Source organism: Pseudomonas sp. W2Aug9 (assembly GCF_023127755.1).
Classification (GTDB): domain Bacteria; phylum Pseudomonadota; class Gammaproteobacteria; order Pseudomonadales; family Pseudomonadaceae; genus Aquipseudomonas; species Aquipseudomonas synxantha_A.
Map to the genome: position 1 here is coordinate 1 of NZ_SPKL01000034.1, position 57,671 is coordinate 57,671.

The 57,671-nt window shown below is 63.8% G+C and carries 36 protein-coding genes and 1 pseudogene (1 of these 37 running past the window's edge); 22 read left to right on the forward strand and 15 right to left on the reverse strand.

What is annotated here, in order from left to right:
* The 5 genes and pseudogenes from E3O56_RS20450 to E3O56_RS20470 all read right to left on the reverse strand — a co-directional run.
* Positions 1-133 (reverse strand): annotated as a pseudogene (locus E3O56_RS20450) (arabinose ABC transporter substrate-binding protein); the annotation flags it as partial.
* A gap of 37 nt (positions 134-170) precedes the next feature.
* Complete coding sequence (locus E3O56_RS20455) at positions 171-1,034, reverse strand: SMP-30/gluconolactonase/LRE family protein (RefSeq protein ID WP_032876464.1); 864 nt, start codon at positions 1,032-1,034, stop codon at positions 171-173.
* 16 nt (positions 1,035-1,050) lie between these two features.
* Positions 1,051-2,631 (reverse strand): aldehyde dehydrogenase (NADP(+)), encoded by a 1,581-nt coding sequence (locus E3O56_RS20460; protein ID WP_078821052.1) that lies wholly within the window; start codon positions 2,629-2,631, stop codon positions 1,051-1,053.
* A gap of 10 nt (positions 2,632-2,641) precedes the next feature.
* Positions 2,642-3,634, reverse strand: coding sequence for an AraD1 family protein (gene araD1 / locus E3O56_RS20465; protein ID WP_103735287.1), 993 nt, complete (start codon positions 3,632-3,634; stop codon positions 2,642-2,644).
* 16 nt (positions 3,635-3,650) lie between these two features.
* Positions 3,651-4,973 carry an MFS transporter gene (locus E3O56_RS20470; protein ID WP_078821050.1) on the reverse strand — a complete coding sequence of 441 codons (1,323 nt, stop codon included), beginning with the start codon at positions 4,971-4,973 and terminating at the stop codon, positions 3,651-3,653.
* A gap of 191 nt (positions 4,974-5,164) precedes the next feature.
* On the opposite strand from E3O56_RS20470, the gene E3O56_RS20475 reads away from it, so the two are divergent.
* Together E3O56_RS20475 and E3O56_RS20480 are read left to right on the forward strand one after the other, a co-directional pair.
* The gene (locus tag E3O56_RS20475; RefSeq protein WP_248128903.1) at positions 5,165-6,901 is read left to right on the forward strand and encodes an IlvD/Edd family dehydratase; all 1,737 of its coding nucleotides are present in this window, start codon (positions 5,165-5,167) and stop codon (positions 6,899-6,901) included.
* Positions 6,902-6,949: 48 nt separating this feature from the next.
* Positions 6,950-7,672 (forward strand): FadR/GntR family transcriptional regulator, encoded by a 723-nt coding sequence (locus E3O56_RS20480; RefSeq protein WP_005787481.1) that lies wholly within the window; start codon positions 6,950-6,952, stop codon positions 7,670-7,672.
* Between the two features lie 16 nt (positions 7,673-7,688).
* Here E3O56_RS20480 and E3O56_RS20485 read toward each other — a convergent pair whose 3' ends face one another.
* The 3 genes from E3O56_RS20485 to E3O56_RS20495 all read right to left on the reverse strand — a co-directional run bounded on the left by E3O56_RS20485 (position 7,689) and on the right by E3O56_RS20495 (position 11,960).
* On the reverse strand, positions 7,689-8,288 hold the full coding sequence (locus E3O56_RS20485; RefSeq protein WP_032876475.1) for a hypothetical protein: 600 nt from the start codon (positions 8,286-8,288) through the stop codon (positions 7,689-7,691).
* A gap of 240 nt (positions 8,289-8,528) precedes the next feature.
* The gene (locus E3O56_RS20490) at positions 8,529-10,664 is read right to left on the reverse strand and encodes a TonB-dependent receptor (protein ID WP_032876478.1); all 2,136 of its coding nucleotides are present in this window, start codon (positions 10,662-10,664) and stop codon (positions 8,529-8,531) included.
* A 204-nt stretch (positions 10,665-10,868) separates the two neighbouring features.
* Complete coding sequence (locus tag E3O56_RS20495; protein WP_032876480.1) at positions 10,869-11,960, reverse strand: NADH:flavin oxidoreductase/NADH oxidase; 1,092 nt, start codon at positions 11,958-11,960, stop codon at positions 10,869-10,871.
* A gap of 91 nt (positions 11,961-12,051) precedes the next feature.
* Between E3O56_RS20495 and E3O56_RS20500 the strand changes: the two genes are divergently transcribed.
* Positions 12,052-12,351, forward strand: a complete 300-nt coding sequence (locus E3O56_RS20500) for a helix-turn-helix domain-containing protein (protein WP_057704144.1) — start codon at positions 12,052-12,054, stop codon at positions 12,349-12,351.
* Positions 12,352-12,366: 15 nt separating this feature from the next.
* Here E3O56_RS20500 and E3O56_RS20505 read toward each other — a convergent pair whose 3' ends face one another.
* Both E3O56_RS20505 and E3O56_RS20510 read right to left on the reverse strand, forming a co-directional pair.
* The gene (locus tag E3O56_RS20505; protein ID WP_032876486.1) at positions 12,367-13,395 is read right to left on the reverse strand and encodes a GGDEF domain-containing protein; all 1,029 of its coding nucleotides are present in this window, start codon (positions 13,393-13,395) and stop codon (positions 12,367-12,369) included.
* A gap of 2 nt (positions 13,396-13,397) precedes the next feature.
* On the reverse strand, positions 13,398-14,249 hold the full coding sequence (locus E3O56_RS20510) for a hypothetical protein (protein ID WP_228309729.1): 852 nt from the start codon (positions 14,247-14,249) through the stop codon (positions 13,398-13,400).
* 331 nt (positions 14,250-14,580) lie between these two features.
* On the opposite strand from E3O56_RS20510, the gene E3O56_RS20515 reads away from it, so the two are divergent.
* The 3 genes from E3O56_RS20515 (at position 14,581) to E3O56_RS20525 (ending at position 19,278) form a co-directional block, all read left to right on the forward strand.
* Positions 14,581-15,456 (forward strand): bestrophin family ion channel, encoded by an 876-nt coding sequence (locus E3O56_RS20515; RefSeq protein WP_005787467.1) that lies wholly within the window; start codon positions 14,581-14,583, stop codon positions 15,454-15,456.
* A gap of 114 nt (positions 15,457-15,570) precedes the next feature.
* Entirely contained in the window at positions 15,571-17,979 is a 2,409-nt protein-coding gene (locus E3O56_RS20520; RefSeq protein ID WP_103735290.1) for a glucose/quinate/shikimate family membrane-bound PQQ-dependent dehydrogenase, read from the forward strand.
* A gap of 54 nt (positions 17,980-18,033) precedes the next feature.
* Positions 18,034-19,278: a carbohydrate porin gene (locus E3O56_RS20525; RefSeq protein ID WP_122733382.1), complete on the forward strand. Its 1,245-nt coding sequence runs from the start codon at positions 18,034-18,036 to the stop codon at positions 19,276-19,278.
* Here the strand turns inward: E3O56_RS20525 and E3O56_RS20530 are convergent, their stop codons facing one another.
* The gene (locus E3O56_RS20530) at positions 19,279-20,262 is read right to left on the reverse strand and encodes an AraC family transcriptional regulator (protein ID WP_248128904.1); all 984 of its coding nucleotides are present in this window, start codon (positions 20,260-20,262) and stop codon (positions 19,279-19,281) included.
* Positions 20,263-20,500: 238 nt separating this feature from the next.
* Here E3O56_RS20530 and E3O56_RS20535 point away from each other — a divergent pair, with 238 nt between their 5' ends.
* Complete coding sequence (locus tag E3O56_RS20535; RefSeq protein WP_248128905.1) at positions 20,501-22,549, forward strand: TonB-dependent receptor; 2,049 nt, start codon at positions 20,501-20,503, stop codon at positions 22,547-22,549.
* A gap of 623 nt (positions 22,550-23,172) precedes the next feature.
* Here E3O56_RS20535 and E3O56_RS20540 read toward each other — a convergent pair.
* Genes E3O56_RS20540 through E3O56_RS20550 form a run of 3 tightly spaced genes read right to left on the reverse strand, consistent with a single transcriptional unit; the run spans position 23,173 to position 29,297 of the window.
* Positions 23,173-25,320 (reverse strand): TonB-dependent receptor, encoded by a 2,148-nt coding sequence (locus tag E3O56_RS20540; protein ID WP_248128906.1) that lies wholly within the window; start codon positions 25,318-25,320, stop codon positions 23,173-23,175.
* A gap of 33 nt (positions 25,321-25,353) precedes the next feature.
* Positions 25,354-28,416 (reverse strand): hypothetical protein, encoded by a 3,063-nt coding sequence (locus E3O56_RS20545; protein WP_248128907.1) that lies wholly within the window; start codon positions 28,414-28,416, stop codon positions 25,354-25,356.
* On the reverse strand, positions 28,413-29,297 hold the full coding sequence (locus tag E3O56_RS20550) for an ABC transporter ATP-binding protein (RefSeq protein ID WP_248128908.1): 885 nt from the start codon (positions 29,295-29,297) through the stop codon (positions 28,413-28,415). Before E3O56_RS20550 ends, E3O56_RS20545 begins: the two co-directional genes overlap by 4 nt.
* A gap of 300 nt (positions 29,298-29,597) precedes the next feature.
* Here E3O56_RS20550 and E3O56_RS20555 point away from each other — a divergent pair, with 300 nt between their 5' ends.
* The 14 genes from E3O56_RS20555 to E3O56_RS20620 are packed head-to-tail and all read left to right on the forward strand — an operon-like array spanning position 29,598 to position 55,869.
* On the forward strand, positions 29,598-36,008 hold the full coding sequence (locus E3O56_RS20555) for a non-ribosomal peptide synthetase (RefSeq protein ID WP_248128909.1): 6,411 nt from the start codon (positions 29,598-29,600) through the stop codon (positions 36,006-36,008).
* 38 nt (positions 36,009-36,046) lie between these two features.
* On the forward strand, positions 36,047-41,500 hold the full coding sequence (locus E3O56_RS20560) for a non-ribosomal peptide synthetase (RefSeq protein WP_248128910.1): 5,454 nt from the start codon (positions 36,047-36,049) through the stop codon (positions 41,498-41,500).
* Complete coding sequence (locus E3O56_RS20565) at positions 41,497-43,236, forward strand: ABC transporter ATP-binding protein (protein ID WP_248128911.1); 1,740 nt, start codon at positions 41,497-41,499, stop codon at positions 43,234-43,236. The genes E3O56_RS20560 and E3O56_RS20565 overlap by 4 nt, the downstream gene beginning before the upstream one ends.
* Positions 43,233-44,978: an ABC transporter ATP-binding protein gene (locus E3O56_RS20570; protein ID WP_248128912.1), complete on the forward strand. Its 1,746-nt coding sequence runs from the start codon at positions 43,233-43,235 to the stop codon at positions 44,976-44,978. The genes E3O56_RS20565 and E3O56_RS20570 overlap by 4 nt, the downstream gene beginning before the upstream one ends.
* Positions 44,972-46,075 (forward strand): saccharopine dehydrogenase NADP-binding domain-containing protein, encoded by a 1,104-nt coding sequence (locus E3O56_RS20575; protein WP_248128913.1) that lies wholly within the window; start codon positions 44,972-44,974, stop codon positions 46,073-46,075. Before E3O56_RS20570 ends, E3O56_RS20575 begins: the two co-directional genes overlap by 7 nt.
* On the forward strand, positions 46,072-47,100 hold the full coding sequence (locus tag E3O56_RS20580; protein WP_248128914.1) for a class I SAM-dependent methyltransferase: 1,029 nt from the start codon (positions 46,072-46,074) through the stop codon (positions 47,098-47,100). Before E3O56_RS20575 ends, E3O56_RS20580 begins: the two co-directional genes overlap by 4 nt.
* 2 nt (positions 47,101-47,102) lie before the next feature.
* Complete coding sequence (locus E3O56_RS20585) at positions 47,103-48,779, forward strand: class I SAM-dependent methyltransferase (protein WP_248128915.1); 1,677 nt, start codon at positions 47,103-47,105, stop codon at positions 48,777-48,779.
* Complete coding sequence (locus E3O56_RS20590; RefSeq protein WP_248128916.1) at positions 48,776-49,954, forward strand: cytochrome P450; 1,179 nt, start codon at positions 48,776-48,778, stop codon at positions 49,952-49,954. Before E3O56_RS20585 ends, E3O56_RS20590 begins: the two co-directional genes overlap by 4 nt.
* Positions 49,951-51,090, forward strand: coding sequence for a Gfo/Idh/MocA family oxidoreductase (locus E3O56_RS20595; RefSeq protein ID WP_248128917.1), 1,140 nt, complete (start codon positions 49,951-49,953; stop codon positions 51,088-51,090). Before E3O56_RS20590 ends, E3O56_RS20595 begins: the two co-directional genes overlap by 4 nt.
* Positions 51,087-51,806, forward strand: coding sequence for a VOC family protein (locus E3O56_RS20600; RefSeq protein WP_248089609.1), 720 nt, complete (start codon positions 51,087-51,089; stop codon positions 51,804-51,806). Before E3O56_RS20595 ends, E3O56_RS20600 begins: the two co-directional genes overlap by 4 nt.
* The gene (locus tag E3O56_RS20605) at positions 51,799-53,397 is read left to right on the forward strand and encodes an AMP-binding protein (RefSeq protein WP_248128918.1); all 1,599 of its coding nucleotides are present in this window, start codon (positions 51,799-51,801) and stop codon (positions 53,395-53,397) included. The genes E3O56_RS20600 and E3O56_RS20605 overlap by 8 nt, the downstream gene beginning before the upstream one ends.
* Positions 53,394-54,140, forward strand: coding sequence for an alpha/beta fold hydrolase (locus tag E3O56_RS20610; RefSeq protein WP_248128919.1), 747 nt, complete (start codon positions 53,394-53,396; stop codon positions 54,138-54,140). The genes E3O56_RS20605 and E3O56_RS20610 overlap by 4 nt, the downstream gene beginning before the upstream one ends.
* Positions 54,137-54,445 carry an isochorismate lyase gene (locus E3O56_RS20615; protein ID WP_005787433.1) on the forward strand — a complete coding sequence of 103 codons (309 nt, stop codon included), beginning with the start codon at positions 54,137-54,139 and terminating at the stop codon, positions 54,443-54,445. The genes E3O56_RS20610 and E3O56_RS20615 overlap by 4 nt, the downstream gene beginning before the upstream one ends.
* Positions 54,442-55,869: an isochorismate synthase gene (locus E3O56_RS20620; protein WP_103735305.1), complete on the forward strand. Its 1,428-nt coding sequence runs from the start codon at positions 54,442-54,444 to the stop codon at positions 55,867-55,869. Before E3O56_RS20615 ends, E3O56_RS20620 begins: the two co-directional genes overlap by 4 nt.
* Here the strand turns inward: E3O56_RS20620 and E3O56_RS20625 are convergent.
* Positions 55,757-56,962, reverse strand: coding sequence for a XylR family transcriptional regulator (locus E3O56_RS20625; RefSeq protein ID WP_081883272.1), 1,206 nt, complete (start codon positions 56,960-56,962; stop codon positions 55,757-55,759). The two genes, E3O56_RS20620 and E3O56_RS20625, sit on opposite strands and share 113 nt — an antisense overlap.
* Before the next feature lie 140 nt (positions 56,963-57,102).
* On the opposite strand from E3O56_RS20625, the gene xylA reads away from it, so the two are divergent.
* Positions 57,103-57,671: the 5' portion of a xylose isomerase gene (gene xylA, locus E3O56_RS20630; RefSeq protein ID WP_032876547.1), read on the forward strand. It continues 748 nt past the right edge of the window; the window shows 569 of its 1,317 coding nt (coding positions 1-569); the start codon lies at positions 57,103-57,105; its stop codon lies beyond the right edge, outside the window.

Genomic DNA, 57,671 nt, shown 5'->3' on the forward strand with positions numbered 1-57,671 from the left:
CCCATTCAGTCTGGAACCACGGCTCTTCGGCCTGCTTGACCAGGAAGCCGATCTTCACTTCTTCGGCGGATACGATGCTGCTGAGGCTGCTTAACGCAACAGCGGCAGCCAGAACGCGTAGAACCTTTTTCATGAACGACACCTCTTGTTGTTGTTTTTGAGTCTTGGGTTTAACCGGCGAAACGATGGCAAGGCTTGCCAGGGATATCGACTTCAATGGCCAACAGCGCACCGTCCAAAGGGTGATCCAAGGGACTCGCGGCACTGGTGATATACAAGGTAGTGAGGTCGGGCCCACCGAACACGCAACTGGTGGGACGACTGACCGGCAGCTCGATGATGCGATCGACCTCACCTGCGGGCGTCAGGCGCAGCAGGCAACTGCCGTCCCAACGGGCATTCCAGATGTAGCCCTCGCTGTCCATGGCCGAGCCGTCCGGCCCACCGCGCTCATGGGGTGCAAACCATACCTGGGCGGGTTCGAGCTGGCCGTCGGACTGGATCGAATGCTGATACAGCGTGCCGTCCATGCTGTCGCCGAAATGCACCTGGCTACCCTCCTCGTTCCAAAGCAACGTGTTGGGAATGCCCAGTCCGGTCAGCAACGGCGTGACCCGCGCATCGGCATCGACACGGAACAGGCCGCCGGAGCGCCGGGTGATGGGCAGGTCTTCGCCCTGCTCACCGATATTGTTCTGCATGGTGCCCAGCCACAGCCGGCCCTGGGCATCGCAGCGCGCTTCGTTGCCACGGTTGCCCGGTTGCGGGTCGGCCACGCACAGCAGGGTCAGCGCCTGGGTAGCCAGGTCGAGGCGATACACACCGCTGCTCAAGGTCACCAGCGCATCGCCGCTTTCACACGGAATGAACGCCGAGACATGCTCGGGCAACTGCCACACCTGCAACTGCCCGTCCATCCAGCGCAGTGCCTGTTTGGCGGCGATATCCACCCAGTAAAGCGCCTGGGATCGAACATCCCAGAACGGCCCTTCGCCCAACCGGGCACGGTGTGGGGTGACTGCGCTCAACGACATGAAGCCTCCTGATGACTTACAGCGATTCTCGAGACGGTGCGCCATCCACCAAGCGCTGGATACGCAACGGGTTGGCGTTTTTCAACGCGTCGGGCAGCAGGCTATCAGGGTAATTCTGGAAGCACACGGGCCGCAGGAAACGGTCGATGGCCAGGGTGCCGACCGAGGTGCCGCGGGCGTCGGAGGTCGCCGGATACGGCCCGCCGTGCACCATCGAATCGCAGACTTCCACCCCCGTGGGGTAACCGTTGAGCAGGATGCGCCCGACCTTCTGCTCCAGCAGTGGCGTCAACTCGGCGAACTGTTGCAGGTCAGCCGGTTCGCCGATGATCGTGGCGGTCAACTGGCCGTGCAGCCCATGCAGGGCGGCGCTGAGTTGAGCCTGGTCGACGACCTCGACAAACACCGTGGTGGGGCCGAACACTTCTTCCTGCAGCACTTCGTCGCCGTCGATCAGCAAGCGTACATCCGCCTTGAACAGTTGCGGTTGAGCCTGGTTGCCCGCTTGCGCGCTGCCTGCCAGATGCTGGATGCCCGGGTGAGACAGGAGTTTTTCCAGGCCCTTGCCGTAGCTGTCCAGGGTGCCGGTGTTGAGCATGGTTTGCGCCGGTTGCTCACCGATCAATTGCGCGACCTGTTGCGTGAACGCGGTGAACGCAGGCGAAGCGATGCCAATCACCAGTCCGGGGTTGGTGCAGAACTGGCCGCAGCCTTGTACCACCGAGGCGGTCAGGTCGCGGGCGACACTCTCGGCGCGCGTTTGCAGGGCCTGGGGCAGCACGATGACCGGGTTGATGCTCGACATTTCGGCAAATACCGGGATCGGTTGCGGGCGTGCGGCCGCCATATCGCACAGGGCGCGACCACCCTTGAGCGAACCGGTGAAGCCCACCGCCTGGATTGCCGGGTGCTTGACCAGCGCTTCACCGACACCGCCGCCGAAGATCATGTTGAACACGCCCGCCGGCATCTCGCTGGCCTCGGCGGCGCGAATGATCGCATCGGCCACGCGCTCGGCGGTCGCCATGTGCCCGCTGTGCGCCTTGAACACCACCGGGCAACCGGCGGCCAGCGCAGCGGCGGTGTCGCCACCGGCGGTGGAAAACGCCAGGGGGAAGTTGCTGGCACCGAACACAGCCACCGGGCCCAGGCCGATACGGTATTGACGCAGGTCCGGACGCGGCAACGGCTGGCGGTCGGGCTGGGCTTTGTCGATACGCGCCCCGTAGAAATCACCACGGCGCAGCACGGTGGCGAACAAGCGCATCTGGCCACTGGTACGCCCGCGCTCGCCTTTGATACGGGCAGCAGGCAACGCAGTTTCGCGGCAGACCAACTCGACGAAATCATCGCCCAGCGCGTCCAGCTCATCGGCCACCGCGTCCAGAAACCGCGCACGCCGTGCGGCGCTCAAGGCGCGGTAGGCCGGGTAAGCGGCCGCCGCGGCTTTGGCGGCGGCATCCACCTCTTGCGGGGTGGCCTGGTAGAAATCCTGGGGCAAGGCTTCGCCGGTGGTGGCATCGATACTCTGCAGCTTGACGCTGCCGTTGGCGCTGCGCTGGCCGCCGATGTAGTTGTGGCCGAGGAACTGGGTCATGTAGGTCTCCTTAAAGGGTGATGACGTGGCCGGGTTCGAATACCGCGTCGACCATGCCGATGCCGTTGATCAATGGCGCGCCGAACTCAGCCTGGCTGATCTGGAACACATCGCCCGGTTGAGTACGTATACCGTCGGCGAATGACAGGGTGGCGGTGCCGAAGAAGTGAATATGCACATCGCCCGGTTTGAGAAACTGACTGTATTTGAAGTGGTGGTATTCAAGATTTTCCAGGCTGTGGCACATGTTGGCTTCGCCGCTGAGAAATTCGCTCTGCCAGATCACCTCGCCGTTACGCAGGATGCGGCTGGTACCGGCCAGATGCGCGGGCAACTCGCCCACGCGCAACTCCGGGCCATAGCTGCAACTGCGCAGTTTGGAATGGGCCAGGTACAGGTAGTTCTTGCGTTCCATCACATGGTCGGAGAACTCGTTGCCCACCGCGAAGCCCAGGCGATAAGGCTTGCGGTCGTGACCGATCACATACAGGCCGCCGATTTCCGGCTCTTCGCCGGCGTCTTCGGCAAACGGCGGCACCGGGAAGGCGGCGCCTGGACGCACGACAATGCTGCCGTCGCCCTTGTAGAACCACTCCGGCTGCACACCGGCCTGGCCGGCAGCGGGTTTGCCGCCCTCCACGCCCCATTTGAAGATGCGCATGGTGTCGGTCATCGCGCTGTCATCACCGGCCTGCTGGTGCATCTTGTCGCGGGCCGAGGCACTGCCCAGGTGGGTCAGGCCGGTGCCGCTGATCAGCATATGGGCCGGGTCCGGGTGGTCCAGCGGTGGCAGGATTTTAAGTTCGGCCAGCAGCGCCGCGTAGTCATGACTGGCACCCAGGCCCAGGCTCTGTACCTGTTGCTGCAATTTGACCCCGGCTTCGATGGCGGCCAGGGCCAATTCGCGCACGCTGTGCGCGCCCTGCACTTCCCGCAGGGTGTCGCCTTCCACCACGCCGACGCGGCGCTCACCGTTGCTCAACTCGAACTGAACTAAACGCATGCAGGTTCTCCTGGATTTAAGTACGTGTGGCGCCACGGGCGCTGGCGGCAAATTGATCGACGGGCAGTACGTGCTTGCGCTCCAGCAAGCGGTAGACCACGAGGGTCAGCAGCAACCCGAACAGCATCACGCCGGATAGGAAATACAGGCCCGAGGCGAGGTTGCCGGTGTACTCCTTGAGCGCCCCGATCACGAACGGGCCGATATAGCCGCCAAGGTTGCCCACCGAGTTGATCAAGGCGATGCCGGCCGCCGCGCTGGCACCGGCAAAAAACCGTCCCGGCAAGGTCCAGAACACCGCCGTGCAGGAAAACATCGCGAAAGCTGCCAGGCACAGCGCGGCCATCTGCAGCACCGGCACACTCAGCCAGGCACTGCAGAACAGGCCAATGGCGCCGAGCACATAGAGCACGGCGAGATGGCCATAGCGATCGTTCAATCGATCGGAACTGCGCGGGATGATCAGCAGGCCGATGATGCCGAAGATATACGGCACGGCCGAGATGAAGCCGGTGGTGAGGTCACTGCCACCGAACTGCTTGATCAAGGTCGGTAACCACAGGCCCAGGCCGTAGATGCTCAGGGTCACCGGCAGGTAGAACAGCGCCAGCAACAGCACGCGTTTGTCTTTGAGCGCGTGCAGCGGGTTGCCGTGACGGGTCTGGCCGTAGGCTTGCAGGTCTTTTTCCAGCTCGCCGGTAAGCCAGGTTTTCTCTTGCTCGCTCATCCAGCTGACCTGCCTGGGACCGTCCGGCAGGTAGCGCAGCACCGGCCAGGTCAGCAGGATCGCCGGGGTGCCGATCACGATAAACAGCCACTGCCAACCGTGCAGGCCAAGAATGCCGTCCATGCCGAGCAAACCACCGGACACGGGCCCGGTGATCATCATTGCAATGGGTTGGGAGAGAATGAACAGCCCGAGGATCTTGCCGCGATGGCGCACCGGGAACCACTGGGTGATGTAGTACAGCACGCCGGGGAAGAACCCGGCTTCCGCCGCGCCCAGCAGAAAGCGCATCACATAGAAACTGTGCGGCCCCTGCACAAAGGCCATGCCGATGGTGATGGCGCCCCAGGTAATCATGATGCGCGCAAACCAGCGCCGCGCGCCGAAGCGGTCGAGCATCAGGTTGCTGGGGATCTCGAACAGGAAGTAGCCGATGAAGAACAACCCTGCGCCCAAACCATAGGCAGCGTCACCGATACCTACGTCGGCGCCCATGTGCAGCTTGGCGAACCCTACGGCGGAACGGTCTACGTAGGCGATCAGGTACAGCAGGATCAGGAAGGGAATCAGTTTCAGCGTGATGCGCCGAATAAGCCGCAATTCCTGGCTCATGGGGTCGATCTCCGATTGTTGTTTTTATAGAAGCTCGGGGGACGCCTCTCGCGAAATCCGCCAGGGTCATACCTCAGTTGATAAAGACTATATAGTAGGACTATTTACAAAACAACACTTCCAAAGCAGCGATTTTGCGCTTATGTTTAAGCACGCATAGAACATATAGTCATACAATAAGAGAATCGATCATGCCTGACAAAAAGCCCGGCCTACGCTCCGCCCAGTGGTTTGGTACCGCCGACAAAAACGGCTTCATGTACCGCAGCTGGATGAAGAACCAGGGCATTGCCGACCACCAGTTCCATGGCAAGCCGATCATCGGCATCTGTAACACCTGGTCGGAGCTGACCCCGTGCAACGCGCATTTCCGCCAGATCGCCGAGCACGTCAAGCGCGGCGTGATCGAGGCCGGTGGCTTCCCGGTGGAGTTCCCGGTGTTCTCCAACGGCGAATCCAACCTGCGCCCTACCGCGATGCTGACCCGCAACCTGGCAAGCATGGATGTGGAAGAAGCGATTCGCGGTAACCCGATTGACGGTGTGGTGCTGCTGACCGGCTGCGACAAAACCACCCCGGCGCTGCTGATGGGCGCCGCCAGTTGTGATGTCCCGGCTATCGTGGTCACCGGCGGGCCGATGCTCAATGGTAAACACAAGGGCCAGGACATCGGCTCGGGCACGGTGGTGTGGCAGCTCAGCGAACAAGTCAAGGCCGGCACCATCACCCTGGATGACTTCCTCGCGGCCGAAGGCGGCATGTCGCGCTCGGCAGGCACCTGCAACACCATGGGCACCGCCTCGACCATGGCGTGCATGGCCGAGGCACTGGGCACGTCCCTGCCCCACAACGCGGCGATCCCAGCGGTGGATGCGCGGCGTTATGTGCTGGCGCACATGTCCGGTATGCGTGCGGTCGAGATGGTGCGCGAAGACTTGAAGCTGTCGAAGATCCTCACCAAAGAAGCGTTTGAAAACGCGATTCGCGTGAACGCGGCCATCGGCGGTTCGACCAACGCGGTGATTCACCTTAAAGCCATCGCCGGGCGCATCGGCGTGGAGCTGGACCTCGATGACTGGACCCGCATCGGGCGCGGCATGCCGACCATCGTCGACCTGCAACCCTCAGGGCGCTTCCTGATGGAAGAGTTCTACTACGCTGGCGGCCTGCCTGCCGTGTTGCGTCGCCTGGGTGAGGCCAACCTGATCCCCCACCCGAACGCCTTGACCGTCAACGGCAAGTCCCTGGGCGAGAACACCAAGGACTCGCCGATCTACGGCCAGGACGAAGTGATCCGCACCCTCGACAACCCAATTCGCGCCGACGGCGGCATCTGCGTGCTGCGCGGCAATCTGGCGCCGTTGGGTGCGGTGCTCAAGCCGTCTGCCGCCAGCACCGAACTGATGCAACACCGTGGCCGTGCGGTGGTGTTCGAAAACTTCGACATGTACAAGGCGCGCATCAACGATCCGGAGCTGGACGTGGACGCCAACTCGATCCTGGTCATGAAGAACTGCGGCCCCAAGGGTTACCCAGGCATGGCCGAGGTCGGCAACATGGGACTGCCGGCCAAACTGCTGGCCCAGGGCGTGACTGACATGGTGCGCATTTCCGATGCGCGCATGAGCGGCACCGCCTACGGCACGGTGGTCTTGCACGTGGCACCGGAAGCCGCTGCCGGCGGGCCGTTGGCGGCCGTGAAGGAAGGTGACTGGATTGAACTCGACTGCGCCAATGGCCGCCTGCACCTGGACATCCCCGACGCCGAGCTGGCGGCGCGCATGGCTGATCTGGCGCCACCGCAAAAGCTGATCGTCGGTGGCTATCGCCAACTGTACATCGACCATGTGCTGCAAGCCGACCAGGGCTGCGACTTTGACTTCCTGGTGGGCTGTCGCGGAGCGGAAGTCCCACGGCATTCCCACTAATTGGGATGCTATGATGCGGCGAATTCAAGCCAGAGCCTGCCCGTCGTTATGGATCACCAGCCGCCCAAGCCGCGCAAGAGCCAGCATGCCCAGATCGTTCAGGACCTGGGCATGCACATCGTTTCCGGTCGCTTCAAGCCCGAAGAACGGTTGCCCATGGAAGCCACGCTGTGCGAGGAATACCAGGTCAGCCGTTCGGTGTTGCGCGAGGCGACGCGGGTGCTCAGCGCCAAGGGCCTGGTGTATTCCAAGCCACGGGTGGGTGCGGTGGTACGGCCACGCTTGAAATGGCACCTGCTCGACCCGGATGTGCTGTCCTGGTTGATGCAGTCCACGCCCCACAGTGAGTTCTTCAATACGCTGGCCGGGGTACGCCGCATCCTCGAACCGGAAATCGCTGCCATGGCCGCGACCACCGCCACCGATGAAGACATCGCCATCATCGAACAAGCGTATCAGGGCATGGAAACCGCCAAGACCCACGAGGACCTGTTGCAGGCCGACCTGGACTTCCACCGCGCGATTGCCGACGCCACCCGCAACGACCTGCTCGCCTATATGTGCAACATGCTCTCATTGCCGCTGCGCGAGTCGATCAATATCACCAACCGCCGCCCGGATATCCAGGGCCTGAGCCTGCCCCGGCACAAGGCAATCCTCACCGCGATCCAGAACCGCGATGCACTGGGCGCAAGGCATGCCTCGCTGGTACAACTGGATGACACGCGGGTGGCGCTGGATACGGTGATGAATGTATTGACGCCGTTGTAACCCCACCCCGTCGCACTCACTCCTGAGTGTTATTGTTGGCTCTGGGGCAGGTGTTATCGCCCTCTTTTTTCAGCGCCAGCACCGCCTGGCGCTCGGACAACAAGTGGGTGATAGCCCCGCCGATAGCGGCAGATATAAGCGCCAGGGCTTCTTTAGGCAGATTGATCGCCGCCCACGTCAAGCCGCCGATCAGCAGGATGACAAACAGGATATTGAAACGTGACACACCCAGTTTTATCGAGCGCACGATATCGGACGTGTCCTGCATCTTTTCAAAGCGTTTAAGGTCTTCGAACTTACGCACCGATTCCAACGTTTCCAGATAGTGGGTTTCGGCCCGTTTCAATTTCTTGATCACGTCGGCTTCGAGCATAACCTCCTCTATCTCGATCCTGACCAGGCTGATATTGGCACCTGGCCGGCCGAGGATTTCGGAGCTCAACGAACTTTCGGCAAGCTCGGCCAACAGATACGTGTATGAGGTCTCGCTGATTTCCTTGGCGTATTTTTGCAAGGCTGACGTGTAGCACTTGGTGGCGTACCGGGTGAACAGACGCTCCGCATCGTTGGTTTTTTTAATCAGTTCTTCAACTTCATTTATGAGTTCCTGTTCCATTTTTAATATCCCTATTAAGCGTGGCTTGGAAAAATAATAAGCGCCGACCACTACGCTGACACGTTAACGGCAAACATCCCTCCATCGCCCTTCACTGTCTACTGTCAAACCTGACAGTAACGCAGCTGCAAATGTGGGAGGGGGTTTGCTCCCGATAGTGGTGTATCAGTCAAAAACATTGAGACTGACTCACCGCTATCGGGAGCAAGCCCCCTCCCACATTGAGTACTGTGTATAGCCTTATAGGGTGTAGGAGATTCCGACCTGCACGGTGCGTGGTGCGCCTGGGTAAGCGTAGATATTGCCGAACGCGCCTTCCTCATACTCGCGGTTGAACAGGTTTTTCACGTCCAGATTCAGGCGCACCTGCTCGTTGACCTTGTAGTAACCCAGCAGGTCGACCACGGTGTAGGCGTCCATCGAGAAGGCCGTATTGGCGGTCTGGCCGGCGCGCTGGTCGACGTACTTGCCACCGGCCCCCAGGCCCAGCCCTTTGAGTGCGCCGTCCTGGAACTCGTAGACGTTGAGCAGGCTGAAGCTGTTGCGCGGGATGTTCATCAAGCGGGTGCCGGCGCGCAGGGTGGTGTCGCGGGTGACTTCGGCGTCCACGTAGGCGTAGCCGCCGATCACACGCCACTCGGGGGTGAGGTTGCCTGCCACGTTGAGGTCAAATCCGCGGCTGCGTACCTGGCCGGTCGCGACACTCAGGGTATTGTCCAAAGGGTCGGTGGCCAGCACGTTTTTCTTTTCGATCTGGTAGATCGCCGCGTCGACGCTCAGTTGACGATCAAGCGCTTCCCACTTGATGCCCATCTCGTAGGACTTGCCTTTCTCCGGCGCGAAACCACCGCCTTCGCGGCTGGCGCCGGTGTTGGGTTTGAACGAACGGGCGGCGTCGGCATAGACCGCGACGGTGTCGGTGAGGTCGTAGATCACGCCCACACGCGGGGTGACGGCGTTGTCGGCGGCGGTCCACGGTTTTACTCCCGCCACATAACTTTGGTAGTCATGTTCAAAACGCTCGAAACGCGCACCTGCCAAGACTTTCAGACGCTCGGTCAGTGCCACCTGGTCCTGCACGAAGGCGGCGTAGGTCTTGAGGTTTTCTTTATCGTGGGTGGGCGTGCGAGTCAGCGCCGGTCGCGTTTGGCCGTACACCGGATTGAAGATGTCGATCGGGTAAGTGCCCAGGGCCGCACTGGAACGCTGAATGATCGACTTGTAGTCGTAATCCTCGTACTCGATACCGGTGAGCAAGGTGTGCTCGAACCCGCCCGTGGAGAAGTGGCCCGTCAGGTTGAGCTGGTAATCCTTGTCGGTCCATTCCAGCTTGCGGTAGTTGAAGTTGCGTTGCAGGGTACGGCCATCGGCGCCCAGGCTGCTCGGTCCATTGGCTTCAATGGCGTTACCTTTCAAGCTGCCGTCCAACCATTGGAAACCGCCGCCCAGGGTCCAGTTGTCGTTGAGCGCGTGCTCGAAACGCAACTGGGCCATGTTGTTGTCGTTGTGCAGCTTGCCGGCATCCTTGTCGCCCCAGAACGTATCGCGCGATGGCGTGCCGCGCTGGTTGGGGAAACGCGTCAGGCCACGGTCCAGCGGGTGGTTGTTGCGCATGAAGTCGCCTTCGAAGGTCACCTTGGTGGCGTCGGTGGCCTGCCAGGTGATCACCGGCGTCACGCCGTAGCGCTCGGTCTCGACATGATCGCGGAAGGTATCGCCACCCTCGCCCACCACGTTGAGGCGATACGCCAGACGGCCCTCTTCGTCCAGAGGGCCGGAGGCATCCAGGGTGCCGCGCTTCATGCCCTGGTCATTCACCTGGCTGCCCAGGGTGACCGTGCGTTCGGCCAAGGGTTGCTTGGACACCACGTTGAACGTACCACCGGGGTCGCCACGGCCGTAGAGCATGGTTGCGGGGCCGCGCAACACCTCAAGGCGTTCGATGGTGTTGGCATCCGGCATGTTCGGGTAGCCCCGGTTGATCGGGAACCCATTGCGGTAGAACTCACCGGTGGTGAAGCCACGTACGGTGAAGGTGGTCAGGCCCTGGCCGCCAAAGTTGTTGGCGCGGCCGACGCCGCCGGCGTAGTCGAGGGCATCCTGCAGGCGGGTTGCGCCGATATCCTCGACCACGTCTTTGGAGACAACGCTGATGGACTGTGGGGTTTCATGAATCGAGGTGTCGGTGCGTGTCGCACTGGCTGAACGGGTGGCGTGGTAGCCCTGAACCGGGCCCTGCGCCGATTCGAAATCTGCAGTAGCAGTCACATTGGTGGCTTGCAGCTCGATACTGGCTTTTTCAGCAGGGGCATCCTCTGCCCAGGTCAAAGGGGAAAACGCCTGGAGCACACAGATTGAAATCAGGGTACGACGCATGGATGTAAACCTAGTGAATGAGCCAGATGGGGCGGCAAACCTGCCAATAATTCGCCGCGCATCATATCTCAGCATATTCTCGTTTGATATCAATTCTCATTTGTTATTTTTCAAGTATCGGCGTTGTATCGAGCGGGTACTGCAAAAACCACGGGCGAAAAAAAGCCACTCAATCGAGTGGCTCATATCACCGGCTGGCTGGCCTCAACGGTAGCGTTCCAACCAATGTGCGTAAGGCGCCGGCAAGGTCCAGGAGGACTTGTCCACGCCCAACTCCTTGGCGGCAAAGTACGCCCAGTGCGGATCGGCCAAATGCGCACGCCCTACCGAAACCAAGTCCAGATGACCGGCCTGCAGCGCGCCTTCGGCCAGTTGCGGAGTACCAAAGCCCCACGCCGATGTCACCGGGATACCGGCTTCACGACGTACACGTTCAGCAATTGGCCCCATGAACGCCGGACCCCACGGGATGTTGGTGTCAGGAATCGTGAAACCGACACTGACGCTCAACAGATCCAGGCCACCGGCCTTGAAGCGGCGCGCCAACTCGATGGATTCGGTAAGCGTCTGCTCGTCGCGGCCGTCATATTCGATCACGCCAAAGCGTGCGGTCAGTGGCAGGTTTTCCGGCCAGACTTCGCGTACGGCGGCCAGGGTTTCCAGGAGAAAACGGCTGCGGTTATCGAAGCTGCCGCCGTAGGCATCGGTGCGCTGGTTGGAGTGCTCGGAGAAAAAGCTTTGGCCCAGGTAACCGTGGGCGAAGTGCAGTTCGATCCATTCAAAACCGGCATCGCGGGCGCGACGGGCGGCATCGACGAAGTCTTGCTGGACGCGGGCGATGTCTTCCAGGGTCATGGCACGCGGCACGTTGGGCAAATTGGCGCCGAATGCAATGGCCGACGGCGCGATGGTTTCCCAACTGCGGGCATCGGAAGCCGGGATGTGGTCATCGCCCTCCCATGGGCGGTTGGCGCTGGCTTTGCGGCCCGCGTGGGCGATCTGGATGCCCGGTACCGAACCTGCGGCCTTGATGGCCTTGACCATCGGCACGAACGCCTGGGCATGGGCATCGCTCCAGATACCGGCGCAGCCTGGGGTGATACGCCCCTCCGGTGCGACTGCTGTGGCCTCGACTACCAGCAGGCCGGCACCGCCCCGGGCCATGCCGGCCAGGTGCACATGGTGCCAGTCGTTGACCATGCCGTCGTCGGCCATGTATTGGCACATCGGCGGGATGGCAATGCGATTGCGCAAGGTAACGTCTTTGAGTTTGAACGGTTCGAACAATGCGGACATCAGATACTCCGAGAGAAGCGTGTGTGATTCGATAGTTCGATGGTAATCGAACTATGGTATTGAACGCTACCCCCCTGTTATGATCCGCCCCATGCGAGCCTTCAAACACCCTACCCTGCAAGAATTGACGCTTGAGCGCGTGCTGTACGCCCTCAGCGACCCCGTGCGCCTGGACATCGTGCGCTGCCTGGCCGGCGTGGCCGAAGCCACCTGCGGTGAACTGGACGGCGGGCGGCCCAAGTCCAGCATGTCTCACCACTTCAGGGTGTTACGTGATGCGGGCCTGGTACACACGCGCAATGTGGGCACCACCCATATGAATTCGTTGCGCCGTGAAGAGCTTGAGAGCCGCTTTCCCGGGTTGCTGGCGAGTGTTCTTGCGCAATCCTAGCGGGCGTTTTGCCCCTCAGGACGCAACAGGCTGCAGCAACACGCCATTAAGGTGAACGCAGTCCTTGCCATTGCGTTTGGCGCCGTAAAGATTTTTGTCCGCCATCTTGAGCACCGCCGATAACTCGTCACCTGGCGCGAAGCGTGCCATGCCCGCACTGCAGGTGTAGTTGTGAGGCGCGGCAACACTTGAGCGTATGGCCTGCAACAAACCCAGCACGAACTCACGGGCGAAGACCGGGTCATCGTCCTGCAACAACACGCCGAACTCCTCCCCGCCGATTCTTCCAAAGCTGTGGCTGCCTTTGGCGTTTTTCAGGCACACGGCCATGGCCCGCAGGATCTTGTCACCGACATCGTGACCGTACAGATCATTTTTTGCCTTGAAGCTGTCGATATCCAACATGATGAAGTAGCCAGCCTGGCCGCTGTCGAGCAACTGTTCGAAGCTTTGCATAAAAGCGCGACGGTTAAGGATCGAGGTCAAATAATCGGTTTCGGCCAAGGCGCGAAACTCGCTTTCCACCAACAACACCGAACGCAGGTTCTTCAAATACGAATAACTCAGGATAAAACCGATGGAGACCGAAGATGCGCAAAATATCAGCAGATAAGCCTGTGTTCCTGCATATATATCGGCCTGCATCGGCGACCATAATATGAACCAGACCAACAGGGCGCCGACCAGATAATCCTGAACACTGATAAACAAGATAGCGCTGCCGACCACCAGGGTAACGGCCAGGGGCAAGCCGTAGATACGCAACTCCTGATTAAGGCCAATGACATAGGCAAACCCCACGGACAACATCACGATATAGGCCACTCCCAGCATCCGCCACAGTAGAAAGTTGGCGGTTTTGGAGTGAAACCGGCATACCAGCAACAGGCCAATGGTGACCCCCAACATGGACAGGTCGAACTGCATGGCCGGATGAATCAGCCAGATACCGACCCAGGCAATGATCCCGATCCATTCCGCTTGGGTCACCGCAGGCGACAACAACCTGCGCATCCTGGGCCTTAACTTCAAGTTAGCAGGCATCCTTACGCTCCCATCTCAATAGCATGCAGGCCCAGCGCAAAAGAAAAGGCCATAAAGCGTTTTACCAGGCTGACAAAAGGCGGCAGCACTTCCAGCCGGGTCTTGGAGTGAGCTTTGAAATACCCCTTCTCGACACCCTCCTGGACCATTCGAATAATGTGGGTCTTGGACACGGAAAGTTGCTTGGCCAAGGCCAGATAAGACGATGACCGGAACGTGGCCCGATCATTTTCCGGCGCGAAGGCATCGTTATAAATCGCCAACATCAACAGATGCCCGGCGTCTCGTTTCACCAACCAGTAACACTCGGGAAGCAGTACATCCACCGTGAGATCGGCGTCGAGGATAATGGCAAAGCCCTTGAAATAAAGGGACAGGAAGCCCCGGTCATCCAACTCGCGCATTTGCCGGAAAATCGCCCGCTCAGGGTAAAGCCGCGCCAATGACTCGGTGAGCGAGGTCAACATCAAACGCGCTTCGCGACAGGCCTCATCCGACGGCGCGTAGACCCTGAAGCGACTGTCTTCGGGGTGCGGCGCGACGTCCATGAAGCCCAGCGCCCGCAATAACAGGAACATTGATTCCAGGCTGTTTTTTGAACAATACCTGCGCGTCACACACAGGGTCTTAACTTCCGACAATAACGGTAAGGGTGTGGCGAAGTATTCACTCAATAAGGCAAACGACACCATCAAACGGCTGTATTTAAGTGCACTCTTGTAGAAAAACGGTCTTCGGGAATAGGGCACGAGCAGCACGTGGTAATGCGCTCTCAGGCACGATTCAAAATCCTTATGACGTTCGAGCGCTTGCGCGGTATTACACATAGCCGACTTCAACGAACTGACATGCATGAAAGAGCCCTGATCATCCAACTTGATTCCACTGATCTCAGCTACGAAATCCCTGCAGCCCGGCCCCAAAACAAATCACGTGGTAAACCCTACGGTTAATGGCTTTTTGCCTCGAACGCAATGTACAGCGATTGCCGGACAAGACGTCATCAGTACCAAAGTTGTTCCAGATTCAAGTGGACCCTCTGCGCACACCTGCGCGTAACTTCTCGTTACATCCTCCGAAGCGAGTGACTGGTCGACGAATCGATTCAGCAACCGGCGAACCTTTCTCCCTTGCGTGGCGTCGTAACAGAGCATTGTTGCCAACCGCCCGCCGCGAGGTTCTCGTTTGAAAGCTGCCGTCCTGAAGAAATACCGCCTGATCATCAAGACCATGGGCTATGTGGGCTGGGCCCTGTTCTGGCTATTGCTGTGGGATGTGGCAGTAACCGTGGACTTCATGTTGTTTCTCACCACCAAGATCAACCTGCCGCTGATGCCACTGACATTGCTGGGTTCGGCGCTGGTGGTGTTGATCAGTTTTCGCAACAGCAGCGCCTATAACCGCTGGTGGGAAGCGCGCACGTTATGGGGGGCGATGGTCAACAATTCACGCAGCTTTGCGCGCCAGGTGCTGACGCTGCTGGATGACCCCGACGGCGAAGTGAATCCGATCAAATCCACATTGCTGCGCCGCCATGTGGCGTATGTGAATTGCCTGGCCGCCCACCTCAAGGGCGAACCCTGCCCGGATGAAGTGCGAGCGTTTATCCCCGCCGAGGAATTTGCCCGCAATGGCGCGACCAACAATTTTGCCAATGACATCCTGACCGGGTCAGCGGCGTTGCTGGCCAAGGAATACAAAGCCGGCCACCTGGACAGTATTCGCCTGGCGCGGCTGGAGTCGACCCTGGTCGACCTGTCCAATGCCCAAGGCGGCATGGAGCGCATCGCCAATACACCATTGCCCTACCCCTACGTGTATTTCCCGCGGCTGTTCATCTCGCTGTTCTGCCTGATCGTACCGGTGGGCCTGGTGGAATCCCTCGGCTGGTTTACCCCGCTGGCTTCCACGGTAGTGGGTTTTATGCTGCTGGCCATCGAGCGTATCGGCACCGACCTGCAAAGCCCGTTTCACTCCAGCGAGCATCAGATCCAGATGGAGGCGATTTGCGAAACCATTGAGAAGAACCTGCAATCGATGCAGCGCGATGCGTTGGCCTGAGCCAAGGCATCGTCGCCGTAGTTGTAAAAGACTATTACGAGGCACAATGTACTAACCAGTTACTTATCTTGCTAAAATCGCGTCTTTGCCCTCTCTCACTCGAGTCTATTCGATATGAAACGAGCATCGCGCGCCGCTGGCGTCTCTAGATTTCTACTCCTGGGCCTGGGCGTTGTCATCGCCCTGCTCGGCCTTGCGCTTGCCGTGGGCGGCGCCAAACTGGTCAGCCTGGGAGGTTCCTGGTACTTCCTGGCAGGTGGCGTGGCCATGGCCGTCTCCGGGCTGCTGATCGCTCGGCGCAAGCCTGCCGGGGCGTGGTGGTTTGCCGCGTTCCTCGTCGGTACGGCCGTATGGGCAGTGGCCGACGTGGGCCTGGTGTACTGGCCGCTGTTCTCGCGGCTGTTCATGTTCGCGGTGATCGGCGTGGTGGTGGCGCTGGTGTATCCATTGCTGGCCGGCAAACCGGCGCGTGGCGCTTATGCGGTCGCGGCTTTGTTGGCAGTCGGCGTGGCGGTGGCGGCAGGCAATATGTTCGTCGCTCACCCAAGCGTGGCGCCGACCGGTGCCGGCCCTGGCATCACCCCGGTAGCCGAAGCCGATGCACAGAAAGACTGGGCGCACTACGGCAACACCGAGGGCGGCAGCCGCTTCGCCGCGCTGGACCAGATCAATCGCGACAACATCGACAAACTCAAAGTCGCCTGGACCTACCACACCGGTGACGTGGCCATCAGCGACGGCAACGGCGCCGAAGACCAGCTGACGCCCTTGCAGATCGGCAACAAAGTCTTCATCTGCACCCCGCACAACAACTTGATCGCTCTGGACGCCGACACCGGCAAAGAGCTGTGGAAGAACGAGGTCAACGCCCAGTCAGCGGTGTGGCAGCGTTGCCGTGGCATGGCCTACTTCGACGCCACTGCGCCGATTGCCCAGCCGACCCAGCCCAACAGCTCGCCGATCATTGCCGCCAGCGTGCCTGCCGGTGCGCAGTGCCAGCGTCGCCTGCTGACCAACACCATTGATGCGCGCCTGATCGCCGTGGACGCCGACACCGGCAAGTTCTGCGAAGACTTCGGCACCCATGGTCAAGTGGACTTGAAAGCCGGCCTGGGTAATGTGCCGGACAGCTACTACCAACTGTCCTCGGCGCCTTTGATCGCCGGCACCACCGTCGTTGTCGGTGGCCGTGTCGCCGACAACGTGCAGACCGATATGCCAGGCGGCGTGATCCGTGGTTTTGATGTGATCAGCGGCCAGATGCGTTGGGCGTTCGACCCAGGCAACCCTGAAGACAAGCAAGCGCCGGCCGCGGGCAGCACCTATGTGCGCAGCACGCCGAACAGCTGGGCGCCGATGTCCTACGACCCGCTGATGAACACCGTTTTCCTGCCGATGGGCAGCTCCTCCACCGACATTTACGGCGTGGAACGCACCCAGCTGAACCACAAATATGGCGCCTCCGTGCTGGCGCTCGACGCGTCCACCGGTGCCGAAAAGTGGGTCTACCAGACCGTCCACAATGACCTCTGGGACTTCGACCTGCCAATGCAGCCGAGCCTGATCGACTTCACCCCGCCAGGCAGCGACAAAACGGTACCGGCTGTGGTGATCGGCACCAAGGCCGGGCAGATCTACGTGCTCGACCGCGCCACCGGCAAACCGCTGACCGACGTGCAGGAAGTGCCGGTCAAGGCCGCGAACATTCCCAACGAACCATACTCCCCGACCCAGCCAAAATCGGTGGGTATGCCGCAGATTGGCGCGCAGACCCTGACCGAATCGGACATGTGGGGTGCCACCCCGTACGACCAGTTGCTGTGCCGTATCGACTTCAAAGGCATGCGCTACGACGGCCTGTACACCGCGCCGGGCACCGATAAATCCCTGAGCTTTCCGGGTTCGCTCGGCGGCATGAACTGGGGCAGCATCTCCACCGATCCGGTACACGGTTTTATCTTCGTCAACGACATGCGCCTGGGGCTGTGGATCCAGATGGTGCCGTCGCAAAACAAGGCCCAGGCCTCTTCCGGTGGTGAAGCACTGAACACCGGTATGGGCGCCGTGCCGCTCAAGGGCACGCCTTACGCGGTCAACAAGAACCGCTTCCTGTCGGTGGCCGGCATTCCCTGCCAGGCACCGCCATTCGGCACCTTGACCGCCATCGACATGAAGACGCAAAAAGTTGCCTGGCAAGTGCCGGTGGGCACGGTTGAAGACACCGGCCCCCTAGGCATCCGCATGCACCTGCCAATCAAAGTCGGCCTGCCGACACTGGGCGGCACGTTGTCCACCCAAGGCGGCCTGATCTTTATCGCCGGCACCCAGGACTTCTACCTGCGCGCCTTCAACAGTGGCAACGGTGACGAAATCTGGAAAGCCCGTTTGCCGGTCGGCAGCCAGGGTGGCCCGATGACCTACGTGTCGCCAAAAACCGGCAAGCAGTACATCGTCGTCACCGCCGGCGGCGCGCGCCAGTCCACCGACCGCGGCGACTACGTGATCGCCTACGCCCTGCCGTAACCCCTCTCTGTTCGCGCGGTGCTCCCGCACCGCGCTTTGCGTTTGGAACTCCGCATGAACCCTACTTCTCATACCTCCCTTGGGCGCCTGGTGCTCGGCCTGGCGTTGACTGCTGCCCTGCCCGTTCAAGCCGACGACACCACCCTGACCGGCGACTGGGGCGGCCTGCGCCGTGAGCTCGACGCACAAGGCATCCGCTTTACCGGCGACTACAGCGGCGAAACCGCTTACAACGCCCACGGCGGCCAGCATCGCTCGGCGCGCTATTCGCAAAACCTCAAGCTCGGCGTGCAGTTCGACCTGGGCAAGCTTTACGGTTTCAACAACGGCGACCGCATCCAGCTGACCATCAACGACCGGCGCGGCAACAGCGCTTCCGAAGACCTGGTGGGCAACCGCCTGCCGATCCAGGAAAACTACGGCGGCCTCTACACGCGCCTCACCGAGTTGAGCTACGAGCGCACGCTGTTCACCCCCGCACTCAACGTCAAGCTCGGCTACATGGCCATGGGCAATGACCTCGGCGGCCTGGACAGCGGCATTCTGTGCAATTTCATGAACGCCGGTTTCTGCGGGCATCCGCTGAACATGTCCGGCGGCAGTGGCTGGGCCAATTACCCGAATGCGCACCTGGGCGCGCGGGTGAAATATGACTTTTCGCCAAACTGGCAACTGCGGGTGGCGGCGTTCAACGTCGACCCTTCCAGCAATGGCAACTCCAGCCGCGCCTGGCACCTGGGGCCCAAGCACACCACCGGCACCGTGGTGCCCATCGAGCTGATCTACAAGCACGCGGGCAGCCTGCCGGGTGAATACAAGCTCGGTTATTACTACGACAGTTCCGATGTAAAACGCATTGGCAGCAACAAGGACGTCAGCGGGCGCGGCGGTCACTACCTGTTGATCGACCAAGCGGTGTGGGCCTCCCAATCCTCCCAAGGCCGCAGCTTGCACGCCTTCGGCCAATACTCTGCGGCCAGCGAAGCGGCTTCGCCGTTCACCAAGTGGTATGGCGCGGGGCTGGTGCTGTACAAACCGTTCGACAGTCGCCCCCGGGATACCGTCGCCCTCGGTTATGGCCGTGCAGTGCCCAACCCGCGCAGCCGGGATAACGCGGATGCGGCCTACGCCAACCTGGACAACGCTGAACAGCTGATCGAACTCAGCTACGGCTACCAGGCCACACCGTGGCTGACCTTGCGCCCGGACGTGCAATACATCATCGAGCCGGGGGCGTTTTCCGCACAGAACATCGACAACGCGCTGGTGCTGGGACTGCAGGTGAAAGCGACCTTCTAGTCAGCCGGCATCCAGGGCTCTGCCGCGCCCGCCATTTTTCAACATCGACGGATTGATCCCGAACTGCTTGCGGAACGCCGTGGCGAAATGGCTGGCGTTGGCATAACCGAGGTCCGAGGCGATGCGCATCACCGATTCATTGCCGCTCATCAATCGGCTGCGCGCCTGGATCATGCGCGTCTGCTGGAACACGCCATAGACGCTGTTGGAGAACAGTTGGCGAAACCCGCGGGTGAGCTTGGGCTGGCTCAAGCCGGACTCACGGGCCAACTCCGACAGGCTTGGCGCCTTGCCCAGGTCTTTCAGCAAACGATCGCGAGCCCGCACCAGGCGCTGGCGGTCGGTGTGGCTGACGCGGCAGGTGCATTCGCCATCCTGGCGCGCTTCGAGGAACAGACTGACCAGCGTGACACTTTGCCCGTACAGCCACAGGCTGCTGCGCGGCGGGGCCGATGGCAGGCTGGCGCCGTGGTCCATGGCCAGGCCGAGCATGTGCGCGGTAGCACTCATTTCACCGCTGCGATGGCCGTCGAGGAAGCAATGTTCGCAGGCCAATGCCTTGTTCAGCAGCGGGTCGAGCTTCAATTCCCACTGGGCCAGCAACTCGGGGCGGATCATGACGGTGATGTTGTCGATCTCGCCGTGCTGATGATATAGGCCATGGCGGCAACGGCCAAAGCTGATGCTGCCCGCGCCTTCATCAATCACATAGCGACGTTGCCGGCGCCCATCGCGAAAGCTGCACGCGGCCTTGCCCTTTAACAGGTTGGTGAAGCTGAAGTGAATGCACTCGCTGTCGTCTTGCAAGGGCAACTCTACCGGCTGCTCAAAGGTACTCTGCCAACGCACGATGTCTAGGCCCTCCTGCAGGGTCATACGCGTGACCCGGCAATGCGCTCCCGGCCCGAGATCGCTACCAAACCCTCCCGTAATGATTCGCGAGACCGGCATCGGTTCTCCTGCGCCTCCCTGAACGGCTGACATCGTAAATCTCCTGGCTGACCGGATACGGCTCGAATCAGACCACATCGGGGTAGAACTCTGCAATTGATAATTATTAGCATTTGGCGCACCGCACGTGCCAAGCCAGATTGCTGCTGCCCCTGAGCAACGCACGCCGATCAGAACTCTCAGTCAAGGTCCCATCATGTCTGCACGATGCAACACGGCGGCTACCCGTCAATCTTGCTACAAACGTAATAGTATAACAATAGCGATTGCTTTGACACTGACCCCTACCGCCTTCGCCGCCACCCTCGGCGAACCTCTGCAACTGCCCGCCTCCACGGTAACGGCGCGCTTGGCCCAGGAAGATTCCAAGGAAGTACCGATCAGTGTCAGTGTGGTCGATGGCGAACAACTGCGTACCCAACGCCTCGATACCCTGGAAAGCGCACTGCGCAATACCTCAGGGGTCAGCGTCAATTCTTCCGGCGGGCCCAACGACTTCAACGTGTTGATCCGCGGTGTCGGTTCGCTTTACCAGATGTCCATGGACGACAGTTCGGTCGCATTCAATATCGACGGCGTACCTGTGTCGTCGCGCAGCCTGGGGTTCGGCACCCTCGACGTCGACCGCATCGAAGTGCTCAAGGGGCCGCAGGGCACACTGTCCGGCGCAATCGGCCAGGCCGGTGCCGTGAATATCACCACTCGCCAACCCAGCCGGGAACTCGAAGGTTACGTGCGTGGTGAAGTCGGCCAGAAAGGCCAGTTCCTCACCGAAGGCGCCATTGGCGGGCCGCTCAGTGACAGCCTCAGCGGCCGCCTGGCGGTGCGACGTGCCGGCTACGACAGCTGGATCGACAACGACCAGACCCATAACCCCATTACCAAACCGCGCAACGAAGCCTATCGCGCCAGCTTGTTGTGGGACCTCAACGATGACACCCACGTGCTGTTCAGCGCCGAACGCCAGCAGACCGAACGCGCCACCAATTCCCTGGTACTGCGCCCCTACGGCAGCCACCCGAGCCTGGACCTGACGCCTGGCCTGTTCGACGACAACGAAAAGACCACCGAGCGCTACACGATCAAGGTCGACCACGACTTCGCCAACAGTCGGCTGACCTCCACCACCGCCACTGGCACTGCCGACTTCACCGGCTTGATCGCCTACGACAGCAAGCTGATGGGCGCCCTCTATGGCACGCCCGGTGAGTTCTGGGTGGTGGACAAATCCTTCGAGCGCAGCTGGAGCCAGGATATACACCTGGGCTCATTGCCCGATTCCGACGTGTTCTGGGTCGCCGGCGTCGCCGCCAGCCGCAATGAACGCAGCTACGACACCCCACGCAACACCTACGGCACCTCCGGCGCCAAGTTCCGCGACTTCACTACCACCACCTACGCAGGCTACGGCGAAGTGACTGTCCCGCTCACCGAACGCCTGAAACTCACTACCGGCTACCGCCATTCCTGGGACCGCAAGACCTACGACGGCCAATACTTCGCAGGTTCGAGCGCCGTGGACGACTCGCGCACACTCACCGACCACTACGGCACCGGCCGCGTCGCCCTGAGTTATGCGATCACCCCACAGACCAACGTCTACGTGCAATTGGCAAGAGGGTATAAATCCGGCGGGTTCAATGATTATGCCTCCCAGGTCAGCGATAGCGAACCCTACAAGGCCGCCGTCAGCAGGGCCGCCGAACTGGGCTTCAAGAGCGAGACCGACGACCGTCGCGGCAGCCTCAACGGTGCGTTGTTCTACACGCGCGTGCACGATGATCACTTGCTTGGCTACGACGCGGCGACCTTCGCCACCAACGCCTTCAACGCCGACACCCGCACCCGCGGCGCCGAACTGGAAGGTAGCTGGCGCTTCGACTACGGCCTGACCCTGGCCGCCAGCGCCACCTACCTCGATGCCAAGATCACCAGCGGTGTGCAAGGCATCCAGGCTGGCGACGTCGCCGCCGGCAACCGTACCCCGGATGTACCACGTTGGAGCGGCAACTTTAACGCCAGCTGGAAACACCCCCTGGGCAACTTCGCCAGCCTTGGCCAGACCAGCCTCAACACCAGCCTCAACTACCACCTGGTTGGTGAACGCGCGGCTGACCCGCAGAACCACTTCAACCTGGACAACTACGAGAAACTCGACCTGCGGGCGGGCCTGGAGAGCAAGTTTGGCGAGGTGTATGCGTTTGCCGACAATCTGTTGAACCAGACGTATGACACCTATGGTTTCTACAGTGACCCGGTGGCCTATGGTGGGCCGTCGCGTCGGCGTACGTTAGGCGTGGGCTATACCTATCAATTCTGAACCGACGCGATTCGGCCGGCTGTCCTGAGTTCAAATGTGGGAGGGGGCTTGCTCCCGATGGCGGTGGATCAGTCACAGATGTCCTGACTGACACTCCCCCATCGGGGCATGGGTATCTACACAGCTGTGTAGCAGCCGACGGTAACCACGATGCGCAGCGAGCCGATCTTGATCTTGATCTTGATCTTGATCTTGATCTGCTTTTGATCTCAGGCGCCCCGTTAAACCACGCTGGCCGGAATTCGACAGGGATTTGGGGGGTAAACCGGCAGGGATGCCGGTTTAGCCGCCCCGCGCCATGGATGGCGCGTGGCGGCGGCCCCCCAAATCCATGGCGGATTACGGGCACACCGAGCCTAAGCGAGGTGCCGAGTGGTGGGGCAAGAGCGTTTGGTTACTTTGCGCTTTTCAAAGTGACCCGCTGTAAAAGCGGAACCAATAGCAGCCGTTACCTAAATAACGGATATGTACTCGGTCTGATCCAACATCCTGGTCAACTGTCAGGTCGCCATCGGGGGCAAGCCCCCTCCCACATTTGGATCGTAGGGCATCAGTTAGATAGCTATAGGCTGTCAGGTCGCCAGCGGGAGCAAGCCCCTCCCACATTGCACCCAGTGGCTGCCTCAGAACTGATAGCTATACCCCACCCCCGCCGAACGCCCGCGCCCCGGCATCCCGGTCAGCACCGTATCAGTGGAATACGCGCCATACAGGTCATACCGCGCATCCAACAAGTTATCGCCCCACAGATATACCTCCGACCCCCCACTCTCTACTCCAAGGTGCAAGTCCAGCTTGGCATAGCCCTTGAGATCGTAGTGATTCTGCGGATCAGCCGGGCGGTTTTTCTGTACGCGGTAGTTGAGCAAGGTGTTCAAGCGCGGTGCGGGCAAGCCCAGCAGTTCACCCAAAGGCTTCTTCCAGGCCACACTGAAGTTGCCACTCCACAACGGCACATCCGGCACACGGCTGCCCTTGGCCACATCACCACCGGACACACCCGGTGCGTCCGAGGTCACTACCGCATTGGTGTAGCTGATGGCACTGCCCAAGGTCAGTGCATCGGTGACATGCCAGGTGCTCGACAACTCGGCGCCTTTGCTGCGGGTATCAGCATTCACTGCGCTGACTGCCAGGGATGTGAAGTCATAACCCAGCAAGTGATCATCCTGCACACGCGTAATGAACAACGCGCCTTCCAGGCTCAGTGCACCGCCTTCGCTTTCATGCTTGAAGCCGACCTCGGCGGAGTTCACCTTGGCCGCCTTGTAGGGTTCGCTGTCCTTGATCGAGGTGGCGTAGTCGTTGAACCCGGCCGACTTATAGCCCCGCGACAACACCGCATACACATTGGTCTGCGGCGTCCACGCGTAGTTCAGGGCCACGCGCCCGGTGTTGTAATCGTCCTGCAAGCGTCGGCTGTCGCTGACCAGCTTGCCGCCACCGCTGTAGTCGGCGCCGTAGGTCTTGCGGTCCCAGGTGTGGCGCAGGCCAGTAGTGAATTTCCAGTCTTCGGCAATCGGGAAGGTGACTTCGCCGTAGGCGGCATAACTGTTGGTGGTGAAGTCGCGCAACTGCTTCGCGCCGTTGGTGAAGTTGTTGGAGTCAAAGCTGCGCTCGGAGCGCGACAGGTTCACCCCGGTCACCCAGAACACCTCGGCATCCGCCAACGAGCCCAGTCGCAGGTCCTGGCTCCAGACCCGCTCGTGGGCCGAGTCTTCGATCAGGTATTCAAACGGTTGACCATACAGCGCCTGGGTGATGTTGCGGTCATAACCCTTGACCGCATTGAAGTCGGTGCTGGTGTAGGCGCTGATCGAGGTGATCCGGGCCTGGGCCAGGTCATGGTTGAGCTCGAAGGAATAACGCTCGTTGGTCTTCTTGTTGCCATTGAACGTACCCGGGGTGTAATCGAGACTCGGGCGATTGCCGAACGGGCGCAGGATCTCCGAGCCGGCATAATGATCGGCGCGCTGGCGTTCGACGGTCAGCAGGCCGGTGGTCCCTTCATCGTTGTCCCACAACAGGCTGCCGCGCAATGCCAGGTCGCGGGGCTTGGTCAGGGGGTCGCCATCCTGCTGGTCATCGACCCAGTTATCAAAGCCGCTGCGCCGCACGGCAAGTCGCCCGGCCAGGGACTCGGTCAGCGGCCCGCCCACTGCGCCCTCGGTCATGAACTGGCCCTGGTTGCCCACCTCGCCGCGCACATAGCCTTCCAGCTCACGAGTGGGTTTGCGGGTGGTGACGTTAATCGCGCCGGCCTCGCTGTTACGTCCGAACAACGTGCCTTGCGGCCCCTTGAGCACTTCCACTTGCTGCACGTCGAGGGTGGCCATTGCCGCGTTGCGCACCGACATCGGCACGCCGTCCACGTTCAGCACCACCGAGCCGTCATCCATGCTCATTTGGTTCAGCGAGCCGACCCCGCGGATGCGCACGTTGGCGTCGTTGGCGCCGCCCCAGGAGTTCACATCCACCCCCGGCGTGGTGCGCAAGGCATCTTCCAGGGTGCGTAACCGCCGGGTCTCAAGCGTTTTCCCATCAAGCACCGAGAGACCGAATGGAATGTCCTTGGCACTTTCCTGGTTCAACCGCGCACTGACCGTCACCGGCGCCAACTCGATGGTCTCGCTACTGGCGGCGGGTTGATAGTCAGCGGCATAGGCCGTGCACATCTGGCTGGACAAGGTCAGCGCCATGGCTTGGGTCAATACGTTGGCGCGCCAACCGAAAGGACGACGCAGCGGCTGGATAGACAGTTCAGATGACATGGCAAAGCTCCAAAAGACAGGGATGATTCAACTTCATTGCACAGGCCCCCAGCGCTTGAGCGCGGCGGCAATCACAGGATCGGAGGGCGCGCCCAGCAGGCCCTGGATCGCGGTTGGCCATCCCTGGCCGTTACGGACATCGGCGGTCAGCGCCGTGAGCTGTTCGGGAGTTTGCCCAGCGACCCAGTCAAGGCTGACCAGTGCGGCATAACTGGCGGCCCACCCCTGTTCGCGGGCATCGGCCAGGGTGCCGACGGGCTCACCGTCATTGCCCAGGGCACGGGTCAGGTCGTCGGCCATCAGCTTGACCAGCGCTGCACGGGCATCAGCACCGTCGATGTCCTCCACACACAGCAGGCCCAGCGCACCTGCCACACCCTGGCTGAGCCACAGGTAGCCGGGGGTTTGGCGCAGGTTGCTCGCCTCGACCAGCGATTGGCGGGCAAGCAGTTCGGCGATATGGGCACGGCGCGTCCAGCGCCCAACGCCTGTCGGCGCCACGTCCCAATTGGGTGACTGGCCAAGCAGTAAATGGCCATGACTCAGACGGCTGGCACCCATGCCGACAGGCCACTGACTCAGTTGTTCGACGCTGGGACGGCTGCCCAGACGCCGCGCCACACAGGCGCTCATCGCGTCCAGGTCCTCCTGCACTTCACGGGCGGTGTTCTCGCGGCTGATATCCTTCTGAGCCGACGTGGCATAGGCAAAGTCCAGCGGCCCCTCACTGCTGCCGGTAATGGCCTGGCCATCGACCTCAAGCTGCCATTGCCAGTGCCCGGCCGGTGCAACGGCATCCACCGTCACCGCAGCGCCCGTCGGCAACCGGGGCACCGCTGTCGGCAACCCGGCTTCGCTGCGCTGGGCCGGTGCACGCAACAACCGCTCGCTGTCCAGGCCCAAGCGTGGCACCACACGGTGCGCTTGCAGCCACACACCCTGAGGCCCAAGCCAGAATGCTTCACCCTCGGCAGGCCAGCCGTCAGCACTCACCGTCCAGTTCAACACCACCTGACAACCGCTCGCTGCGCACCCCTCCAACGGCACCCGCAGGTGCTCGGTGGCGTGTTCAAACACAACGGGGCGCCCCATCACGCTGACCGCGGTCACCTGCATACCCGGTGGCAACTCGGCATCGAGGCCGGTAGTGAGCACCCCATCCAACGTCCACTGGCCCACCACCTGCCGGGCGGCCGAATCGACCTGCACCTGCAACTGCCCGCCCGCCACCTGCCAGGCACTCGCCCCGGGCAGCCAGCGCCGTTCCCAGTCGGCGCGTTCGACGCGTTGCTCGGCGACAGACTGGTAATCGCCCTGCTCCACCAAATGCCGCTGCAACAACACGCCGCTGCCAAGCAAGCCGACAGCACCCAGAGCCAGCAACACACCGGGCAAGCCGAGCAAACCGCGGCGCACGTCGCTCAATCGACGACGCTCCGGCCCACGGGGCAAGGCCAGTGCCGCGATCGCGAGCATGACCAGGCAACCGGCCAGTTTCCAACCGGCCAAGGTCGTCAGAAACGCCAGCCACGGCGCCCAGCCGGTCAGCAGCGACACGCTCACATGCGCAGGAATCGCCATGGCATAGGCCGGATAGGTGACCAGGCCCAACTCATGGTTGAGTACCAGGAAAAACGTCAGCAGCATCGAGGCGGCATACGCCAGCCCGGATCGGCGGATCAGCGCATGCACCAGCACTGTGAGCATCGCCAGCTCCACCAATGGAGGCGCGAACACCAACGCCTGATACACCAGCACAAAGCCCGGCGCCAGGCTGTCGGGCGCGGCAATCGCACTGATCAGCAAGCTGGCCAGGCCCGGCACCAGCGCAAGCGTCAGGGTCGCCAGCAGCACACAAGCCACCCGCCCCAGCAATCGCAACCACGCCGGGGCCGCAGTTGCCTGCAACATAGCGCCAAACCCTTCGACGTCATCGCGTCGGCACACCAGCCCAACCAGCGCCGCAACCATAAAGGCCATCACCAGGAACAACGCACTCGACAACAACGGCAGGGTCAGGTCCGCCCGGGGCACCATCGGTCCTCGCGCATGCCACACGCCGTGGACAAAGCCACTGAGCACACCCATCACCAACAGCAAGCCGAGCGCCACCCACCAGAGGCGCCGGGCAAACAGCTGGCGTACCTGCCAACGTGCCTCATACCACAGGGCGCGCGACCATTGGCTATGGGTCAGCGGGCCAGGCAAGGTCACTGCGCCTGCCAGTAACATCGGCGGCTCCGCCAGCACTGCCCCGCTGCGTTTGCCCATCAAGCCCTGGCGCGTGGTGCGCGCCAATACAGCGGCCAATAACAGCAGCGGCACAACGCACCACAACAGCCGGTTAAGCCAGAACCCCGGGGTCAAGGCCAACAGCGATTGGGATTTCTGCGCGGCGCTCCAGGTCTCGACCTGGGCCTGGGCAAAGGTGAACAGCGACGGGTCCAGGCTAGCAGCCAACAGCGGGTTTATATGCCCCCCCTTGAGCACCACCACGGCAAACATCCACAGCAGCATCAACACCGTCGCCAACCCAAACGGTGCCGCCAGGCCACGACTGCGCAAGGCCAGCAGGTAATACAAGGCCCCAACCCCGGTGCTGACCGGCAACAGCAACGCAACCCAGGCAAACCCCAGCGCCGACCACATCGGTGCACCGATACTCGCGGCCGGCACCCAGCCGAGCCAGCCCAGTACCGGGCTGACCAGAAAGCCCACGATCAGCGAACTGGCGAGCAAGCCACCCACCAGCGCCGCGCCGATAAAGCGCCCCCACAGCAGCGCCGGCAGCGACAGCGGCAAGGCCAGCAGCACCTCTTCCAATTGCGCCTCGCGGTCGCGCAGTGCCGGTTGGGCGAACACCCAGGCCCAGGCGAAAAACAGGAAAAACATGCAACCGCACGACATCAGGTAGATCAGGCTCGGCGCATTGCGTGCGATGTCGCTGGCGCCCATTTTCTGCACATAGTCGGCATTGGTCAGGGACATCAGCAAATAGCCGGTGAGGCCCAGGAAGACCAGGAGTGGAATGCCGCTGCGCAGTCCGGCGCGCACTTGCACCCAGGCCTCGCGCATCAAGAGAGCAAAGGTATTCATGCCGCGACTGCCTCGCCAGCCTGGGCCAGCGCCAGGTAATAGATGTCTTCCAGGCGCGGCGCGTGGGGCCTGAAGCGCGGATCAGCCGGACGTTCGCCGTGCACGATCACGCGGCTGCCGTCGGGGCTCGCCGCCACATGCAAGGCGTCGGGCAGCGACTCACCACGACCGAACGACGCCTCCCATAAACGGCCCTGCTCAGCATCGAGCAAATCCGCCGGGCGCCCTTCGACAATAATCTGCCCAGCGGCCAGCACCGCCAGGCGGCTGCACAGGTTCTCGACGTCTTCAACGATATGGGTCGAGAGCAACACGATGGACTCGGCCGCCACATCCGCCAACACTCGGTGAAAACGGTTGCGCTCGGCCGGGTCGAGCCCGGCGGTCGGCTCATCGACGATCAGCAAGCGCGGCGAGCCGATCAGGGCCATGGCGATGCCGAAGCGACGCAACATGCCGCCCGAATACGTGGCCAGCGCCCGGTGCGCGGCTTCCTGCAGGTTGACCTTGGCCAGCAAGCCCTCGACTTCCTCGCGGCGCTGGCGAGTGTCGGTACGCCCCTTGAGCCAGGCAAACCGATCAAGCAAATCCCGCGCACTCACCCCCGGATACGCCCCCAGCTGCTGTGGCAAGTAACCCAGGCGACGACGCAAATGCTCGGCATCGGCCAACACATCCACACCATCCAGGTGGATGCTGCCGGCGTCCGGCTGCTGCAAGGTCGCCAGGGTGCGCATCAGGCTGCTTTTGCCCGCGCCATTGGGGCCGAGCAAACCGTACATGCCCGGCCCCACATTCAGGTCAACGCCGCGCAGCGCCTCAACGCCATTGTTGTAGCGCTTGCACAAACCGCGCACCTGCAAACCCGAATCGACTGACATCCACAACTCCCTCAAGGACAAGCCCTGCAAAAGGGCGGCGAGCGACGGTAGTCAAGGGCGGCGGCGCGGCTCTACCCGATTCAAGTCATTTTCCAACCGTATCCCGCACGCTGATCGGCGTTATGCCCCACCCCTCACACGCCCGAAACCGCGCAAGGGAAACGGATACGGGGCAAAAACGATTCGATCCGGGTAGTCGAGACAATGAGAATGACTAGCATCTCCTTCCACGCAATTACCTGCCCCTCAGCGCCTGGGCCAACGCCGGTCCGGGCCCTAGCGATGAGAAGACGTTGAGCCATGGCCACTCCCAGCACCTCAACCCTAACCCTGCTGCGCCGTTCCCTGTCCGAAGCCCTGGGACAGCCTGCCGAGCAGATCCCTCTGGAGGCCAACCTGATCGAATGGGGCCTGGATTCGGTCACCCTGATCCGCCTGGCAGGCCAATGGCGGCGTCAGGGTCTGGCCGCACGTTTCGCCGAGCTGGTGGCCGACCCGCGCCTGTGCGCCTGGCTGGCCCTGCTCGACACCGCGCCGGCTCCTGCCGCGCCCGTCAATCACAGCGCCGACGATGGCCAACCCTTCGAACTGGCCCCAATGCAACATGCGTACTGGATCGGCCGTGCCCCTGGCCAGGCACTGGGTGGTGTGGCTGCACACTTCTATAACGAATTCGACGGTCACGACGTTGACCCGGCCCGCCTGGAAGCCGCCGTGCACGCCTTGTTGGCCCGCCACCCCATGTTGCGGGCGCAATTCCTCGACGATGGCCGCCAGCAGATCCTGCCCCGCAGTCCATGGCCGGGACTCAAAGTGCATGACCTGCGCCAGGCCGATGCCGCACAGCGGCAACACCATCTGCACGCCTTGCGCGCCGAACTTTCCCATCGCCAGTTGGCCGTGGAACACGGCCAGGTGCTGGACATCCAGTTATCACTGTTGCCCCAGGGCACGCGCCTGCACCTGAACCTCGACATGCTCGCCGCCGACGCCTTGAGCCTGCGTACCCTGCTCGGCGACCTGGTGCAGTTGTACCGCCTACAGCCGCTGCCCGCGCTGGATTACAGCTTCCCCCGTTACCTGGCCGACCTGCGCCTGGAGCACGCCAGCCCCGAGCACCGCGAGCGCCATCGACACGCCCGCGACTACTGGTTGCAGCGCCTGGACGCCTTGCCCGGCGCCCCACGCTTGCCCATCAAGAGCCAGGGCGATGAGCGCCAGGTGCGCCGCCGTCACCACTGGTTGTCGGCGTCCCAACGCCAGGCGTTCGAACGCCACGCCCGCGAGCACGCCCTGACCCCGGCCATGGCCCTGGCCGCGGTGTTTTGCGAAGCCCTTGGCGCCTGGTGCGAGACGCCTGAGCTGCTGCTCAACCTGCCGCTGTTCAACCGTGTGCCTTTGCATACCGATGTCGAGCGCCTGGTCGGTGACTTCACCTCCTCGATCCTGCTGGCCTGGGACGGCCGCATGACCGGCACCTTCGCCGCCCGAGCCACGGCGCTGCAACGACGCTTTCATGGCGATGCCGCACACAGTGCGTTTTCCGGCCTTGAGGTGTTGCGTGAACTGTCCCGCCATCGCGGCGAGCAAGTGCTGGCGCCGGTGGTGTACACCAGCGCGCTGGGCCTGGGGGAACTGTTCGCCGAGGGCGTGCAGGAGAGTTTCGGCCAGCCGGCCTGGATCATTTCCCAGGGCCCGCAGGTGTGGCTGGACGCCCAGGTCACCGAGCTGGACGGCGGCATTCTGGTCAACCTCGACGCCCGCGAAGGGTTGTTCGCCGAGGGCGTGCTCGATGGCCTGTTCGATGCCTATACCGGCCTGTTGCAGCGCCTGTGCCATGACGCTGCGGCCTGGGATCAGACGGTGCCGGCGCTGGTTCCCGCCAGCCAGCTTGACGTACGCCGCGCCACCCAGGGCCAGCGCACAGCATTACCGGTAACACGCCTGCACGAAGGTTTTTTCACCCAGGCGCAGTTGACGCCCGCCCGGCCCGCACTGCTGCACGGCAACCACATCATCAGCTACGGCGAGCTGGCCGAGCGAGCCCTCGCCGTAGCGGCCTACCTCGAAGGCCAGGGCGTGCTGCGCGGTGACATCGTGGCGTTGCAACTGCCCAAAGGCCCCGAGCAGGTGATCGCTGTGCTGGGCATCCTGGCGTGCAGCGCCACCTACCTGCCCATCGGCGCTGACCAGCCCGAGGCGCGTTGCCGCAAGATCTGCCAGTCGTCCGGCGCACGCTTGCTGCTCAGCCGCTTGCCGCACGCCGACACCGCGTTGCAAGCGCCGCGCCCCGGTGCGATCAGCGACCTGGCCTATGTTCTATATACCTCCGGTTCCACTGGTGAGCCCAAGGGCGTAGAGGTCAGCCACCTGGCCGCCGCCAACACCCTGGAAGACCTGCAACGGCGTTTGCAGCTCAATGGCGAAGACCGAATCCTGGCGCTCTCCGCGCTGGAATTCGACCTGTCGGTGTTTGACCTGTTTGCCGCGCTGGCCAACGGCGCGGCGGTGATCCTCATCGAGCCCCAATTGCAACGCGACGCCCCACGCTGGCGTGAACTGGCCGTGCAGCACCGCGCCACTGTGCTCAATTGCGTGCCGGCGCTACTCGACATGTTGCTGAGTTGCGCCGACGCCCCACTGCCCCTGCGCGCTGTATTGCTCGGTGGTGACAAGGTCGCGCCGCAGTTGGCGCCACGTCTGTGGGCCCAGGCGCCCGGTTGCCGCTTCATGGCCCTGGGCGGCGCAACGGAAGCGGCGATTCACTCGACGCTGTTCGAAGTCGCCCCCGGCCAGGCACTGCACTGGCATTGCCTGCCCTACGGCAAGCCGCTGGATAACGTCAGCCTGCGCATCGTCGACCGGCATGGCCATGACTGCCCGGATTGGGTGGCCGGTGAACTGTGGATCGGTGGCGCCGGGGTGGCCGAGGGTTACCGTGGCGACCCGGTACGCAGCGCCGAACGATTTGTGCAGCACCAGGGCCTGCGTTGGTACCGCACCGGCGACAGTGCGCGCTACCACCCCGACGGCACGGTCGAGTTTCTGGGGCGCACAGACTTCCAACTCAAATTGCATGGCTACCGCATCGAAGCCGGTGAAGTAGAACAGGCGCTGCTGGCGTGCCCCGGCGTCGAACAGGCGGTGGCGCTGCTGGTCGGCCAGCACCTGGCAGCGGCGGTGCGCCTTGCAAATGGCCCGGAGCAGCCCACAGTGCTGGAGCTGCCGGACCTGGCCGAGCGCCTGCCGGCCTATATGATTCCCAGCCTGATTCTCGGCTGCGCGCAGTGGCCCCTGACAAGCAATGGCAAGGTGGATCGCAACGCACTCAACGGCTGGCTGGCCGACCACGGCAGCGCCGTCCCTGCCCAGCTGTCGCCGCCCTGCGGAGCCATCGAACAACAGGTGGCCCGCGCCTGGCAGCAATTGCTCGGCTGTGGCGAGGTCTGCCGTGAGCACAACTTCTTTGCCCTCGGTGGCGACTCCCTGAGCGCCACGCGCCTGGTGCGCCTGCTGGCCGAACAAGGGCTGGGGGGCGCACGGATCGCCCAGGTGTTTGCCAAGCCGGTGCTGGCGCAGTTCTGCACAGGCCTGCATCAACAGGCCCAGGCCGAAACACAACGCACCGTGGTACCGGACCTCGACCAACGTCACGCGCCCTTCCCCATGACCGAGGTGCAGCAAGCCTACTGGCTGGGCCGCGACCCCAGCCTGGTATTGGGCGGCGTGAGCTGCCACTTCTACCGCGAATACGACGTCGAAGACCTCGACCTGCCACGCCTGCAACACGCATTGGCACGCCTGATCGAACGCCACGAAACGCTGCGCACGGTGTTCGACCACACAGGCCAGGCACGCATCCTCCCCCAGGTGCCCACCTTCGTGATCGGCCAGCGCTACGCCTGCCTTGAAGACCTGCGCGAACACTGTGCCCACCGCGTGTTCGATCCCGCCCAATGGCCGCTGTTCGATGTGCAGGCGGTGACCCAGGGCCGGCACACGCGGCTGGCGATCAGCCTGGACAACCTGATTCTTGATGCCCTGAGCATCCTGCGTTTCTATGCCGAACTCGACGCGTTGTACCGCGAGCCGACGCTGGCCCTGGCACCGCTGCAGCTTTCATTTCGCGACTATCAAGTGCAATCCCATGTGGAACCTGACGAATTGCACGCCGCGCAACAGTTCTGGCAGGAACGCCTGCCCACGTTGCCGCCGCACCCGCAACTGCCCCTGGCAACCGACCCCGCCAACGTGGGCCAACCGCGCTTCGAGCGCCTGCAAGGGCAGGTCAAGGCCGATGCCTGGCAAGCGATCCTGGCCAAGGCCCAGCAATACGGCCTGACTGCTTCGGCGGTACTGCTCTGCGCGTTTGCCGAAACCCTCGGGCGCTGGAGTGCGCGCCCAGACCTGAGTCTCAACCTGACCCTGTTTGACCGCCGGCCGGTGCATCCGCAGATCGATCAGGTCATGGGCGATTTCACCTCCCTGACCCTGCTCGGCTATGCGCCCAAGGTCGGCGAACGCTGGATCGACCGCGCACGGCGCACCCAGCAGCAACTCGGCGATGCGCTGGAACACCGCTGCATCGGTTCGGTGAACTTGCTGCGTCAACTGGCGCGGCAACGCGGCGAACAGCAGGTCAACATGCCGGTGGTCTTCACCAGTGCCCTGGGGGTGCCGGATGGCACCGCCGCACCGGTAGACGGGCCGTTCGCCCGGCAGGTATTCGGCCTGACCCAAACCCCACAGGTATGGCTCGATCATCAGGTGGTGGAAGCCGACGGCGGCATCGCCCTGAACTGGGACCGCGTGGTCGGCCTGTTCCCCGAAGGGCTGGTCGAAGCCATGTTCGACGCCTACCTGGGCAGCCTCCACTGGCTGGCCGAACACGCCTGGGACGACGCGCCGCCAGACTTGCTGCCCCTGGCCCAGGCGCAACTGCGCGCCCGCCTGAATGCTCCCGGCCCCGGCGTGCCGGGTGATCCGACCTTGCATCAGGGCTTTTTCCAGCACGCGCACCACGCCCCGCATCGCCCTGCGCTGTTGTGGGGTGAGCATGACAGCCTGAGCTACGGCGAACTGGCAGAACGGGCGTTGCGCATCGCCCGTAGCCTGATGGACGCAGGGGTGACAGCCGGTGACCTGGTGGCGGTGTCCCTGGCCAAGGGCCCGCAACAGATCGCGAGTGTATTGGGCGTGCTGGCCGCCGGCGCCGCCTACCTGCCAGTGGGTGTCGACCAGCCGTTGCAGCGTTGCCAACGCATTCTGCAACAGGCCGGCGTCAGCCTGATCCTCGCCGAGCACGACCCACAGCTGCCAGGCGTCAAGCATCTCAAGCCGTCCCAGGCGCAAAGCGCCGAACCGCTATCGGCACCGCTGGCCGTGTGCGCCAACCAACTGGCCTACGTGATTTACACCTCCGGCTCCACCGGCCAGCCCAAGGGCGTGGAAATCACCCACCGCGCTGCCATGAACACCGTGGCCGAGATCAACCGCTGCTACGGCATCGACGCGTCGGACCGCGGCCTGGCGCTGTCGGCGCTGGACTTCGACCTGTCGGTGTATGACGTGTTCGGCCTGCTCTCGGTGGGCGCCGCCCTGGTGTTGATCGACGAAGACCAGCGCCGCGACGCCCGCGCCTGGCTCAAGGCCCTGCGACACCACCGCGTGAGCCTGTGGAACAGCGTACCGGCGCTGCTCGACATGCTGCTGGAAGCCAACGCCCTTGAGCGCCAACCCCTGGCGCTGAAGGTGGCCCTGCTGTCGGGCGACTGGATCGGCCTCGACCTGCCGCAACGCCTGCGCCAACAAGCCCAGGATTGCCGCTTTATTGCCTTGGGCGGCGCCACCGAAGCGGCGATCTGGTCCAACCATTATGAGGTACGGCAACTGTTGCCGGGCTGGCGCTCGATCCCCTACGGCGTGCCGCTGGCGAACCAGGCTTACCGCGTGGTCGACGCCCTTGGCCGCGACTGCCCGGACTGGGTCACGGGCGAGTTGTGGATTGGCGGCGCCGGCGTCGCACGCGGCTATCGCCATGCGCCGCAATTGAATGCCGAGCGCTTTGTCGAGGGTTGGTACCGCACCGGCGACCTGGGCCGCTACCACCCGGGTGGGTTGCTGGAGTTTCTCGGGCGTGCCGACACCCAGGTGAAGATTCACGGCCATCGTATCGAGCTGGGGGAAATCGAAGCCGCGCTGGCCCGTCATCCCTGCGTGAACCGTGCCGTGGTGCTGGTCGAGGATCAGCGCCTGCTGGCTGCTGTCACCGCCAGCACCTGCGCCGAGGTGCTGGCCAAGCACCTGGTGCAATGCCTGCCCGCCTATATGCGCCCGGAACAGATCCTGGTGCTGGAACGCCTTCCCCTGAGCAGCAATGGCAAGGTGGATCGCCGTGCCTTGCTTGCGCCATTGGCGGCAGCTGCCCGGTCCCACTGCGTCGTGGATGAAGCCCCGCTGAGCGCCGCAGAACAACTGGTCGCCGAGCTGTGGCAGCAGTTGCTCAACGTGCCCAGCGTGTCGCGCCACGACAATTTTTTCCGCCTGGGCGGCGACAGCCTGCTGGCCACGCGGTTTCTCGAAATGCTGCGCAGCCGTGTTGGCCTGGAATTGCCCATGGGCCAGTTGTTCGGCGCCGCCAGCCTGATGGAAGTGGCCCACGCGGTAGAGCGCCAACCCACCCCGCACACCGTTGAAGAGGGCGTCATCTGATGCCCGCGCAACCTGCCCTTATCCCAGGAGCTGCCCCCATGCCCGCCGCCAAACTGTTAAGCGAACTCAAGTCCCTGGGCGTCGAACTCTGGCCCCAGGATGGCCAACTCAAATTCCGCGCGCCCCAGGGCCTGCTCGACGCCGAGCGCCTGGCGCAACTGCGCGAGCACAAGCAGCAGATCCTGCACCTGCTGCAAACCCAGGAACGGCCCCAGGTAATGGCCGACCCGGCACAGCGTCACGCGCCGTTCCCGCTCACCGATGTGCAGAACGCCTACCTGCTCGGCCGCCAGTCATCATTCGGCTACGGCAACGTGGCCTGCCACGGTTACCTCGAACTGAGCTGGCCGAGCCTCGACCCGCAGCAGGTCGAACACGCCTGGAACCGCCTGATTGCCCGGCACGACATGCTGCGCGCGGTGATCGCCAGCGAAGGCTCCCAGCGCGTGCTGGCCGAAGTCGCCCATTACCCGGTGGAAGTCGCCGACCTGCGCGGCGCCACTCGTGAACAGCACCAGCACGCCGTGCAGCAGATACGTGAGGCCATGGAGCAGAAGCTCTACCCTACCGATATCTGGCCGCTGTTCGAATTGCGCCTGAGCCGCAGTGACAGCGGCGACACCCTGCACTTCTCCATGGACTCATTGATCGCCGACTGGGCCAGCGCGCAACTGCTGTTCAATGAACTGGAACAGCTACTGCACGACCCCCAGGCCAGCTTGCCCAGCCTGGACATCACCTTTCGCGACTACCTGCTGGCCGAACGGGGCCTGCTCGAAGGCAGCCGCCACCAACGCGACCGTGACTACTGGATGGCGCGTATCGATGAACTGCCCCCCGCCCCGCAACTGCCGGCGCCCCTGAGCGGCGAAGACACCAGCGTGCCACGCTTCCAGCGCCACTGCGCGCAACTCGACGCGCAACCATGGGCAGCCTTGAAAAGCGCCGCCGGCGCCCTCGGCCTCACCCCGTCCATCGTGGTGCTCAGCGCCTACGTGGGCACCTTGCAACGCTGGAGCCAGCAACCCACCTTCAGCCTCAATCTGACACTGCTCAACCGCTTGCCACTGCATCCGCAAGTGGGTCAACTGGTTGGGGATTTCACCTCGGTCAGCCTGTTGCAGGTCAATGATCCCCAGGGCCAGGATTTCACCAGCCAGGCACGCCAACTGGGCAATCAACTGTTTGCCGACCTAGAGCACCGGCTGTTTTCCGGCATCCAGGTGATGCGCGAAATCGGTCGCCGGCGCGGGCGTGAAGCGGCGTCCATGCCGGTGGTGTTCACCAGTGCTATCGGCCTGGCGATCGAACCACCTCCCGCCAGCCAGCGACAGGTCGGCCACGGCATCACCCAAACTCCGCAGGTGACCCTCGACTGCCAGGTGATGGACGACGCGCAGGGTTTGCACATCCACTGGGATGTGCGCCAAGGCGTGTTCCCCGACGGCCTGATCGAAGACATGCAGCAGGCATTCGTCGCCGAGTTACAGTTACTGGCCCTCGACCCGGCCGCCTGGGACCACCCCATGCAAGTGCCGTTGCCGGCCTGGCAACAACGTGAGCGCCTGGCCGCCAATGCCACCGCCGCGCCGCTGCCCACCGGCCGCCTGCATGACAGCCTGCTGAGCATGGCCTGGGAACAGCCGCAGGCCCTGGCAGTGATCGATGCCCACGGCAGCCTGACCTACGCCGCCCTGATGGAGCGTGCCTTGGCAGTCGCTGCTGCCCTCAGCGCCGCCGGTTGCCGCGCCCAGGAACCAGTGGCGATCCTGATGCCCAAGGGCCGTGACCAAGTGGTGGCGGCCTACGGCGTGCTCCTGGCCGGCGCCGCCTACCTGCCTCTGGACAGCCATGCCCCGGCCGCCCGCCGCGACCGCGTGCTGCACAGCGCCAAGGTGCGCCACGTGCTCGGCCAGTCCCAGGCCCTGCCCCACACGCCACTGCCGGAGGGCCTGCACTGGCATGCCGTGGATCAACTGGCGCCGACCACTTCGGACTTCCCGGCACCGCACGGCAGCCCCGACGATCTCGCTTATGTGATCTACACCTCCGGCTCCACCGGTGAACCCAAGGGCGTGATGATCAGCCATCGCGCTGCGCTCAATACCGTGCAGGACATCAACCGGCGCTTTGCGGTCAACGCCGCCGACCGCGTGTTGGGCCTGGCGCAACTGAGTTTCGATTTGTCGGTGTATGACCTGTTCGGCCCCCTCGCGGTGGGCGGCACCCTGGTGCTGCCCGACCCGGCACGCGGCGCCGACCCGTCGCACTGGGCCGAGCTGGTGCAGCGCCATCAGGTGACGCTGTGGAACTCGGTACCGGCGCAATTGCAGATGCTGGCCCACTACCTGCAAGCCGAGCCGCGCCCCCTCGACAGCCTGCGCCTGGCGTTGTTGTCGGGTGACTGGATCGCGCTGAACCTGGCGCCGCAACTGCGCGCGCTGTTGCCAGGCCTGGCCCTGGTGGCCCTGGGCGGTGCCACCGAAGCCTCGATCTGGTCCAACCTGCATCCCATCGGCGCAATTGACCCCGCGTGGCGCAGCATTCCCTACGGCTTGCCGCTGGCCAACCAGGGCTTTCGCGTGCTGGACAACCAATGGCGCGACGCGCCGACCTGGGTGCCGGGTGACCTGTACATCACCGGCGTCGGCCTGGCCCAGGGTTACCTGGGCGACCCGGCGTTGACTGAGGCACGCTTCTTTGCACACCCGCTCGACGGGCAGCGCCTGTACCGCACCGGTGACCGTGGCCGCTATCTGCCGGGGGGTGAACTGGAGTTCCTCGGCCGTAACGACGGCCAGGTCAAGATCCGTGGACATCGGGTGGAACTGGGCGAAATCGACGCCGCACTGCTCTCCACCCCGGGCGTGGACAGCGCGGTCAGCCTGTTCAGCGACGAACTGCTGGCCTTCGTCACGCCTGCGCGGGCCGAACCCGAACCGCTACCCGGCGCGCCGTTGCTGACGGCGGTGCAGCGCTACGCCGACAGCCAGGTCGGCAGCTTTGACCCCCAACAGGTACGCGACTATCAGGCGGACCTCAGTGGCGCAGCGTTGAGTTCGATGCTGGACGTGATGCTCAAGGCCAATCTATTCAGCGGCGCGTGGGCCGAGCCGGATGCACCGACCATCCTGCAGGCCCTGCAAGCGCAGCCCCGCCATCACTGGCTGGTGCGGCGCTGGCTCGCGGCCTTGTGTGACGCGGGCCTGTTGCACGGTGAACAGTCCCGCTATCGCCTGCTCGACAGCGCGCCAAACCCGGCGCTGGCATGGGGCCGGGTGGAACAGGCGGTCGCGTCGGGGCTGTGCAGCCAGACGCTGCTCGACTACCAGCTCAATCACGTCGGGCAACTGCAGAAACTGCTGCGCGGCGAGGTCAATCCGTTCGACCTGTTGTTCCCTCAGGGCGAGCAAAACCTGGCATTGCAGCTGTATGGCGGGGATGCCGTGTCGCGCTACAACAACCACAGCATCGCTGCGCTGATCAACCGCCTTGCTACCCACCACGAAGGCGACGGCCCGCTGCGCATCCTCGAAATCGGCGCGGGCACCGGCGCTACCAGTGCGCCGGTGATCAGCCTGCTCGATGGGCTCGAAGTGGATTACCTGTTCACCGACATGACCGCGTTTTTCCTGCCGGCGGCCAGGCAACGCTTTGCCGACCACGCCTGGGTGCGTTATGGCGTGCTGGACATCGATCAGCCCATCCGCCCCCAGGGCCTGGCCAGCAACAGCGTGGATATCGTGCTGTGCGCGGGCATGCTCAACAGCGTCAAGGACATCGACAACGCCCTCGGCCAGATCACCGAACTGCTCAGCCCGGGTGGCTGGCTGGTGTTCAGCGAGCCGACCGGCGAATGGCCGCCGATTCTGCTGACCCAGGGCTTCATGATGACGCCGTCAGGCGGCGATCACGACCAAGGCCGCAGCGGCTTGTGCAGCGCCGACACCTGGCGTGAGCGTATCCAGGCATTCGGCGGCGAAAGCCTGCCGGCCCTGCCCCACGCCGACCACCCGCTGGCGGCCCTGGGTATGCAAGTATTCGCCGCACGCTTCAAGGCCGGGTTCCAGCGTCTGAGCGTCGACAGCCTGCGCCGCGCTCTCGCGCAACGCCTGCCGGACTACATGCTGCCGGCGCACGTACAAGTACTCGACCGCCTGCCCTTGACCGCCAACGGCAAGGTCGACCGCAAGACTCTGGCCAACTGGCGCCCCGCCGTGGATACCCAAGCCGCCAGCAGCGAGCAGGTACCCAGTGACCCACTCACCGCGCAGCTTTGCCAAGTGTGGGCCGAGGCCCTGGGCCTGGCGCAGATCGGTGCCGACGACAGCTTCTACGAAAAAGGCGCCGACTCGCTGATCCTCGCCCGGGTCGCCGGCCAGTTGCGCGAACAACTGCCCCAGGCGCAACGCCTGAGCTACGACACCCTGTTGCGGCAGATGCTCAACGAGCCGACTGTCAGCGCACTGGCGCGCCTGCTCAGCCATGGTGAAAGCGCACCGTCTGCGGTCAATCCCGGCCAATCCCAGCGTTCATCCAACAGCAATGCGTTGGTGGTGCCCTTTGGCGGCGGCGACGTCGGCCCGGTGCGGGTGATGTTCCACGCGGCCCTCGGCACCCTGGATTATTTCCAGCACCTGGGCCGCTCACTCGCCGCTCAGCAGGCCGGCCCGGTGATCGGTTTCGCGGTGGCCGACACCGCGCAGTACCTGGCCCTGGAACCCAAGCGCCTGATTGAAAGCGTGGCCCAGGACTACGCCGAACGCTTGATCGCCGACGGCCATCAGCGCTTCCAGTTGATCGGCTACTGCCTGGGCGGCCTGCTCGCCACCGAAGTCGCCCGGCGCCTGCTGGAACGTGGCATGGAGGTGGTGGACCTGAGCCTAATCGACAGTATCCCGATGTTTATCGACACCGACGAAGAGCTGGCCTATGAGGCGATCTTCGTGCCCAACCTCAACCTGGACCCGGTAAAGACCGTGTTCGGCGCGCATATCGAAGACTACGACGTGTACCGCGCCATCGACCTGCTGATGGCCCGCGACAACCGCCGCGTCCCCGCCGGGGCCATGGCTGCCTTGGGCGGTGACCCGGGCCTGGACGCGCTGGCATTGGCGGTGCAGCAACAGTCGGCGCGCAGCCAGGAAGAACGCCTGGCCGAGTATGCGCGCCTGGCGTCCGGCCAGGCCGGGGTGCCCATCGGCCCGGAGCTGGTGCCCACGCTGTTCCGCGTATGCCGCCACAGTATGCGGGCGGCACGGTTCGATCCGCCGCCGTTCCTCGGCAACATGACCTACCTGCGCTGTCTGGAGCAGCAATCGTTCGGGATCACCGGCGGCGTCGGCCATCTGGCGGCGCCGTTCTGGGAGGACGCGTGCCTGGGGCAATTCAACCTGATCGACGTGCCGGGCAACCATTTCAGCGTCATCGAGCCACCCCACGTGCACACCGTCACCGCGCACCTGCTTGAGGCCCTTCGGAAAAACTCATGAGCACCGCACTCGATACCCTCAAACGCCCGGTCAACCGCCTGATCCGCCTCGGTGTGGTATTCGCCGCCGTCGGCGCACTGGTCAACCTGGTGCCCTTTATCGGCCTGACCGAACTGGGCCGCTTGCTGCTGGCCGGCAATGCCCACAGCCACACGTTGTGGCTGTGGGCGGCGCTGGTAGTGGTCGCCCTGAGCCTTGGCTGGATGGCCAGCGGCGTCGCGCTGTGGCTGACCCACCTGGCCGACCACCGCCTGCAATCGAGCTTGCGCGAAGCCATGGTGCGCAAGCTGGGGCGCGTGCCGCTGGGCTGGTACACCGACACCACCTCCGGCGCGGTGCGCAAAGTGGTGCAGGACGACCTGGAAGACCTGCACCACCTGGTTGCCCATCACGCAGTGGAAGTGACGGCGGCGATAGTCACCCCGCTGGCAGGGCTGATCTGGTTGGCCACATTGAACTGGCGCCTGGCGCTGCTGGCGGTGCTGACCCTGCCGATCTACGCGGTGGCCTACAGCCTGATGATGCGCGGCTTCGGCGCCAAGATGCAGTTGCTCGACAAGAGCATGAGCCGGGTCAGCGCGGCGATTGTCGAGTTTGTCCACGGTATTGCCGTGGTCAAGGCGTTCGGCCAGGTGGGCCAGGCCCATCGCAGCTATCAGCAGGCGGTCGACCAGTTCAGCACGCAATACGCTGGCTGGGTGCGGCCGCTGCTGCGCCTGGAAGCGTTTTCATCGATGGCCCTGAGCGTGCCGGTAATTCTGTTGGTGAGCCTGGGGGTGGGCAGCCTGTTGCTGGCCCAGGGCTGGATTACAGCGCTGGAGTTGTTCGCCGAAACCCTGGTAGCCGTGGTGATTCCGCAGTCGTTGCTGGTGATCAACCAGAGCCTCACCGCCCAGCGCACTGCCCTCGCGGCCGCCGACCGCATCGAGGCGCTGCTTGAGGTTGAGGAACTGCCCACGCCCAAGGTGTGCAGGATGCCCCAGGGCAGTGATATTCGCTTTGAACAGGTGCAGTTCGGCTATGACCCCGAGCACCTGATCCTCAATGGCGTCGACCTGTACTGCCCGGCCGGCAGCGTCACTGCGCTGGTGGGTGCCTCCGGCGCGGGCAAATCGACCCTGGCCAAGTTGGTGCCGCGCTTTCACGACGTCAACGCCGGGCGGGTCTGCGTGGGTGGTGTGGATGTGCGCGAGATTGACCCGCGCCAGCTGTATCAACACGTGGGCTTTGTGTTGCAGGACGCGCAACTGGTGCACGGCACCGTCGCCGACAATCTACGCTTGGGCCGCCCCGAGGCCAGCGATGCCGACGTCGAGGCCGCGGCACGCTCCGCGCAGATTCATCAACGCATCCGCGCCCTGCCCCGCGGCTATCAGTCGGTGATCGGCGAAGACGCGATTTTTTCCGGCGGTGAAGCCCAGCGCTTGTCCATCGCTCGCACGCTGCTGGCCGATACGCCGGTGCTGATCCTCGATGAAGCCACCTCCCACGCCGACCCTGAATCCGAAGCGCTGATCCAGGATGCCCTCTCTGCCCTGGCCCGCGGCCGCACGGTACTGGTGATTGCCCACCGTCTGGCGAGTATCTGCGGCGTCGACCAGATCGTGGTGCTCGACCAGGGCCGCGTGCTGGAAAACGGTACTCACGAGCAATTGCTGGCAGCGAACGGCACCTATGCCCGCCTGTGGCGCGCCGGCACCGAAACCACCGCCCCCGACCTGGAGATGTCCTTGTGATCCGCAGCCTCGTGACTTTATTGGGCCCGGCCCACGCCGCACGCCTGTACCGCTACCTCGCCTGGCTGGTGACCAGTGCCGTGTTGCAAGGGCTGGCCGTGGCGTTGCTGGTGCCGATCCTGCACGCGCTGTTTGCCGCTGACCTGCACAGCGCGTCCCTCTGGCTGGCTGGCCTGGCGGCGATGGTGGTGCTGACCTGCATCGCCCATTACCAGCAGGCCATGAAGGGCTTTGCCCTGGCGCTGCTGGTGTTGACCACCTTGCATGACCGCCTTGGCCAGCACCTGGTGACCTTACCCCTGGGCTGGTTCAACTCGGAGAAGGTCGGGCGTCTGTCGCGCAGTGCCACCAGCGGCACGCTGATGGTCACCGGCTTGTTTGCCCATTACCTGGGGCCGGTGGTGTCTGGCGTGGTAGTGCCGGCTACCGTGGCGCTGACCCTGTTCGTGTTCGACTGGCGCCTGGGCCTGACCGCCGCATTGTGCGCGCCGCTGATCTACTTCACCCATCACTGGTCGGCCGCCGCCATCGGCAGCAATGATGCGCGCGTGGAAGCCGCCGCGACTCTGGCCGGTAACCGCGTGGTCGAATTCGCCCGCTACCAGCCAGTGCTGCGCGCCTTTGGTCGCACCCAGGACGGCTACGCGCCGTTGCAGGCCGCCAACCTGGCGCAAAAACACGCGGGCGGCTCGATGCTGTCGCAGACCTTTCCCAAGTTGCTGGCCGGTGGCCTGACCGTACAACTGGCGTTTGCGTTGCTGGTGGGCGTGGGCATCGCCCTGGCCGCCCATGGCGAAATCGACGCCATCCAGTTGGTCGCCTTGCTCGCGCTGGCGGCACGTTTTGTCGGGCCGCTGGCCGAAGCGGCGGCGCGCAGTGGTCTGTTACGCATGGCCGCTAACGACCTGGAGCAACTGGTGGGCATCCTGCGCGAGCCGCCGCTGCCGGAACCCGCGGTGAGCCAACCGCTGACGGCACCCGGCACCCTGGCCTTCGACAAGGTCAGCTTCGGGTACCCCAGCGGGCCAAAGGTGCTGCATAACCTGACCTTCAGCGCACCGGCGCATTCGATGACCGCGATTGTCGGCGCCTCGGGCTCGGGCAAAACCACTGTCACCCGCTTGTTGATGCGCTTTTTCGATGCCAGCGAGGGCAGCGTCAGGGTTGGCGGTGTAGACGTACGCGAGCTGTCCAACGCAGCGCTGATGGCGCAGTTATCTCTGGTGATGCAGGACGTCTACCTGTTCGACGACAGCCTGGAGGCCAACATTCGCGTCGGCAACCCGGACGCCAGCGCCGAGCAAGTGGCCGAAGCGGCGCGATTGGCCGGTGTGGATGAAATCGTCGCGCGCCTGCCCCAGGGCTGGAACACCCCGGTAGGCGAAGGTGGCGCGGCGCTGTCCGGCGGCGAACGCCAACGGGTATCCCTGGCCCGGGCCCTGCTCAAGCGGGCGCCCATCGTACTGCTGGATGAAGCCACGGCGGCCCTGGACCCGCACAACGAAGCCTTCGTGCAGACGGCGATTCACGCCCTGATGAAAAATGCCACAGTGCTGGTGATCGCCCACCGCCTGCCCACCATCATGGCCGCCGACCAGATACTGGTGCTGGATGAAGGCCGATTGGTGGAATCGGGGACGCACGCACAATTACTTGCCCAAAACGGTCGCTACGCCGGGTTCTGGCATGACCGCCAGCGCGCCGGCGGCTGGCGCTTGAAAGCCGAGGCGCAGCCATGCTGATCGGGGTGTTGGGCGCCAGTGGCGACGTGGGGCTGGCCAGCGCCAAGGCGTTGTTGACGCTGGGAGTGAACGAGCTGCGCCTGGGTGGGCGCGATGCCGCCAAGGGCGCGCACTGCGTGCAGGTTCTCCAGCAGCAATGGCCCCAAGCCCGTTTGCAATGGGCCGAAGTGGACTTCAACGGTGCCCAGGCTTTGGCCACCTTCGCCCGCGGTTGCGATGTGCTGCTCAACTGCGCGGGCCCCTCGTGGCGCGTGCAGGACCGTGCCGCGCTGGCAGCGTTGCAGGCCGACGCCCATTACGTCGACGCCGCCGGTCATATGCACCTCGACCCCGCCCAATGGCGTGGCCGCTGCGCGATATTGGGCGCAGGCCTGCAACCGGGGTTCACCGGCCTGCTGCCGCGCTGGCTGGCCGAGCAGGAATTCACCCAGGTGCGCAGCCTGACCAGCTATTTCGGCTTGCGCGATCACTTTACCGCCGTGGCTGCCGACGACTTTTTGCACGGTGCGGTGGACGGCAGCAGCGAGCCGTTGGCGGCCTGGCAACACGGGCGTCGCAGCCGCGCACTGCGGCGCCGGCGCGAAGTGTCGGTGCCGTGCTTTCCCGGCTCGGTTCACCTGCTGCCCTACCTGAACCTTGAGGGTGAACGTCTGGCCATGGACCTGAACCTGGACGTCGGCCAGTGGTTCAACGTGATCACCGACGGCTACGTGCTCAAGGCGTTTGACCAGGCTCACGGCTTGCCAAGGGCAGAAGCGGTGCAGCGCTTGTGCGAAGCCAGCCGCCTGGATCTCAGCGGCCAGGCGCCCTTCGTCACCCTGCTGCTGCAACTGGAGGGCCTGCACGATAGCGAGGTCCGGACCCGCAGCCTGGTGCTCAGTGGCGCAGGCAATGCGGCGCTCACCGCAGCCATGGCCGCGATCACGGTGATCAGCGTGGTGGAGGGTGAGATCAGCGCCGGCTGCCATGAAGCGGCCCAGGCCCTGCCGCCCGCCGCCAGCCTGGAGCGCCTGCTGTGCACCTCGGCGATTCTTAGCTTGAACCTGTTGCACGGCCCGCTCGATCAACTGCATGTCGCCCAAGAAGGTTGCCTATGAACACCGCCCTGAACGAGCTGGAACACTTGAGCCTGGGCGTGATGGCCCAGGTGTTACTGCACAGCCAGGCGTTGCCGTTGCAGGCGTGGCGCACTGCCGAGCACATCAACCAGGCCCTGGGCACGGCGGCCCGTCATGCCTGGGTGGTACGCCGCTGGCTGGCCGCGTTGACCCGTGCCGGCCTGCTGCACGAGGAAGGTAAACGCCTGGGTTGGCAAGTGCCCCCCGATGACCCGCAAGTGGGTGAACTGCCGCGCCTGTATGCCGCATTGGGCTTTCCAGCCAGCATGGCGCGCCTGCATACCCAAGTGATCGAATGCCTGCCCGACCTGCTGCGCGATCAATTCACCCTCACCCACTTGCTGATGCTTGGCGGGGACCCGGTGAAGGTGATGGGCGCCTACCAGCACAACCACTTCACTGCGGCGGTCAATCACGCTTTGGGCACCCGGGCGCGGCAAGTCAGCGCCGCTGCCGGGCCGCTGCAGGTGCTGGAGCTGGGCGGCGGCGCCGGTTGCACCACCGCTACGGTGCTGACGGCGCTGCAAGAACGCGAGAAGGATTATCGCTTTACCGACATCAGCTCGCTGTTCACCAGTGCGGCCCAGCGTCAGTTTCGTCTTGAGCCGGGGATGCAGTTCGGCCTGCTCGATCTCAATCGCCGCTTCAGCGACCAGGGCATAGCGCCTCGCAGCCAAGACCTGGTGATTGCCGGCAACGCGCTGCACAACGCCCGCGACCTGCCCGACTGCCTCGGCCAGATCCGCACCAGACTGCGCGATGGGGGCGCCTTGCTGTTTAGTGAATCCATCGCCGACAACCCGGCGATGCTGACCTTCATGCACCTGTTGCTGTCGCCGCCGGCCGATGCGCCGCTGCGTGCTGGCGATGAAGCCTTCATGGCCGTCGACGCGTGGCGCCAGGCCTTGCAGGTTGCAGGTTTTGAGTTGCTGGAGGTGTGGCCTGACGCGGGCGAACCGCTCGCTGCTGCGGGGCAGCGCTTGTTCCAGGCCAGAGGAGTTTGAGCATGAATATCGACACCTTGCTGATCGACCTGCCCGCCGGCAAGCACCCCTGGCGCTTGCCGGTCTTTACCGACCTTGGCCTGCATCAACAGGCCCCGGCCCGTTTGCTGGCAGTGCTCGAACGCCAGCGTCCGGCGGTGGTAATGATGAGCGCCGAACAACTGGAGCGTCTGCTGGACTTTCCCGCCCTGGCCCTGAGTGATCTGAGCCATCTGCAACAACTGTTGTTCATCAGCCTCCGACCGGGCGACTGGCAGTTGGCGGAACGGGCAGCGGCGCAGCTCGATTGCCACGTAGAGGGTTTTACCGATGACGGGCGCGACCTGGTCAGCGTCAAGCGTGAGCACCAGCGCTGGTGCCAGCGGGCACTGGAACATCCCCAGGTGAATGCGGTGGCGCTGCACGGCACGACGCTGTTCGCGGTGCCCCAGCCGTGCGAACCGGCGACAGTGGACGATCAGTTGGACGCGACCGCAGCCGCCGTCGATCAGCAGTTCAGCGTCACGCAACTGACCGACGCCGTACAGTTGAACCAGCGCTTGAGCTACGCCGCCTTGCTGTCGATGCTCAATGGCCTGGAGCAGTGCGGCCTGCTGCCCGCACCGCTCAACGATGTGGCGCACAGCCTCGCCAATGCCGGCATCGCCCCCGGCCACCGCCCGCTCATCGCACGCTGGCTCGACGTGCTCCAAGCCGAGGATTTGCTGCGCCGCCAAGGCGACCACCTGCATCCCAACCTCGACGCCAGCACCTGGAGCGACGCCAGCCTGGAGGGCATCTGGGCACAGTTGAGCCTGGACTGGGCGCGCAACACCGGCGGCAGCGCCACCCTCGATTACGCGCGCGACAACGCTCGCCAGTTGCCGGCGTTGATGCGCGGTGAGTGCGCAGCGGTGCACCTGCTGTTTCCCGAAGGCCGCACCGAACGTGCGGCAGCGTTGTACCGCGAAAGCCTGGCGGCGCAGTACCAGCATCGCGCCGTGGCTCACTGGATTGGCGCCTGGGCTGCGCGCCAGAGCGGCACCGAGCCCTTGCGGGTGCTGGAAGTCGGTGCCGGCACCGGTTCCACCACCCAGGCCGTAGTGCCGGCCCTGGCCAAGGTCACGGTGGACTATCTGTGCACCGACGTGTCGCGCTACTTCAGCGAGCAAGCCGCCGAGCGTCTGCACGCTTGGCCGTGGGTGCGCCACGGGGTGTTTGATATCGACCGCCCCGCCCCTGCCCAAGGCTATCGCACCCAGAGTTGGGACCTGATCGTCGCCGGGGGCGTGCTGAATGCCGCCCGCGACACCGAGCGCTCCCTGGCCACCCTGCTCGCCTTGCTCAAACCCGGCGGCTGGCTGGTGTTCAGCGAGCCGACCCAGGAGGAGTTCTGGGTGATGGCCTCCCAGGCTTTCATGCTCAACCAGGCCAGCGATGAGCGCGCGCTGAGCAGCAGTACCTTCCTGGACCTCAACCAATGGCAAACCGCCCTGGCCCGCGCCGGGTTCCAGGGCAATCGCAGCCTGCCCGCCGCCGACCACCCGCTGGCGCCGCTCGGCCATCGTGTATTCGTCGCCCAAGTGCCCTGCCAACGCTTGAGCCGCGCCGCGCTGGCCGCGCACCTGGAACACCCAGACCTGCACCTGGAACTGCTCGACCGTTTGCCCGACCTGCCTACCGCCAAGGACTTGCCATGACCCCGCTGGCCTACCCTTTCAATGCCTTCACCGACCTGGAGCTCGCCGAGCCTTACCGCCATGCCCAGCAAGCACCGGGCCTGCTGCGTATCCAGATGCCCATCGGCGCGCCCGCCTGGCTCGCCACCCGCTATGACGATGTGCGCCTGGTGCTGGGCGACCGGCGCTTCAGCCGCAGCGAAGCATTTCGCCGCGACGATGCCCCGCGAGCATTCCCGCGAATTGCCGGCGGCATCGTGATGATGGACCCGCCGCAACTCACTCGGATCCGCTCCCGCGCCGCCCAGGCGTTTACCCGGCGGCGCGTCGAAGCACTGCGCCCCCATGCCCGGGCCTACGCCCATGAGTTGATCGACCGTATGCTCGCCGCCGGCCCGCCCGCCGACTTGGTTAGCGACTATGCCTTACCGTTGCCCCTGGCGTTGATTTGCGAGCTGCTGGGCGTACCGCTGCAAGACCGTGAACGCTTTAAGGTATGGAACGACTCATTGCTGTCGACCCGCGCCGAAGACGCCGCGTTGACCCAACAGCACTTGGGTGAACTGGCCGAGTACATCAAGGGCCTGGTCGCCGAGCGGCGCCGTCAGCCTCAGGACGATTTCATGACCGCCCTGGCCCAGGCCGATGACCAAGGCGAGCGCCTGAGCGAAGACCAACTGCTGCTGTTGTGCATCGCCATCCTCGTCGCCGGCTACGAAGGCAGTGCTTCGCAGATCCCCAATTTCATTCTGGTGTTGCTGGACAACCCCGAACAGTGGCAACAACTCAAGGCCCATCCCGAGCAGATTCCCCAGGCGGTGGAAGAGCTGCTGCGCTATATCCCGCTGGCGTCAGCGGCGATGTTTGTGCATTACGCCCTCGAAGATATCCAGGTGGGTGAAACCCTGGTTCGCCAGGGCGAAGCCGTTTTCGCGTCCATCGGTGCGGCCAACCATGACCCGGCGCGCTTTGCCGACCCGCACACCCTCAACCTGCAACGCGATGCCGGCGGCCATTTCGGCTTCGGCCACGGCCTGCATCACTGCATCGGCTCGGCGCTGGCGCGGGTGGAGTTGCAAGAGGCGTTGCAAGCCTTGGTAGAACGCCTGCCCAACCTGCAACGCTGCGGGCAGGTGCAGTGGAAAACGGCGACGTTCTTTCGCGGTGCCCACTGCCTGCCGGTGACCTGGTCATGAGCCGCGCTCGTCCACGCGTGATCGTCGCCGGCACCGCGTTCGGCCGCATCTACCTGCAAGCCTTGGCTCGTGCCCATGAGCGCTATGAATTGGTCGGTATCCTGTCGCGTGGCAATGCCTATTCGAAGGCCTGCGCCGATCACTTCGGGGTGGCGCTGTACGAGGCCGTCGAGCAGGTGCCCGATAGCGTCGACATTGCCTGCGTGGTGGTGCGTTCCGGCGCCACCGGTGGCGTGGGCAGCGAACTGGCCCAGCAGTTCTTGCGCCGTGGCATTCACGTATTGCAGGAACACCCGGTGCATCACCGCGAAATCGCCGCGTGCATGCAGGCGGCGCGTCAGGGCCAGGCGGCCTATGCGGTCAATACGCTGTACCCGAATATCCTTGCGATCCGGCGTTTTCTGGCGGTAGCCGCGTACCTGCGTGAGCAACAAGGGCTGGCCTATATCGACGCGGCCTGTAACAGCCAGGTGGCCTACCCGTTGCTGGATATTCTCGGGCGCCTGGCCGGTGGTTTGCGGCCCTGGGTATTTGCGGCGCCGGCCGCCAGTGTCGGTGCGCAGCCCTTCACGCGGTTGAACGCCAGCTTCAATGGCGTGCCGATCAGCCTGCGCGTGCAAAACCAGGTACATCCCCAGGACCCGGATAACCACTCGTTCCTGCTGCATCGCCTTGAAGTCGGCTGTGAAGGCGGGGTGCTGAGCCTGTGCGACACCCACGGCCCGGTGCTGTGGAACCCACGCCTGCACGCACCACGGGACGACACCGACCGCCTGATCATGGCAGGCAAAGGCAGTGAACGATTGGCCGGGCCGAGCATGGTGGTGCTCGACCCGCACATACCCGCCAGCTATCACCAGGTGTTCAACCAGCTCTGGCCCGATGCGGTCAGCCTCGCCCTGGATGCGCTGTGCGCCGACATCGCCGAACCGGCGCAGCGCCTGCGCAGCGGCATGTGGGCCACCGAGGTGTCGATGGCCTGGCGTGAAATGAACAGCCTGATCGGCATGCCGGAACTGATTGAACCGCCGATTCCCCGTGCGCTGCCGATGACCGAACTGCATCGCTGCGCCGACGCCGTACAGCCGCCTGGCGCTGACCCCAGCGCGCAACTCGTGGGAGCCCTGCCCTTTTGAACACTGCCCAATCCCGTTCGTCCTGCAGCCATGTGCTGCTGTGGGTTCGCGACCTGCACCAGGCGGTGGCGAACTTTCGCGCCGCCGGTTTCGAGGTCATCTACGCCACCGCCGAGGCCCGCGCGCAACATGCGCATATCTGGTTCAGCCGCGGGCCGATCATCGAGCTGCTCACCACCCCGCGTCATGCCTGGTTGTTCAAGTGGCCCATCGACTGCCTGGCCGGGCGTGGCGCCGGGCGGCGCATGTTGCGCTGGGCTGCCCAGGGTGAGGGGTTTTGCGACCTCGCGCTGCTCTGCGATGACCTGGCCCTGGCACCCCGTCTGACAAACCTGGCGGCCGGCGGCGTGGCCATGGGCCGTGTGGTGAAGTGGCAACGCACCTGTGCGGACGGCAGCCAGACGCGCTTTCGGTTTGTTTACCCACGGCATGAGCGCCTGCCGTTTCTGGTCACGCCCTATTCACCCTCCCAGCACCCGCAGCGACTGATCCATCCCAACGGCGCCACGGGGCTGGCGGCCATTCACCTGGGCGTAAGCCCCGCCGATCACAGCGCCCTCAACCTGCTCGCGGGCGATGACCCGATGTTGCACCTGCAACCCGCCGAATTTACCGGCGTACAGGCGGTGCAAGTCGCCGGCCTGGCGCAACCATTGACGTTACACGGCGCGCAATTGCTGAGCTGCCCGACTGCACATGGAGATAGCCATGCTTGATGGATTCACAGACTGGCCCGAAAATTTTATCCGCCGCTACCGCGAGCAAGGCTACTGGCAAGGCGTGCCACTGGGCCAACTGCTGCGTGAGCAAGCCCAGCGTACGCCGCAGCAAGAGGCGCTGGTGGACGGCAACCGACGCTGGAGCTACGCCGAGCTGGACCAACACGCCGACCGCCTGGCCGCCGGCCTCGCCGCGCGCGGGCTGGTCGCCGGCCAGCGAGTGCTGGTGCAACTGCCCAATATCGCCGAGTTTTTCAGCCTGACCTTCGCTCTGTTGCGCCTGGGAGCGATCCCGGTGTTTGCGTTGCCGGCCCACCGCGAACATGAATTGGCCCACTTGGCGCACCTTAGCCAAGCGGTGGCCTATGTGATTATCGACCAGCACTTGGGCTTCGATTATCGGCCCCTGGCGCGCACGTTGCGTAGCCAGGTGTCGAGCCTGCAACAGGTGTGGGTGGTAGGCGCGGCCGAGGAATTCGTGGCCCTGGCCGACTGCGTCGCCACCCCCCACCCGTTCCCTGCGCCGGACGCTCGCGATGTGGCGGTGCTATTGCTGTCCGGCGGCACCACTGGCCTGCCCAAGCTGATCCCGCGCACCCATGACGACTATGCGTGCAATGCCCGGCTGGCGGCGCAAGCCTGCGGTTTCGACCGCCACACCCGTTACCTGGCGGCGCTGCCGGTGGCACATAACTTCCCGCTGGCCTCGCCGGGGGCACTCGGGGTGTTCAGTGTCGGCGCCACCCTGGTACTGGCGCCGGAACCAAGCCCCGACACCGCCTTCGAACTGATCGAGCGCGAACGCATTACCCACACGGCGTTGATTCCGCCATTGGTGTTGCTGTGGCTGGAAGTGGCGCAATGGTCCGACAACGACCTCAGCAGCTTGCAATGGCTGCAAGTCGGTGGCGCACGCCTCAAGGCCGAGATCGCCGCACGCATCCGCCCCACCCTGGGCTGTGGCCTGCAACAGGTGTACGGCATGGCCGAAGGATTGCTGTGTTTTACCAGGCTGGATGACCCGCAGGCGCTGGTCTTCGACACCCAGGGCCTGCCGCTGACCGGCGCAGACGAGATCCGTATCGTCGATGCCGACGATGTGCCGGTGGCTCCCGGCGCCGTCGGTGAATTGCTGGTGCGCGGGCCCTACACCATTCGCGGTTACTACAACGCTCGCGAGCACAACCAGCGCGCCTTTACCGCCGATGGCTTTTATCGCAGCGGCGACCTGGTACGGCGCCTGCCCGAAGGGCATTTGATCGTCGAGGGGCGCAGCAAGGATGTGATCAACCGGGGCGGCGAAAAGATTCCGGTGGAAGAGATCGAGAACCTGCTGCTCGGCCATCCGCTGATCCGCGATGTGGCGTTGGTGGCGCTGGCCGACGAGTTGCTGGGTGAGCGCAGTTGCGCCTGCGTACTGGCCCACGGCGCGCCATTGGACCTGGCGTCGATCAACGCCTGGCTGCGCGAGCGTGGGCTGGCGGCCTACAAGTTGCCAGACCGCTTGCAAGTGCTGCGCGAGTTTCCGCTGACGCGCCTGGGCAAGGTCAACCGCAAGGCCCTGGCGGAACAGGTGCTGGCCTTATGAGCCCGTGGCTACGTGTATTGCGTGAGGGGCAACAGCCCCGCGCACGCCTGGTGTGCCTGCCCCACGCCGGTGGCAGCGCGAGCTTTTTTCGGCCGTGGCTGGCGCATTTGCCGGGTGACATTGACCTGTTGGCAGTGCAGTACCCCGGGCGCGAAGAGCGCTTCAACGAAGCGCATATCCCATGCCTGGCGACCCTCGCCGAGCACATCAGCCAGGCGTTGCTGACCTTGCCTGCGCGGCCCCTGTGGCTGTTCGGCCACAGCATGGGCGCGGCGCTTGCCTATGCCGTGGGCGCACTGCTGGAGGCCGACGGTGTCGGCCCTGACCACGTGTTTGTTTCGGCCCACGCACCGCCGCACCGGCAACCGTCCAGCGACCTGCATCGCCAGGACGACAGCGCGTTGATTGCCGACATCCTGCGCCAGGACGCCCAGGCCGCAGACCTGTGGGCCAACCCGCAGTTACGCACGCTGTTTCTGCCGGCGTTGCGCAGCGACTACCAGGCCATCGAAACCTGGCGCCCCGCGAACCTGCAGCCGTTAATGGCACCGCTGGACGTGCTGCTGGCCCGCGATGACGCCGAAGTCAGCCTGGAGCAGGCTCGCGCCTGGGCCGACCTGAGCCGCCATACCCCGGACATCCGCCTGTTCGACGGCGACCACTTTTACCTCAAACATCAGCCGCGACCGGTGATCGACCACCTGTTGCAGCGCACCGCCTACCTTCAGGGAGACGCACGATGAAAACCCCGGAACACTGCACTGGCCTTCACGACATTCGCCATGCCATCGACAGCCTCGACAAGCAGATCATCGACGCCCTCGGCCTGCGCATGCAATACGTCAAGGCCGCCTCCGCATTCAAACCCGACCAGGCCAGCATTGCCGCACCCGATCGCGTTGCGGCGATGTTGCCCCAGCGCCGGCAGTGGGCGCAGGAGGTCGGGCTGGATGGCGAGTTTGTCGAGGGCCTGTTCAACCAGATCATCCACTGGTACATCGCCGAGCAGACGGCCTTCTGGCTACAGAAAAAGAGCCAGTGCGTATGAACGCGGCCGATTTGCTCAAGACCTTCCAGGCCGCGCACCAACGGGCGGTGGCGTACCAGCGCCCCGTTATTGCCGTCAGCGCCTACCCCGCGCCGACGCTGGCGCCCCTGGTAGTGTACAAGGCCCATCGCCAGGGTTTCTTCTGGTGTGCGCACTCGCCGGACTTAAGTTTGTTCGGCCTCGGCTGCACCTGGCAGATCGAAGCCTCGGGGCCCCAGCGCATGGCCGAAGTGGATCGCCAATGGTTCGCACTGTGCGCCGATGCGCTGGTGGACGGCCCGCATCCGCCCTTGCTGCTGGGCGGTATGCGCTTTGATGAGCAGCAGCCCTGCGCATCCCATTGGGCGCCGTTTGCCGATGCCAGTTTCCACCTTGCCCACTGGTTGCTCAGCGAGGACAGCCACGGGCGCTGGCTGCGCTGCCAGCGTGTGGTCGAGCCCGGCAGCGATCCTGCGACCTTGGTGCAAGCAAGCCTGGCCGCCCTTGAACAACTGCTCAACCCAGCCACCCACGTTGCCCCCGCCCCCCATGTAGTGGAACGCGTCGCACTGCCGCGGGATCAATGGCAGGCCAAGGTCGACACCGCCTTGAACGTCATCGCCCGGGGTGACTTGAGCAAGGTGGTGCTGGCGCGGCATATCGACCACCACCTGGACGCCGCGCTCGACACTGGCGCGGTGATGGGCCGCCTGCACGCTCGGCGTAACGCCTCGCACTTGTTCGCGATTCACCGGGGCGAACACTGCTTCATGGGCGCCACACCCGAGCGGTTGCTCAGTTGCGAGGCGGGCCGTCTCACCACCCACGCCCTGGCAGGCAGCACCCGTCGTGGGTTAAAGCCCAATGAAGATCAGGCGCTGGGGGAACGTTTATTGGCCGATCCGAAAGAGCAGCACGAGCATCGACTGGTGGTACAGACCATTACCCAAGCCTTGGGTGACAAGGTCAGCGACCTGCACGCCGCGCCACACCCCAACTTGCTGAAACTTGCCACCGTGCAGCATTTGAGCACGCCCATCACCGCGAGGCTCAACACCGGCAAGCGCCTGCTGGACGGTATCCAAGCCTTGCACCCTACCCCCGCGGTCGGCGGCCTACCGCGCACGCCTGCGCTGGATTTTATCCGTGAACACGAAGGCTTTGATCGCGGCTGGTATGCCGCGCCAGTGGGCTGGCTGGACGCCGAGGGCAATGGCGATTTTCTCGTGGCCCTGCGCTCGGCGCTGATCACCCCCAGGCACTGCCATGCGTTTGCTGGCTGCGGGATTGTCGAGGGCTCGCTGCCAGCCAATGAGTACGAAGAAACCCAGATCAAGCTGGCAAGCATGCAACAGGCGCTGCAACTGGCATGCCCTGCTGATACTGACGTGGCGTACAGCCAAACTCGCGGCGAAACACCGTATGCAAGTACTGCGCAGAGGTGAAGCCGCAGCGGGCGGCGATGTCGGCGATGGCCAGGTCCTGGTTCTCCAGGCCCTTGGCGGCGGCCGCGAGTTTGAAGCGCAGGATTTCGTCATGCACGCTGCACCCGCGCACCTTGCGAAAGTGCGCCTCCAATGACGAGCGTGAGACCCCGACATAGGCGGCGACCTGGTCGGTCTTGATCCCCTGGCACGCGTACTGGCGGATAAACAGCAATGCCTGCATCACATAAGGGTTGCCCAAGGGCTGATGCAGGCTGGAGGCTTGCACGTTGATCGCATCCGGCGGTACCAGCACCTGCGTGCCGGTGCAGGGCTTGCCGTGCAGCATCTGATGCAGCAAGGCCGCGGCAGTACGGCCCATGGTCTCGGTGCCCTGGATCACCGAACTCAGCGGCACCCGCGTCAGGGTGCGAGTCAGCGGGTCGTTGTCGATACCAATCAACGCCACCTCCTCCGGCACCGCAATGCCCGCCGTCAGGCAAGCTTGCAACAACTGCCGGGCGCGAGCATCGGTGACCGCGATAATACCGATGGGCTTGGGCAGGCTGTGCAGCCAGGCAATCTGCTGCTCCACCGCGCTGTCCCACAACGGCGCACTGGTGCCCAGGCCACGATAGATCTCCACCGGCAAGCCATCGCGTTGCACCAAGCCGCGAAAGGCTTTCTCACGCTCCTGCGCCCAACGATTGGCCTGGGCTTCGGGCAGGCTGAAACAGGCAAAGCGCGTCAGCCCGGCCTCGATCAAGTGTTCGTAGGCCAGCTTCATCAAGGCGTGGTTATCGGTCGCGACATAGGGAATGCCCTTGGGGTACGCGCTGACATCCTCGTAAGATCCCCCCACCGCCACCACCGGTATCCGACTCCCGGCCAGCGCCTCGCCGATCAACGGGTCATCGAAGTCGGCAATGATGCCGTCTCCCTGCCAACGCTCGATACCGCGCAGACGGCAGAGAAAATCCTCTTCCAGGAACAAGTCCCAGGACGCGCGGGTGCTGCTCAGGTAATTGCCGATACCGGTGATGATGCCGCGGTCGTAGATTTTGCTGCCGTTGAAGAGCAAAGCGATGCGGTGCACGGGCGGTAGGGTTTTCATTGTTTTTGTCCTTGGGGCCGGTAGGTGCAGACTAGACCTCGCTGTGCAAAATCGCACTACACCTTGGTGATTTTCATAATCAGCGGCCAGGGCGCCGTTGCTAGTATCCAGACACCGCCCAGAACAATAAGGAAACCGCCATGCCGTACTTCCCCGGTGTCGAGAAGGTTCGCTTCGAAGGCCCTGCCAGCGCATCCCCCCTCGCCTTTCGCCATTACGACGCCAACAAGCTGATCCTCGGCAAACCCATGCGTGAGCACCTGCGCATGGCCGCTTGTTACTGGCATACCTTTGTGTGGCCGGGAGCGGATATGTTTGGCATGGGTACGTTCAAACGCCCATGGCAGCGCAATGGCGATCCGATGGAGGTGGCAATCGGCAAAGCGGAGGCGGCCTTTGAGTTTTTCTCCAAATTGGGCATCGACTACTACAGCTTTCACGACACCGACGTAGCGCCGGAAGGCAGCTCGCTCAAGGAGTACCGCAACCATTTCGCACAGATGGTCGATCACCTGGAGCGCCATCAGGAACAGACCGGCATCAAGCTGCTGTGGGGCACCGCCAATTGCTTCAGCAACCCGCGCTTTGCCGCCGGGGCCGCGAGTAATCCCGACCCGGAAGTGTTCGCCTTCGCCGCCGCGCAGGTGTTCAGTGCGATGAATGCCACGCTGCGTCTCAAGGGCGCCAACTATGTGTTGTGGGGCGGCCG

Bases quoted from the DNA above. Each gene is read 5' to 3' on its own strand.
- E3O56_RS20455 (WP_032876464.1), bottom strand. From the start codon at position 1,034: ATGTCGTTGAGCGCAGTCACCCCACACCGTGCCCGGTTGGGCGAAGGG.
- E3O56_RS20460 (WP_078821052.1), bottom strand. From the start codon at position 2,631: ATGACCCAGTTCCTCGGCCACAACTACATCGGCGGCCAGCGCAGCGCC.
- araD1 (WP_103735287.1), bottom strand. From the start codon at position 3,634: ATGCGTTTAGTTCAGTTCGAGTTGAGCAACGGTGAGCGCCGCGTCGGC.
- E3O56_RS20470 (WP_078821050.1), bottom strand. From the start codon at position 4,973: ATGAGCCAGGAATTGCGGCTTATTCGGCGCATCACGCTGAAACTGATT.
- E3O56_RS20475 (WP_248128903.1), top strand. From the start codon at position 5,165: ATGCCTGACAAAAAGCCCGGCCTACGCTCCGCCCAGTGGTTTGGTACC.
- E3O56_RS20480 (WP_005787481.1), top strand. From the start codon at position 6,950: ATGGATCACCAGCCGCCCAAGCCGCGCAAGAGCCAGCATGCCCAGATC.
- E3O56_RS20485 (WP_032876475.1), bottom strand. From the start codon at position 8,288: ATGGAACAGGAACTCATAAATGAAGTTGAAGAACTGATTAAAAAAACC.
- E3O56_RS20490 (WP_032876478.1), bottom strand. From the start codon at position 10,664: ATGCGTCGTACCCTGATTTCAATCTGTGTGCTCCAGGCGTTTTCCCCT.
- E3O56_RS20495 (WP_032876480.1), bottom strand. From the start codon at position 11,960: ATGTCCGCATTGTTCGAACCGTTCAAACTCAAAGACGTTACCTTGCGC.
- E3O56_RS20500 (WP_057704144.1), top strand. From the start codon at position 12,052: ATGCGAGCCTTCAAACACCCTACCCTGCAAGAATTGACGCTTGAGCGC.
- E3O56_RS20505 (WP_032876486.1), bottom strand. From the start codon at position 13,395: ATGCCTGCTAACTTGAAGTTAAGGCCCAGGATGCGCAGGTTGTTGTCG.
- E3O56_RS20510 (WP_228309729.1), bottom strand. From the start codon at position 14,249: ATGCATGTCAGTTCGTTGAAGTCGGCTATGTGTAATACCGCGCAAGCG.
- E3O56_RS20520 (WP_103735290.1), top strand. From the start codon at position 15,571: ATGAAACGAGCATCGCGCGCCGCTGGCGTCTCTAGATTTCTACTCCTG.
- E3O56_RS20525 (WP_122733382.1), top strand. From the start codon at position 18,034: ATGAACCCTACTTCTCATACCTCCCTTGGGCGCCTGGTGCTCGGCCTG.
- E3O56_RS20530 (WP_248128904.1), bottom strand. From the start codon at position 20,262: ATGTCAGCCGTTCAGGGAGGCGCAGGAGAACCGATGCCGGTCTCGCGA.
- E3O56_RS20540 (WP_248128906.1), bottom strand. From the start codon at position 25,320: ATGTCATCTGAACTGTCTATCCAGCCGCTGCGTCGTCCTTTCGGTTGG.
- E3O56_RS20545 (WP_248128907.1), bottom strand. From the start codon at position 28,416: ATGAATACCTTTGCTCTCTTGATGCGCGAGGCCTGGGTGCAAGTGCGC.
- E3O56_RS20550 (WP_248128908.1), bottom strand. From the start codon at position 29,297: ATGTCAGTCGATTCGGGTTTGCAGGTGCGCGGTTTGTGCAAGCGCTAC.
- E3O56_RS20555 (WP_248128909.1), top strand. From the start codon at position 29,598: ATGGCCACTCCCAGCACCTCAACCCTAACCCTGCTGCGCCGTTCCCTG.
- E3O56_RS20560 (WP_248128910.1), top strand. From the start codon at position 36,047: ATGCCCGCCGCCAAACTGTTAAGCGAACTCAAGTCCCTGGGCGTCGAA.
- E3O56_RS20565 (WP_248128911.1), top strand. From the start codon at position 41,497: ATGAGCACCGCACTCGATACCCTCAAACGCCCGGTCAACCGCCTGATC.
- E3O56_RS20575 (WP_248128913.1), top strand. From the start codon at position 44,972: ATGCTGATCGGGGTGTTGGGCGCCAGTGGCGACGTGGGGCTGGCCAGC.
- E3O56_RS20580 (WP_248128914.1), top strand. From the start codon at position 46,072: ATGAACACCGCCCTGAACGAGCTGGAACACTTGAGCCTGGGCGTGATG.
- E3O56_RS20585 (WP_248128915.1), top strand. From the start codon at position 47,103: ATGAATATCGACACCTTGCTGATCGACCTGCCCGCCGGCAAGCACCCC.
- E3O56_RS20590 (WP_248128916.1), top strand. From the start codon at position 48,776: ATGACCCCGCTGGCCTACCCTTTCAATGCCTTCACCGACCTGGAGCTC.
- E3O56_RS20595 (WP_248128917.1), top strand. From the start codon at position 49,951: ATGAGCCGCGCTCGTCCACGCGTGATCGTCGCCGGCACCGCGTTCGGC.
- E3O56_RS20605 (WP_248128918.1), top strand. From the start codon at position 51,799: ATGCTTGATGGATTCACAGACTGGCCCGAAAATTTTATCCGCCGCTAC.
- E3O56_RS20610 (WP_248128919.1), top strand. From the start codon at position 53,394: ATGAGCCCGTGGCTACGTGTATTGCGTGAGGGGCAACAGCCCCGCGCA.
- E3O56_RS20615 (WP_005787433.1), top strand. From the start codon at position 54,137: ATGAAAACCCCGGAACACTGCACTGGCCTTCACGACATTCGCCATGCC.
- E3O56_RS20620 (WP_103735305.1), top strand. From the start codon at position 54,442: ATGAACGCGGCCGATTTGCTCAAGACCTTCCAGGCCGCGCACCAACGG.
- E3O56_RS20625 (WP_081883272.1), bottom strand. From the start codon at position 56,962: ATGAAAACCCTACCGCCCGTGCACCGCATCGCTTTGCTCTTCAACGGC.